Origin of the sequence: Providencia sp. PROV255, from assembly GCF_028478065.1 — a bacterium.
Taxonomy (GTDB): Bacteria; Pseudomonadota; Gammaproteobacteria; order Enterobacterales; family Enterobacteriaceae; genus Providencia; species Providencia rettgeri.
The window spans coordinates 1-57,671 of record NZ_JAMPMI010000019.1; the positions used below are offsets into that span (position 1 = coordinate 1).

The window sequence follows — 57,671 nt, forward strand, 5'->3', positions numbered from 1 at the left end:
TTCTCCATCACTTCCCGGCAACCAACCATCAGGGCCACCGAACTCATCATAATAGCAGTGGAAAGTATCTCCTGAGGTCCAATAGCTACCGACTCTTACCATTTGTACCGAGCCATAGGCTAGAAAATGACAAAGTGCTGAGGGAATAATCACCACGTTATACCGAGAGAGCCCGGGCACATTAACAGACTTGTTTCTGTTGTCTTTTTGCGGATATCTGGGGTGGGTGGTGATTTTAGTGATGAACGTGAGAGGGTAATTATCTTTTGTTAATTCAATGGATTTTCCTCCATCTTTAGGGTTAATAAATAAGCCCAGATCACTCATGGTTTCCTCCCAACTTTAACCGCCCATCGCCCTGATTGGTCATAAATCATCAACCCCGTTGCATCTAAAATGACACGCCCAGCATCACCGCTCACCTTAAAATCACCGTAGACTTCCAGTTTATTGAATTCTGCGCTACCTGTTTCCGCATCAAGCCGATAACCAACCTTGCCTTTTTCATAGCGTTTTGATTTGATTTCTACACCAACCAGGAGCTTTTCAATTGTGGCCTTGTTAATAAACGCATCATTGATAAACACCTGACCATTTTCGACAAAAAATACGGGCTCTAACTTACCACTGGATGGATTAAAAATACCGAAGGTATCGGCACTAAAACCAATTTGAGTAACGACTTGTCCATTTTTAATACTAGCCCCTATTAGCATTTTGGCATCATAATATTGGCCGTTGTACATCACCGCAGTTTTAAACGAGATAACAGAAGAAGCATTACCTTGATAATCCACCTCCGTTTTTGCCATTTTCTCAATCGCCGCTTGAGTCTCTCCGTATTGGGAATTAAGCCGCTCAATAGACTGTGCAAACGTTAACTGATTATTTGCAACCGTCTTATCTAGTCGAGTGATTGAGGATTGAATTTTTAACTGCTCAACTGCTTGATTGCCATATTCCGCTGTCAGCTGCATCCCCATTTCTGCTAATGAACTTTCAGCATTGGTAATTGTGCGTGCCAATTGATTAATTAACGCTTCATTATCATTAAATCGGGATTCTGCTGTTTCAATATGCTTCGTCTGTGTCTCATCGATTTTAGCAATCGCCTCTGACTGATCCGTAATACGGGCATCCATCGGCCCTAGCTTGTCATCAACTTGTTTAATCTCAGCTTTGACCTGTGAAATATCTTTCGCTGTTGACTCCTCAAGTGTTGATAATGACTCTTGTACTTTTAGAACAGCGGATGAGGTTTGCTCGTAGTCTGTTTTAACTTGTTGCTGCCAGCGTGCTAGTGCCTCCTGGTCTGATACTCTCACTTGTTCAAGTCGGAATATTTCAGATTTACGCGTGCCCTCTTCTTCGAATAAACGCCATGAAACTTGATTTAACATCATTGTGTTGTTAAGTGTCGCTTCGGCTGCTTGCTCAAGTTGCAGTTGAACATTCCCTTGGTTGAAGTCGATTTGCTCCTGCATGATTTGACCGGCTTCATTGCTGAGGAAATTATTACCCAATTCGTCAATCATATCCTTTGGCGTTCCGTCAGCCTTTCCTACTGCTTCAACAAATTGAGATTTTCCGTAGCTGTTAACCGTTCGAACATAAAACCAATAATCAGTGCCAGCTTTTAAATTCTCCTTAGTCCAGAATTGCCCTTGGCCTTGACGATTGGCTTTTGCTGTGACTTCGGTGTCATTCGTGCTGGTCAGTTTTTTGTCGCTGAACCAAAACTCAAACGTATAGCCATGCTGTGCGGTTTCGCCACCGTGCGGAATACAGGTCAGAGAGAACATTCCGCCAACCATTTCAACGCTAACCGGTTTAGGTGGGGCCTGAATATCAAAATCAACAATGGCAGGGGCAGACATTGCACCAGCCGCATTAATAGAACGAACCTCCGCACGATAAGAACCACGCACAAGGCCTGATAAATCTACTCTGTCTTGTGGCACCTGAATGGACTGAATAACTTTGCCATTTTCAATGATGTTTACTGTGTTATAGCGAACATCAGCAGCAGCTGATTGCCAGCTCAAATAACCTTGAACCACCTCACCAATATTCGTGGCCACAAATGCAAGGTTAAGTGGTGGCGCTACCCCGCCAGTCGGTAAAACAGTGAATGGAGGACGAATAAAAGGTTTACCTATAATATCTTCATAAATATAAGCCCCGTCCTCCTCGAGGAGAATATCAACACCCTCTTGCGGGTGAAACTTCCATTCAGCAACACGAAATTCAAGGTTTTGAATACCAATTTGAGGCAGGTTTAATAAAATCACCTCTCCTGGTCTGTATGCGTATCACTCATGACGATAACAGGAAGTTAATGATTATGAGAGATAGCGCACTAGCTCACCCGATAGCTAAATGGTGCTTGGAAGCTGATGGAGTATCAGAAAGTAGTATTTACTGGACCGACAAAGAAACGGATGTTCTTTGCAGGTGCAGACCTGACCGGATCATAACAGCACATAATTATATCGTTGACGTAAAAAGCTCTGGCGACATAGAAAAATTTGATTACGAATATTACAACTACCGCTATCACGTTCAGGACGCCTTCTATTCTGATGGTTACAAGGAAGTAACTGGAATAACACCAACATTTCTGTTTTTAGTGGTCAGTACGAAAATTGACTGCGGAAAATACCCAGTAAGAACGTATGTTATGAGTGAAGAGGCTAAATCAGCAGGTCGCACTGCATATAAACATAATTTACTAACGTATGCCGAATGCCTAAAAACGGATGAGTGGGCAGGCATACGCACACTATCACTGCCCCGTTGGGCTAAGGAATTAAGGAATGAGTAACCCACCGCTAGCTCAATCTGATTTGCAAAAAACTCAAGGAACAGAGGTTAAAGTTAAAACTAAGGACCAGCAACTAATTCAGTTCATTAATCAGCCAAGCATGAAAGCCCAATTAGCTGCCGCCCTGCCTCGCCACATGACACCTGACCGCATGATTCGCATTGTAACAACAGAGATTCGCAAAACACCTGCACTAGCCACTTGTGATATGCAAAGCTTTGTTGGTGCTGTTGTTCAGTGCTCACAATTAGGGTTAGAACCTGGCAACGCTTTGGGTCATGCCTACCTGCTCCCTTTTGGTAACGGGAAAGCTAAATCAGGGCAATCAAACGTACAGTTAATCATTGGCTATAGAGGGATGATTGATTTAGCCCGCCGCTCAAACCAAATAATCAGCATTTCAGCTAGAACAGTAAGACAAGGTGATAACTTTCACTTTGAGTACGGGCTTAATGAGGACCTAACTCACACACCTAGTGAAAATGAAGATTCACCTATTACACACGTGTACGCAGTGGCGAGATTAAAAGATGGCGGTGTTCAGTTTGAAGTAATGACGTATAACCAAGTTGAGAAAGTCAGAGCATCTAGCAAGGCTGGCCAAAACGGCCCATGGGTTTCTCACTGGGAAGAGATGGCTAAGAAAACTGTTATTCGTCGTTTATTTAAATATCTCCCCGTCTCTATCGAGATGCAAAAAGCTGTCGTTCTGGATGAAAAAGCAGAAGCTAATGTGGACCAAGAAAACGCCACTATTTTTGAAGGCGAGTATGAGGAGGTAGGAACTGATGGCTAGTCGCGGAGTGAATAAGGTCATACTTGTTGGAAATTTGGGTCAAGATGTCGAAATGCGCTACATGCCTAACGGTGGCGCAGTAGCAAATCTCACACTAGCCACATCGGAATCGTGGCGTGATAAGCAATCAGGTGAAATGCGCGAGAAAACTGAATGGCATCGAGTGTGCATCTTCGGCAAGTTAGCTGAAGTTGCAGGTGAATATCTGAAAAAAGGCTCACAAGTCTATATCGAAGGTTCTCTGCAAACCCGTAAATGGCAAGACCAAAGCGGTCAAGACCGATACACAACGGAAGTGGTAGTAAATATCGGCGGTACGATGCAAATGCTAGGAAATGGCAATAGCAATAACAACGGCAATCAAACAGGAAATAAGAGTACATCCTCCCCAAATCAACAATATAGTAACCAAACTAAACCTCCTATGGATTTTGATGATGACATTCCATTCTAATAACTTGAAAGCTAACAAAAACTAAATAAGCAATCAAAATTAAATTGTAAAAAGTAATTAAGGACTCAGTGCAAGGATGCAAACAGGAGATAGATATGATAACTGTTAATTCTTATTTCAGCGGTGCTGGACTTATGGATATAGGGCTTATCCAGGCTGGAATAAATATAGGGCAAGCATTTGAAATTGATACATCCGCTTGCAAAACCTACCGCCATAACCTGGGTAATCATATTAAAGAATGCGACATTACCCAGGAGCTAGTTTTAGAGCAAAACTCATGTGACGGGATGATATTTACTTATCCATGCACAAAGTACAGCACAATCAGTGATATACACGGAGTACGTACTGGTGATGAGTTATTTCTGCATGCATTACGCCACCTTGCAATAGCTAGGCCTGAGTTTTATGTAGTTGAAAACGTACCTGGTATGAAAGCATTTCCTGTGGTCATGGAAGCTATGCAGAAAATGCCAGATTATTACGTTAACGTGTTTTGCCCCATAAAATCAGAAATTTGGCTACCACAAAAACGCAGCCGATTAATAATTATCGGTACGAAAAAAAATTTCACACCGCGCACACCTAAAAATCATAAGCCAATTAAATTGGCTGATATCCTGGAGAGTGAACCCGATATTATTATACCCAAGTCAGTCTACTCCAGGATGAATGGCGTATATCGTGATTTACCTATAATAAGCGATCCGGCCAATGGCGATATCGCCCCAACTTGTGTTGCTCACTATGCTAAAGATAAAAGTACTCGCTTAGTATCTGATAAAAATTTCCCAATGGGGGTTAGGCCATACACAGTACGCGAATATGCAAGACTCCAGGGGGTACCTAATTGGTTTCAATTCCCAGTGAGTCAAACCGATGCGTATCGACAAATAGGTAACGGTGTTAGTGTCCAGGTTGGGGAATGGATTGGAAATGAAATTAAACGTTATATCGCAGGGTGCGTGATGAAGAGCAAAAAAAAACCGCCAAGGAGAAGGCGGCAAAGTTAATAGGAACATATATCCTCTTTGTATTAGCAATTTAAGCATAGCTCATAAGATAATCTTAACAAGGACGTTAAGTAAAAAAATGCCGACGCAAGATGCATCGGCGAGGACTATAAAGTAATTAGAAAGTTCAAATTAACTATAGACTATAAATTTAAAAGACTGATGAATTGTTTTAATCATAATGATTTAATTTAAACAATGAAGAGGAATGAATATGATGATGTGAATAGGTGTTTATCCAATATTATGAATATATATATTGTAAAGCATCTTCAAAATAATAACTTAGTGGGAAGTGATTATAGTGATACATGGCTATAACACAATGATTCTCAATGAAAAATTAAGAATCACAAAGAGAGATAGATAGTTTTTTGACACTTTAACAATTCAGAAAATGAACTAATTTAATTCGTAGAAATAAGACTAAAAGACTAAAAGACGAAAAGACGAAAAGACGAAAAGACGAAAAGACGAAATTAAAAAGCACCGCCAAAAAGCTGAATATAAAAACAAAATGGCGGCTTAAGTAGATCTAAAAGGAAAATCAGGACTTACATCCAGAAAACAAATATACACTAATGCATATCATCATCAATATTTTATTACACATTTCTCACTTTTAAGTAGTATTAACCACATAAAAAGTAAGTCATGTCAGATAAAAAACGCCATCATGTAGGAGAAGCAAGAGGTTATGCAAGGATATTATTGTTTCTCTCTGTAAGTAATCTAAACCCAACTAAAGTGTAAAATTTAGCATGAGAACTAAATAAAAAAATGCCGACACAGGGTGCATCGGCAAAACTTATTCAATACTTGGAATGTAAAAATTAAATATAGACCATTATGAATCATTAGTGATATTTTTTTATCATGAGGATTTAATTTATATAATGAAAAGTAATAAAAAAATACCGCGTCATGGATGAATATGAAGCGGCAAGGGGATAAGCAGAGTTTATTTTTTTATGTTGGCTTATTAAGAATAGTTAATGAGTATGACTACGCAAGGAAATTAGCAAAAAAAAAAGCCGACACATGGGAGTATCGGCAAAAAAACACAGCTTATTGAACTACTCTTTCGCAATTAACTTTAGACCATAATTAAAATTAAGTTATGAATTATTTTAATCCTAGCGATTAAATTGCTGCGATAAAAAAATAAACATGATCTAAAATTCACTCACTAAGAGCAATAATAGTAATGCAATAAAACAGCCAATAGTGACAAGAGTTACTGTGGCCTTTAACACGCAAACAATTACATCCATAATGCTTATTAGTTGATTTTTATTATTTTTTTATGAGAGTTCATATTAATCATATCGGATAGAAACCATGCATTCTAATCTACTAGTAAAAACACTGTTCGAATAGGATAATTCTTAGTTATTAATATATTCTTACAAATTAAAAAATTGGGTAATGGAAAAGTCAAGGCGCCAATTTGAAGTAAGTATAAAGTTACTGAGTGACTTATATGTATATAAATCAAAGTGTAAACGTACAAATAATAAATTAAGCTACGCTCGCCATGATATAGATTTAATGTGAATTGACTAGCAATCATCATGAGAGTGTTTGTAGGTTGAATTACCAGAATAATTTGTTGCAACAATACAATAAATTAACTAACGAAATATCAATTCAGGTGTCCCTCAAGTTTTTTCCGATTTCACCAAATCATTACCAATTGATAAGAAACTAAATTACACACCTAAAATGTGGCTCAATCACTATGTTATGACGATAGATAAGGAGATTAATAGTGGATGACTCTCTTTATACAATAAAAGAATACGCATTGATGATCCGACTGTCATCTTCAACGGTATACCGCAACCCAGCCAGATATTACATGTTCAGGGTCGGTAGCTCATGGAGAGCAAACAAGGAAAGCCTAAAAAAGTTTGAACAGGCGCAGTTTAACGACAATAATGTCTATCGGCTGGCTTTGGTCGGTAGTAAGAGGAAAACCAAATGCCAATATACAAAAGAGGCAGCAAGTATTGGGTCGATGTATCCACCCCAACTGGCGAGAGAATTAGACGCTCTACTGGCACCTCAGACAAAATAAAAGCACAAGAATATCACGACAAACTAAAGCATGACCTGTGGCAGCAGGATAAGCTTGAGAAGCAACCAGATCGGATATTTGAAGATGCAATTATTTTGGCTCTTAAAGATGCTAAGGGGCAGACAAGCTTTAAAACTAAACAAACCTACTCTAAGTATTTTATCGCTATTTTAGGTGGAAGAAAGCTCTCATCAATCACTAGTGATGATATAGCAAATGCAATTCCGGATTATAGCCCTATTACTAAGCGTAAGTTAACAAGTGCAACAAAGAATAGATATCGCTCATTTATTCTAAGAGCTTTTTCACTAGCGCACAAAATGGGATGGTTAACCAAGTCATCCTATATACCACGAATGAAAGAGCCCACTGTTAGAGTTCGATGGTTAGAAAGGTGGGAAGCTGAACTGCTCCTATCTAACATCAAAGTTAAGTGGATGAGAGATTTTGTTTCTATTGCTATTTTAACAGGCATGAGAAAAAGCGAAATATTATCACTTAAATGGAAGAGCGTAGACCTAGTTAGAAGAGTTGCTCATGTAACGGCTGATAATGCAAAGTCAGGGAGAGCTAGACCGGTTCCTCTAAATGATGTGGCCATTGAAATTCTAAATGGAATTGAAAAGGATGGTGACTATGTGTTTTCCAACGAAGGAAAGCGAAGGAGTAACTATTATCGTGAATGCTATTACCAAGCATTGGCTGATTCTGGCATAACTGATTTCACTTTTCACGACCTCAGACATACATGGGCAAGTTGGCACGCACAAAGTGGAACTCCGCTCATGGTATTAAAAGAAATGGGTGGATGGGAAACGCTAGAAATGGTTCAGAAATACGCGCACTTTAGTGGTCAACATTTAACCAAATATAGTGAGCATGTCACAATTTCGACACAGTCGAAGAATGAAGCCAGTCAAAAGCCGCATCTAACACTTTTAACTGGCTGATGTAAAACGATTAATTTCACACATCCAAAATTCAAAATCACTTCGACTTTAGATTACGAGTCAGAAGCCGCCATTATGGAGAATATGCCATTAATTACTCAAGGAAGAACCGTCATTAGCATTGCTCACCGGCTAAATACGATTATGCACGCTGATAGGATATGTGTGATTTGCCAAGGAGAAGTACACGAGATGGATACCCACGAAAACTTACTCAAATCAAATGGTTTATACGCCAATTTATGGCACCAGCAGACACAATAATACGAATAAAAAAGCATCACGCTTATAGCAAGTGGTGCTTTTTTACCAAAAGCGCTCATTTTACAATCAATTAAACCCAATCATCATTGATGAAGCTATAGCACAAGGGGATTAGCTAGGGTATCATGGCGCGCTGAATTACTGGCACACCCTTTTAGCAGTTATAGACATGGCAAAAGAACAAACGGATCGAACGACACTAGATTTGTTCGCTGAGGAACGAAGGCCTGGGCGACCTAAAACAAGCCCGCTATCACGGGATGAACAACTGAGGATCAACAAACGCAACCAACTGAAACGAGATAAAGTGAAGGGATTGCGCAGAGTTGAATTGAAACTGAACGAAGACGCTGTCGCGGTATTGAATCAGTTAGCTGAAGATAAAAATATAAGCCGTAGTGAATTGATCGAAGAAATTTTGATGTCACAACTTGAACATGTTGATACATCAATACTCAAGTAACGTTATCTTGATAAATCACACAAATTTGACAGACTTAGCAACATTTTTTCGCCAAAATAAGGCGTAATATTCTATCTATTTTCGTTCTAAACGGGCTATAGAAGGCGAATTTTCACCTCTAGCTCTCTTAGAAAAACAAGAGGTTAATCACTTTATGGCAGTCATAGGCATTTTCTTCGGAAGTGACACAGGTAACACAGAAAATATTGCCAAAATGATCCAAGAAAGATTAGGCAAAGATGTAGCAGAAGTTCACGATATCGCGAAATGCAGCAAAGAAGATATTGAAGCTTTTGACATTCTACTTCTTGGTATTCCAACTTGGTATTATGGTGAAGCCCAATGTGACTGGGATGATTTTTTCCCTACTCTCGAAGAGATTGATTTCGAAGGTAAACTTGTCGCCTTATTTGGTTGTGGAGACCAAGAAGACTACGCTGAATATTTCTGTGATGCTATGGGTACGATCCGCGATATTATCGAACCACGTGGTGCTGTTATTGTTGGTCACTGGCCAACAGAAGGTTATCACTTTGAAGTATCCAAAGGCATGGCAGATGACAACCATTTTATTGGTTTAGCTATTGATGAAGATCGTCAACCTGAGCTAACTGATGAACGTGTTGATGCATGGGTAAAACAAATCTCTGAAGAAATGTCTTTAGCTGAAATTTTAGGCTGATAGACTACATAAAGAACCCTTACCCATAGATTACACCACTGTCTTACACAAAATGAACCCCCTAAGCCAGTGGCGTAGTCTAAAATAACCGATAAGGTATCCTAATAGGATAGGTTCTCAAGAGATTATCAAAATAATGAGACAATGCATGGTTTCTATTTTTATTTTCCATGCCTATAATTGTAAATCAGTTTAGAAGACAACTGTATTGATGTTAAAAATGTCTCATTATTGTTAAATTTATGATTTAAGATACAGGACAAACCCGCATGACAGACAACAATAAAGCATTGAAAAATGCTGGACTCAAAGTCACTCTTCCAAGATTAAAAATTTTGGAAGTACTTCAAGAGCCTGAGTGCCACCACGTCAGTGCGGAAGATCTCTATAAAAAGCTGATCGATATGGGTGAAGAGATCGGGTTAGCAACTGTATACCGCGTGTTAAACCAGTTTGATGATGCCGGTATCGTAACCCGTCACAACTTCGAGGGGGGTAAATCTGTATTCGAACTAACTCAGCAGCATCACCATGACCATTTAATCTGTTTAGATTGTGGAAAAGTGATTGAGTTTACTGACGAATCCATTGAAACCCGCCAAAAGAATATCGCTGCTCGCCATGGCATTAAACTATCTAACCATAGTTTATATCTATATGGTCATTGCGCAGATGGTGATTGCCGTGACAATGCTGACGCACACGAAGCAAAAGAGTAATAGTATTCAACCATCGTTGATGAAACATCATGGTTAAAAATGCCAAAACCCTGATAATACAATTTTATCGGGGTTTTTTATTTTAAGTATTAATATTCCCTTTTTTACTCGATTAGTGATAATTGCTAGTAAGTAACTTAAACACAATTATTTATCACTGTATTTTAGCAACAATGCAAGATTTTTATAAAAACTATAATAGTTGCAATTCAAATCAAAACCCTTATATTATTTCAGAGATAAATATATTCCGTTATCTAGAATAATACTTTACATATCAAAGTGGTATATAAATAACATCATAGATGATTCCAAACACTTCATACTATTTAAAATTATTTAATTACCTTACTATAATTTCAACTCCAAATTAGAGAGTTAATGATCCAAATGTAGTCATAACGTTAAATCATCATTTAAATGCGTAATTACATTTATTGACTAAACTAATTGAGTACTTTAGTAATTTGTAAGAGATTAACTGATGAAAAAAAACTATCTTTTTCTCAATACAAGTTTTTTCTTCTGGTTTCTTACTTTAATAGGGTGGTTTTTTAGCTATTCGTCTATCACCTTATTTTCGTTTGTATTATCAATACTGTTCTTGATCGTATACTTCAATCAAAAAAAGGTAAGTAAAATGTTCACCAAAAGACAAAACAAGCCCACGCCTACAGCGACGTCCCCTTCTATAAGTAATGAGCCTGAAGTGACTACAAAAATAGAAGAACAAATAACACTGTCAACTCCGACTATTAGTGAAGAAAAATCGAATACGATTATCTCTAGGGACGTTATTTTTGAAGGAAATATTACGTCTAATGAGCAAGTGCATATCTATGGGAAAGTCATTGGAAATATAACAGGAAAAGAAAATACGGTTAAAGTTATGTTAAACGGCCAAGTTACGGGAAATATCACCTGCAAAGAACTGGTGGTTAATGGTCGTATTGAAGGTGAATGCTTATCTGATACTATTTGTATTGAAAATAATGGGGAAATCCACGGTACTATCCATTACAGTAGTTTATCAATTAAAAAAGGGGGAATATTATCTGGCCAAGCACAAGTTAAAAACCCACCCCATCAATCAGAAAAAGTTACCGTATTAAAAGATAAATTAAAACAAGATACCCTTATACTCAATGAAAGTGTAAATAACGCATCCTTGTAATCAAAAATAAAATAAGGTGAATAAATTCACCTTAATTTTAACTCTTAATATAAGTTTTTATTCTTGTCTTAATATTCCATTCAATATTAAAAATATATGGTAAGCCTTTAGCTATCAGGGCAAATGACTGCTATGGTTTCTTTATAGCAGTCATTGCTACTAAAGGATTTTACTAATTAGAATACCGTGAATGGCATCATCACCATAAATTTAATATCTTTTTCATCTTGGAAGATATTTCCGTAACCACCGCCATAGCTCGGAATATCTGTATGGTTATCATACTTGGTAAAATGCAGTTTAAATAGCGTATCTTTTGCTCGACCTGATTGTACGGTATATAAAATATCAAAGTTCCATGCACTTTCTTTTAAGCGTACATCCTGAGCATATTGGCTATTAGTACTTGGTTTAGCATCCCATCCATAAATATATGAGGTTCCAACCTTCCATCCAGCTAAGTCCCAATTTTTTAAATCATACATAACACCGGCCATAACGGCTTTTTCATTATTAGCATTCCAATCCGAACGGCCATCCCACCAAATGTCCATGCGACCATTTGATGTTGCCCAACCGGGGGTCATACGCTGCAGGAAATAACCTTGGTTACCTTTGGCTTTTACATAGGTTCCTTCTAATTTAAAATCAAATTCATCGTAAGTGTAGCCTAGTGTCATCGCTTGCAACCAAGCTAAACCGTCATAAACATCGTTAACTCCACCGCCTGAAACCTTATCTTTTGCACCATAAAATTGATAAGACATACGTAAGTCACGGTCAACAACAGGAACTGCATAGGAAACCTTGGCAAAATATTGATCCATATAGCTTTTAGCTTGCCCATATGCCCCTTCTAAGACTAAATTGTTTTTAAAGTCATATTTAAAGCCAATTGAGTGTAAATAACTGATCCCAGTTTCACCATCCGCTTCACGAAAGTCATACATGCTACGGTACCAAGGTGCTTTATAGCGGTCAGTCCACATATAGGACATGCTAAGTTCACCATTTTGCTCAAAATCAAACACCCCGCCTACCTCTAATCCGCGATATGTGCCCGGCATATAGCTCCAGTGGGATGCGAGTAGAGTTTGCCCCGTAGGCTGAATATAGCCACCTCTACCCCAAAAAGGGCCATATTTCAATTTTGCAGCGGCCTTATAAAAAGTCACACCACTACGATCTCCAGTCCATTTTTCATCCCAACGTGATTTCGCATCACTAAAGCCGATTTCATTGGGTGCAGCTGGGCCACTATTTGATAACTCAATAGCGGTAAAACCCGCTAAATCTAGCCCGATGATGTCCTGAAAATAACCGGATGAGAAATCAAGACTGGCATTAAATGTTGAGTGTTTAAGATTATCCGCATACTTTTTATATTTATCGCTATTTGGGTCTAAATCTTTACGTGAACGATCGCGTTGCCAGTAGTAAAGGCCACCTGTAAGTTTTGAATCTTCAATAAATTGCTCCGCATGCATGATTGGTTGGTAACCAATAGGAAGCATTGCTATTGCAATTTTTAAGACGAGCAATTTCCTGCCAGTATTGACATTTTTATTAACCATTCTTGTATTCCTCTAATATTTTTTAATTTTATTTTTCGGCCGAAATACGATTTAACTTTCCATTTAAATCTAAATATTCACAATGAGTTATATCTCTTGCGATGTATTTAGCCTATTTTTTGCAACGCGAATTATCAACACAGATACAGGCTTTGTTGCCAAAATATGATCAACGGCACATTAATTTTAATTAACTGTCATTATCACCGATGATGACCTTGCTAAAAATAAAAAGTAATTGATTGATAAATATAAAAAATATGCATGGGATACGTATAAGGAAGTGTTTAAGAAAAAATCAATAAATTAACTAATTGTTCCTTAATTTCGTCTATTCTGCAGGAATTCGCTAAGTTCTATCACCACATTGACCTAATTGCCTTAAAATAGATCAGATTACTGAGTCAAATAATTAGGATAAATGTTGTTATGCTGAAAAATAACATACACAGCTATAAAATTTCTCAATAAATAATCAAATAAAATGTACAGCATTATTAAGAAAAGCACCGCATTATCATTTGCTATTATAAACTCTCCTTTTCAATATAAAGAGTTCGTAAATGAAAATAGACTTAACAGGCAAACGCGCATTAGTCAGTGCATCAACAGCTGGAATTGGTTATGCAATTGCTAAAGGCCTCGCTAATTGTGGCGCAGAAGTTTTGATTAATGGCCGTAACAATATACGTGTTAATGATGCCGTTTCTCTGCAGCGACTTCCGGTGCAGCCTTACGTGTTGATGGTGGCGTTATCGATGACATTGTGTAATTCGAGCATTCAATAATATTGCCTTATTGTCACAGCAAAACTAACGGGGTACAGGCTACTGCACCCCGCTGTATGAAATAAATACTCGTTTTGATAATTAATATTTTTCGAATAATGCCTGAATTTGCTGAGGATCTTTAGTCTGAGTTAAGGCTAATTGCAGCAATACGCGCGCTTTTTGCGGATTTAACCTTTCTGAAGCAACAAAACCATATAAGTTATCATCCACTTCGGCATTTCTTGTCGTATACCCTGTTGGTACACGGCTTGAGCGAACGACAACCACGTCTTCTTTCGCTGCTTTTGCTAAAGCGTCAAAGACAGTCTTATACATATTACCGTTACCCACACCCGCGCTTACAATTCCTTCAACCCCTTCTTCTCTCAAGGCTTTCACAGGAGCTGCTGATGCATTGGCATAGTTATAAACGATACCTACCGCAGGGAGCTTTTCGAGCTTACTGACGTCGAATGCCGCTTTGTCACTACGAGGTTGCGCTGCTTGGAAATAAGTAACTTTACCATCATGAATAAAGCCTTCTGCCCCACTATTAACGGCATCAAACGCTTGTACTTCAGTGGTGCTCATTTTCATCACATTACGGCCTTGCACGACTTTATCGTTCATTGCCATCAAAACACCGCGCTCTCCAGCAGACTTATCCGTCGCTAAAACGACTGCATTATACAGGTTCAAAGGACCGTCAGCACCTAAAGCCGTTGACGGTCGCATTGCACCAACCAAGACAATGGGCTTTTTACATTGCGTGGTTAAATCAAGGAAGAATGCCGTTTCTTCTAAAGTATCAGTCCCGTGAGTGATTACAAAACCATCTGTTTTATCACAATCTTGGTTAATTTTTTTCGCCAGTGCCAGCCAAACTTGGTCATTCATATCTTGCGAACCAATATTCACCAATTGCTCACCGCTTAAATTGGCAATTTTTTTGGTTTCTGGCACCGCATTAATTAAAGCATCAATCCCTACTTTACCCGCTTGGTAACTGGAGGATGTGGCTGAATCACCACCACCTGCTATCGTTCCCCCTGTCGCCAATACCGTAATATTCGGTTGAGCGATAGCGGATACGGCAAACAGTGAAACCAATGTCGCCAAAAGCGCTTTATTTCTGTTTTTCATCCTATTTTCCTTTCATTAATAAACTTCGGTTATTATGTGGAATTGTGCTGAATTTTATGTGACCTATACAATTATTTTAGGATAAATAATGAATTTTAAGATGATTTATCTATGAATGAATAAAAAGCGTGAGGCTTGCAGCAAAAATCCGTATCATAGCCCGTTTGAAACACTCTATTCACAAGTGACTGACAATGAGCCAAACTTTTATTCCCGGCAAAGATGCCGCTCTTGAAGATTCCATTGATGCATTTCAAACCAAATTAAAGAAATTAGGGTTTGATATTGAAGAAGCCTCTTGGTTAAACCCTGTACCTAACGTTTGGTCTGTACATATCCGCGATAAAGCGTGCCCACTTTGCTTTACTAATGGTAAAGGGGCGAGCAAGAAAGCTGCATTAGCCTCAGCGCTTGGTGAGTATTTTGAGCGTTTATCAACGAATTACTTCTTTGCGGATTTCTACCTAGGTAAATCTATTGCTGAAGGGGATTTTGTCCACTACCCTAATGAAAAATGGTTCCCATTAACCGAAGATGATAGCTTACCTGAAGGGTTATTAGACAATCGTTTGATTAAGTTTTATGACCCCGACAACGCCTTAGCCGCCAGCCAATTAATTGACTTGCAATCTGGTAATGAAGAACGCGGTATTTGTGCACTGCCATTTACCCGTCAATCAGACAACCAAACCGTATATATTCCAATGAATATTGTTGGAAACCTCTATGTTTCTAACGGAATGTCTGCGGGCAATACAGCCAACGAAGCTCGTGTACAAGGGCTTTCCGAAGTCTTTGAACGCTTTGTAAAAAATAAAATCATTGCTGAAAGTATTAGCCTACCGGCTATCCCAGCAGACGTCATGGCACGCTACCCTGCGGTAGTTGAAGCGGTTGAAACCTTAGAAAAAGAAGGTTTTCCAATTTTCTGTTATGACGCATCACTCGGTGGCCAGTACCCTGTGATTTGTGTGGTGTTATTTAACCCACAAAATGGGACTTGTTTTGCCTCATTTGGTGCTCACCCCGACTTTGGTGTTGCCCTTGAGCGTACCGTCACGGAATTACTGCAAGGCCGTGGCTTAAAAGACCTCGATGTGTTTAATGCACCGACCTTTGATGACGAAGAAGTGGCTGAGCACACGAATCTTGAAACTCACTTTATTGATTCAAGCGGTTTAATTAGCTGGGATCTGTTTAAAGATGATGCCGATTATGCCTTTGCAGATTGGAGCTTTAAAGGCACAACTCAAGAAGAGTTTGCAACACTTATCAGTATTTTCAATACATTAGATGCTGAAGTCTATATTGCAGATTATAACCACTTGGGTGTCTACGCTTGCCGAATCTTAGTCCCAGGTATGTCTGATATTTACCCAGTTGAAGACTTACATATCGCCAATAACGCGATGGGCGCTTATTTACGCGACACCATTATCAACCTACCTGATAGCCAATGGGAAAAACAAGACTATCTTGCCCTTATCGAGCAATTAGATGACGACGGTTTAGATGATTTTACCCGTGTTCGTGAATTACTTGGTTTGGCAGTAGGTAAAGACAATGGGTGGAGTAACCTGCGTATTGGTGAACTAAAATCCATGTTGGCACTAGCGGGTGGAGACCTTGAACAAGCACTTGCTTGGGTTGAATGGACACAAGACTTCAATAGCTCAGTATTTACTGCCGAGCGCGCAAATTATTATCGTTGCTTGCAAACCCTGTTGTTGTTATCTCAAGAAGAAGAACGTGACCCTGCGCAATACTACAACGCCTTTGTGCGTATGTATGGTCAAGAGGCAGTAGATGCTGCATCAGCCGCTATCGCTGGGGAATCATGCTTCTATGGCTTGTGGTCTATTGACGAAGAACTTAAAGCACTTCCTGCGCATCAAGCTTTGCTGGCTGCTTATGAAAAGCTGCAAAAAGCAAAGCGTGATAATGCATAATGTGAATTAAATCGTTGACGGGGAACTTGCCCCGTCAACATTTTTACATTTTATTGGTTTATATTAATTATAAATCCAATGAACGTTTCCATAATAAGAAATCAAACTGTTCTAGGCGATCCGCTTGGACCTGATAGTCACCGCTTGCCGTATCAATTACCCGTTCAAATAGCCCTTTACTTATTGTCGGTAATGGAACCCCATCAATAATTGGCCCGCAATCATAATCAATTATGTCCGATAGGCGCTCTGCAATGGCACTATTCGTCGATATTTTTAAAACAGGTACAATCGGGTTCCCTGTGGGAGTGCCAAGCCCTGTTGAGAAAATAACCACATTACACCCTGCAGCAACAAGTCCTGTGACTGCATCAACATCATTACCCGGCGTACAAACTAAGGATAACCCACTGTCAGGCATCGGCTCCGCATAGTCACACACCGCACTAATCGGCGATGTTCCGCCTTTTTTAGCCGCTCCGGTCGATTTAATCGCATCGGTTATTAGCCCGTCCGCAATATTGCCGGGACTTGGGTTATCGGCAATGGTAGTATTAAAGAAATTCGCTGTTTTTTCATAACGTTCCATCAAATCTAAGAATTTTTTCTTATCTTCAAAAGAAACGCACCGTTTCACCATATCCCCTTCTGCACCACATAATTCCGGAAATTCAGCTAACCCTGATGCGCCCCCCAAAGTCACTAGCCAATCAGAAACTAGCCCCATCGCAGGGTTACCCGAGATCCCAGAAAAACCGTCAGAAGCGCCACATTTCACACCGAGTTTTAAATGAGACAACGGAACGTCCACACGAGATTGCGGTATGACGGCCTTCATGCACTCATAGGTTTGCTTCAATGCTGTTTGCATCATTTCTTCTTCGCTACTCCACTCTTGCTGGCGAAAGTAAAGTGCAGGTTTAGCAAAATTAGGGTTACGAGCAACAAGTGACTCTTTAAACATTTTACGCTGTGCTTTTTCACAGCCCAAACTGAATACCGTAATACCGATGACATTAGGGTGGTCCGCATAAGCAGCAAGCACATCACACATCGTTTTACTGTCAGAGGTCGCTCCACCACAACCACTCGTGACCGTAATACATCGTACACCTTCTATATGTGGGAATAATTTAGGTTTTGCCGTTCCCCCTTGCTCACCAGCTGTTAAATCCAACGCAAAATTTTTCAAACTATTATTGGTATAACCTAATGCTTCATTTAAGGCGTCTGTAAGTTTTGTTACATTGCGGTTTTCACAAAATACCAATGGAAAAATTAACCAGTAGTTTGCGGTTCCTACTCGCCCATCCTCACGTACATAGCCTTTAAATGTGCGTCCTTGATATGCAGATACATCAGGTGCATTCCACTCGTACGGTGCATCTTGTTCTAAAGAAACTGGGGCTGCATAGTGGCGAATATTATCGACTGTGATAACTTCACCTTTTGCAATTGGCTTTGTTGCTTTTCCTACTGCTGTGCCATACATAGAAACAATGCCATCAACGGGTATCGCTTCCATGGCAAATTTATGCTTTGCTTTAACATCAGTCACGAGGATCACATCTTCACTTCCCCAGTGATAAATATCCCCTGCTTGCAAGTCCTTTAAGGCAACAATTAGGTTGTCGCTCTCATCAATTTTGAGAATTTTTTGCATGTCACACCTTCCTAAAAATTGTCATTAGTAAGATGACAATGCGTTGAGATTCTTGTTATGCGTATTTTTTTTAAGTAATGCGATTAAGACGGCACAACCTACGGTGATCACCGCTAATGTCACGATACCTGCGGTATTGCTATTCATCATTTTATCGACTTCCACGCGAATGATTGGCGCGAGGAATGAACAAAATGCCCCCATGGTGGTACAGAAACCAATTCCTGCTGCTAATGCAGGGCCGCTTAATAACTGAGGAGGAAACGTCCAAAACACTGGTTGAACGGATAAAAAACCAACAGCGCTTAAACATAATGCTGCAATAGCAAAAACAGGGCTTGCAAATGCTGACAATGCCAAACCTAATGCTGCGGCTAACATACACAGCACTGAGATTTCGATGCGACGAGTTGGATGGCGGTCAGCAAAACGAGGAATGTAATACACCCCGAATGCAGAACAAGCCCAAGGTATGGCAGCAACTAAGGATTGTTTAAAGCCTAAACTTTCCCCCATTAAGGACGCAACTTGGGAAGGCAGAAAGAACATCAAACCGTATACTGAAATTTGTATCGTGCCGTAAATCAGTGCAAGGTGCCAAACTTTGATATTTTTTAGTGCAGATAATACCGATGTGGTTTCAGTTTTTGCATTTTCTTTGGCTAATTGTTCAGTTAGCGCTTTTTTCTCTTCTTCGGTTAAAAAACGGGCTTTTTCAGGGCTATCATCCAAATAAAAGAAAGCAAAAATACCAATCACAACGGCAGGAAGTCCTTCAATGACAAACATCCAGAACCAACCTGGCCGGCCTAACCAGCCATGCAATTCCAGTAACGCGCCTGATAATGGCGAACCCAGTGTCAATGCCAAAGGTACACCTAGAACAAAGATCCCAATTACAGACCCACGTACATTATTGGGGAAATAAATTGAGGCTAATAATAGAATGCCTGGATAAAAGCCAGCTTCCCCAAGTCCCAACAAGAAACGCAAAACTATAAATTGCGTTTCATTGGTGATAAAACCTGTCATTGCCGACAGAACGCCCCAGATTACCGTGGTAATACTCAGCCACTTTTGCGCACCAATTTTGTTTAAAATTAAGTTAGCGGGAATGCCAAATAGCGCATATGCCGCAAAGAAAATACCGGCACCAAAAGCAAACGCTGAATCAGATAAACCAATGTCGACTTGCATTGCATCTTTCGCAAAACCTACGTTGACTCGGTCAATAAATGCAACAAAATACAAAATAAACATCAGGGGTACTAAACGTTTCCACGATTTGGCTATCGCAGAATTTAAAACAGGATTGTTATAAGCTTTAATTGTCGCCATGATATTTTTCCCTGTTGGTAAGATATTCTATTGTGTTTGATTCAGGAAAGGTCAGAGCGGTGAATCAGCAAGGGTTAACAACTGCTGAAGTTGCTCAATCTGTATATTGTTCAACCCAATAAATGGTGCTGTACAATAATCTGAATTAACCACACCTTTTAGCTGCAACGCTTTCTTAAAGGTTGGGATGAATGGCGCATTGACGCCATATATAGCCATCAATTGGTCTACTCGTTGCTGGTGTTTTGCCACTAACGCTAAATCACCTTGGGTAAACGCCTGCATCCATGATGCAAAAAATTGCGGCACAATATTTGAAAGCCCACCAATGCACCCATTTCCCCCCGATAACACCACATGAGCAAAGTTATTATCGTAACCTGCGTACACCTCAAAATGAGGCAAGCGTGATTTCACCGTTTCAATCACTTGGGCGGTATGAGTCGTGTCAGGAATGGTATCTTTTAATCCGATGATATTGGGATATTTATCCGCTAAACGTAGGCAAACATCAGGGGAGACAGAATAACCTGTTCGTTCAGGAAAGTTATAAATGAAAATGTTAGCAGATGTTTTTGCTGCTATCGCACTGTAAAAACGAAAAACACCTTCATCATCTAGCGGGAAATAATATGGGCTAATAATCATCACCCCATCGATTCCTTTTTCATATGCATAGTTAGCCAATTCAATCGACTCTTCCACATCAAGGCGGCTTGCCCCTGCATAAACACGCATTTCCTCCTTGGGATAACGACCACATAGGTCGATGAGTTTTTTTGAGCTCTGCATATTGAGCGCAAAAAACTCCCCCGTGCTTCCCATAGTGACAAAACCGGAGACTTTGCCCTTCAATGAGTCATAAACACGTATATTTTGTTCTATATCCACTCGACCTTTGTCATCAAAGATGGTCACTACTGGAGTGATATAACGACTTTCCATACTGATAATCTCCTCGTTACCGATATTCATATATACAAACTACATTCATAAATAAAAACTATAAACAAGAAATCATGAATCATTGATTGAGTCAAATTCATACAACTCATATGAAAATTTTATGTAATAATCTGATTAAAAAGATATTTGAAGGGATTAAGTGGTCATAAAGCTAACTAAAGAATAATTTTTTTATTGCTAAATTTTGAGCAAAGTCACGCCTTTTGGATGACTTTACCCATTATTAAGAGTGACCAATTTGAGATTAAACGTATTCCTGAGATGATTTACATAGTGGTATTTTAAACCTAGAATAGCGACAAAATTAATCAGGGAGGTGGTTTAATGTCTACGGGGCACATGCCGACAATTCGGGTATTAGAAATACTGCAAGTTTTATCGGCTGAAAATACTGGGCTTTCTTTGACGCAACTTTCTGATAAAACACAAATATTAAAAGGGACGATTTATCCTATCTTAAAAACATTGGTTGAACATCGGTATATTAATTACGATGATAATAGCCAGCTATATTATTTAGGTATCGCCTGCTCGCTTCTTTCCCGCTCATTTTTCGAAAAATCCTATTGGCTAAAAATGGTTCATCGGGAAATGGTGCATATCGTTGATGAATGCAATGAAGTGTGCCAAATGGGGATTTTAGACGGTGCTAATGTGTTATACATTGATAAAGTTCAATCGGCGCAAAAGGTCCAATTAATCTCTAATATTGGAACTCGTTTGCCTGCGATTTACTCGGCACTGGGTAAGGCTATGATTTTTAACTACAGTGACCAGCAAATTTCCGAACTTTATCCTTCGGGTTTTACTCCGTTAACCCAATACAGCGTGCAAACTTTGGCTGAACTGCGCCTACAGCTTAACGCGGTTCGCGAAAATAGTTATGCCGTTGATAATAAAGAAATTGATGAAGAAACCATTTGTTATGCTGTCTCATTACGACAACGCAATAACATCATTGCGGCAATCAGTGTGTCTATCCCAACCTTCCGCATCGATGAACCCAAAGTGAACCAAGTCATCAAAACGCTCTTAACTAGTCGAGAACGTATTGAGCAAGAACTAAACACTCTTGACAATATTGAATTTTATACCTAGTTACAACGTTAAAAACGGATTGTTTTATTAAGATATATCACTTTAATTTATCGATTAATTTATATTAATCTTTTATTATTTGCATAATTGTTAGATAAATATTGCAAAAATATGGTTTGGCTAAGGAATATATATCGGAATCTCCCCTAATTAACTAGGGCATTATGCAAACATAAGTTAAATTATATGCCAAAGAGATCATATTCATCTTAAATAGTTAACATTTACGCGTATATTTTTACTTATTTTGCTGGCCAAAACTGACTTTATAAAAATTTTATATAAATTTTAAAAAATATTTAAACCTTATTTATCAAATGGATAAGTTGTAATTTAACATTAAATTAACCATTTTCACCACTCTCTCTAGAGAGTTCATGATCCATATCAAATTTATCAATTCTCCCCTTTGTTACTATTATTGCGTGCTATAATTAATCAACTTTGTAAGAGAGTGTTGGTATGAAAGCTGACAACCCTTTTAATTTATTGCCACCAGCTGTAATGGCGCAAGTCGCAGATGATGCCTCTGTTTATAAGGCAAATAAACATCCTGCAATTACTTACTTGTCAGCATTCACTGCCGGTATTTTTATCTCTATCGCATTTGTATTCTATATCACGGCAACAACCGGGGCAGCTGAAGCGCCTTATGGTTTCACTAAACTTATTGGCGGGATTTGTTTCTCCTTAGGCCTGATGTTAGTGGTTGTATGTGGTGCAGACCTTTTCACCTCCACCGTACTCACTATCGTCTCAAAAGCCACAGGTAGAATCACTTGGGGGCAAATGTTCCTCAACTGGTTTAATGTCTATATTGGTAACTTAATTGGCGCGCTGTTCTTTGTTGCACTGATTTGGTTTGCAGGACAATACACCGCAGCCAATGGCCAATGGGGATTAAATGTATTACAAACCACCAGCCATAAATTGCACCATACCTTTATTGAAGCGGTTGCATTAGGAATTTTAGCAAACTTAATGGTTTGCCTTGCCGTTTGGATGAGTTACTCCGGCCGTAGTTTAACTGATAAACTGGTCGTTCTAGTGTTACCTGTCGCGATGTTTGTGGCGAGTGGTTTTGAGCATAGTATTGCAAACATGTTCATGATCCCATTAGGTATTATGATTAAAGAGTTTGCACCTGCTGAATATTGGTCTCAAATAAATATGTCTCCTGATCAATTTTCACACCTAACAGTCGGTAACTTTATTACAGATAACTTAATTCCAGTTACTATCGGAAATATTATTGGCGGCGCGATTTTAGTCGGCCTCATTTATTGGTTTATGCATTTACGTAGTGGCCAAAAACATTAATAGCCACTGACACACACTAAAAGATTTATTAAGATCCCTAAAAGATCCATTGTTAAAAGGTAAAAGTATCATGTCCGAGTTAAATGAAAAATTCGCTTTAGCATGGCAAGGTTTTAACCAAGGTGACTGGCAGAATAACGTCAACGTACGTGATTTCATCCAGAAAAACTACACTCCATATGAAGGTGATGAATCTTTCTTAGCAGGCTCTACTCCAGCAACTGACACGTTGTGGGATAAAGTCATGGAAGGGATCAAAATCGAAAACCGCACTCATGCGCCAGTTGATTTTGACACAGATGTCGCTTCAACCATCACTTCCCATGATGCAGGTTACATTACTAAAGAATTAGAAAAAATCGTTGGTTTACAAACTGATGCACCTCTGAAACGTGGTCTTATCCCGTTCGGTGGTATCAAAATGGTTGAAGGCTCATGCAAAGCTTACGACCGTACTTTAGACCCTGAAATCAAAAAAATCTTCACTGAATACCGTAAAACTCACAACCAAGGTGTTTTCGACGTTTACACGCCAGACATCTTAAAATGCCGTAAATCAGGTATCTTAACGGGTCTACCTGATGCATATGGTCGTGGTCGTATCATCGGTGACTACCGTCGTGTTGCACTGTACGGTATTGATTTCCTGATGAAAGACAAATTTAACCAATTCACCTCTTTGCAAGAAAGATTAGAAAAAGGTGAAGACTTACAAATGACTATCCAACTGCGCGAAGAAATTGCTGAACAGCACCGTGCATTGGGTCAAATGAAAGAAATGGCTGCAAAATACGGTTACGATATTTCTGCACCAGCAACAAACGCACAAGAAGCAGTACAGTGGACTTACTTCGGTTACTTAGCCGCTGTTAAATCACAAAACGGTGCTGCAATGTCATTTGGTCGTGTTTCTACCTTCTTAGACGTGTATATCCAACGTGACTTAGAAGCAGGTAAAATCACCGAACAACAAGCGCAAGAATTAATTGACCACTTAGTCATGAAACTGCGTATGGTACGTTTCTTACGTACTCCTGAATACGATGAGCTGTTCTCTGGTGACCCAATCTGGGCAACTGAGTCATTAGCAGGTATGGGCCTTGATGGTCGTACTCTGGTAACAAAAAGCACATTCCGTTTCCTGAACACACTGTATACCATGGGCCCATCTCCTGAGCCAAACATGACTATCCTGTGGTCAGAAAAACTGCCAATGAATTTCAAAAAATTCGCAGCAAAAGTGTCTATCGATACCTCATCAGTTCAGTATGAAAATGATGACCTGATGCGCCCAGACTTCAATAACGATGACTACGCAATCGCATGTTGCGTCAGCCCAATGATTGTTGGTAAACAAATGCAGTTCTTCGGTGCTCGCGCAAACTTAGCGAAAACCATGCTGTATACCATCAATGGTGGTGTTGATGAAAAACTGAAAATGCAAGTAGGTCCTAAACATACACCAATCATGGACGAAGTCTTAGATTTCGATACTGTGATGAACCAAATGGACCACTTCATGGATTGGTTAGCAACTCAGTACGTCACTGCACTGAACTGCATCCACTTCATGCACGATAAATACAGCTATGAAGCTTCACTGATGGCGCTACATGACCGTGATGTATATCGCACCATGGCTTGTGGTATCGCAGGTCTATCTGTTGCTGCTGACTCACTGTCTGCAATCAAATATGCGAAAGTTAAACCAATTCGTGACGAAGACGGTATTGCTATCGACTTCGAAATCGAAGGTGAATACCCACAATTTGGTAACAACGACTCTCGTGTAGATGATATCGCGTGTGACTTAGTTGAACGTTTCATGAAGAAAATTCAGAAACTGCCTACTTACCGTAACGCGGTACCAACTCAGTCAATCCTGACCATCACATCTAACGTTGTGTATGGTAAGAAAACAGGTAACACACCAGATGGTCGTCGTGCAGGTGCACCATTTGGACCAGGTGCAAACCCAATGCACGGTCGTGACCAAAAAGGTGCGGTAGCTTCACTGACTTCTGTTGCTAAACTGCCATTTGCTTACGCGAAAGATGGTATTTCTTATACTTTCTCTATCGTACCAAATGCGTTAGGTAAAGATGATGACGTTCGTAAAACTAACTTAGCCGGTCTGATGGATGGTTACTTCCACCACGAAGCGTCTATCGAAGGCGGCCAGCACTTAAACGTTAACGTTATGAATCGTGAAATGCTGTTAGATGCAATGGAAAACCCAGAGAAATATCCACAGCTGACTATCCGTGTATCGGGATATGCTGTACGTTTCAATTCACTGACTAAAGAACAACAGCAAGACGTTATTACTCGTACTTTCACAAGCACAATGTAATAATTAGCTTATTAAAATAAAGTAAATTAAAGACCCCGCTTTATGGGGTCTTTTTATCTATACCAGCAACGATATTTTTTCTCTAAAGTTTGCGGTATGACAGATATTTTGGAGTGCCTGCTATGTCTATCGATGATACAAAAACCAAAACAATAGCGATAACTAATATGACAGAAACCCCAACCACACTCGGCCGCATTCATTCATTTGAATCATGCGGAACGGTCGATGGTCCAGGGATCCGTTTTATTGTCTTTTTCCAAGGCTGCTTAATGCGCTGCCTGTATTGCCATAACCGCGATACTTGGGACACCCATGGTGGCAATATCGTCACTGTTGACGAATTAATGAAAGAAGCCGTGACCTATCGCCACTTTATGAATGCGACTGGCGGCGGCGTTACCGCCTCTGGCGGTGAAGCTATCTTACAAGCCGAATTTGTGCGTGACTGGTTCCGTGCATGTAAAAAAGAAAATATTCATACTTGCCTTGATACCAATGGCTTTGTGCGCCGCTACGACCCAGTGATTGATGAACTGATGGATGTCACTGACTTAGTGATGCTTGATTTAAAACAAATCGATGATGCGATTCATCAAAAATTAGTGGGTGTTTCTAATCACCGTACTTTGGAATTTGCCCGTTACCTTGCCAAACGCAACCAAAAAACCTGGGTACGCTATGTTGTCGTGCCGGGTTGGAGCGATGACGACCATTCAGTACATTTACTGGGCGAATTTACCAAAGATATGAACAATATCGAGAAAATCGAATTATTACCTTACCATGAGCTTGGTAAACACAAATGGGAAACTATGGGTGAAGAATACAAGCTAGATGGCGTTAGACCACCATCAAAAGAAGTGATGGAACGAGTCAAAAGCATTCTTGAAAGTTATGGTCACAAAGTGATGTACTAAAATTATAGAGGCTCTTTGCAGAGCCTCTTATTTATTTGAAAAGCGGTAAATGGCCAATTAACTGAGTAACTGCTTTTTTATTTCCCACCAAGCCTATCCCTGCCAATTGAATATCTTTATATTGCTGTTCAGATAATTTCTGCTGATATTCATCATAAGTACGGCAAGATTGAGCGAGCAAACTAAAAGGAATGATATAAATATCATCTTTCTGGTAAGCTGCCACTTCAATCTCTTTCATATATTGCTCTGCGGATTTTAATATCGGTAATGGTGCATAAATCACCCCTGGGTAATTCATATTATCCAAACTATTAAGATCATTCCCTACCATATTATTGACTTTATTTCCTAAACTCACACCAATTACACTCGCTGCATTCATCGCTAAACCATTCGATAAGTTTTGGTTTACCACGATGGCACAACGGTGTTCTGTTGGATTAAAAATCATCTCTCTTTTCCCTTTTACTGTTTGTTATTGTTCTAAAACACCTCATTATTATTGCATTTAAAGAAAGAAATAGGCTTTCTAACTCAGTCATTACACGCTAAAATTTAGGCAATTTTATCCTATTTTATGCAATTTTAAGGTAAAGGCTTTCATTTATGGCAATAGATAAGACAGAAATAAAAATATTGAAATTACTACAAGATGACGCTCGAATAACGAATCAAGTTCTTGCTGAAAAAGTAGGCATGTCAGCCTCTCCCTGTTGGCGAAGAGTTAAAAAACTAGAAGAAGAACATGTTATTGAAGGATATCGCGCTATTCTCAATCGTAAAAAAATTGGCTTAGGTGTGATGGTATTTGTTCGCGTTATTATTGATAGCGATAGCGAGGCTGAAGCTCAAAAATTTGAACAAGAAGTGACTGAGCTCGAAAATGTTGTCGCTTGCTACAGTATTGGTGGTGATACCGACTTTTTATTGCAGGTTGTATCTCATGATTTAGACTCCTACGCCGATTTCGCGATGACAGTTATTCGCCGGTTACCGGGTATCAAAGAAATGCAAAGTATGTTTGTACTAAAAGAGATTAAGCCATTGGATGCTTACCCCATATCGCTCATTTAACCGCTGGGTAAATGGCATTTTGCTTACGTATTAATAATAATGATTATTTAATTTACTATTCACTATTAAATTAGGGTTTGGTCTTACTGTATAGAATAAAAAAAAACAGCCGTTTTCACTGTACTACTAAATACTCATACTCTATTCAATACATTAAGGTATAGATAATGGTCTTATTACAATAAAAAATATCTTATACAAGAAAATTTTAATCAAAAATACCTTACCAGAATAGTCTGCTTTATAATAAGTTAACTTATCTGCATACTACTGCCGATAAGTTACAAGAATGAGTATAAACTCAGAAAACTTATTAATAATAATATATTGCTAATTCACTACGACTAACAGGTTCCTTTCTTATCATGAATAATGAAAACTTCAGTGCAGATAACAACCCTGCACCTACAATTAACGCACAAACTCAAGCCGATACATTCGTTTTTCACGCAGAACCTCGCACAGTAGATGCAGGTGAAGGTGTTAACTGGATCAGCCAATCATGGTCTCTTGTTAAAGAAAAGCTGGGAATGTGGATCCTAATTAACATCGTTCTGTTTGCGGTGATCTTTATCATTTCAATGATCCCATTCTTGAACTTACTGATTACTTTTATTACGCCTATTTTTATTGGTGGTATTATTGCTATCAGTGAAAATCAACGTAAAACTGGCCAAGCAGAAATTGGGTTATTATTTGCTGGTTTCCAAAATAAATTCGGTACCCTATTTGCCGTTGGTGCCATCAACTTTGCGGCTAACTTAGTAGGCATGATCATCGCATTTATTATCGGTGGTTCTGCTATGTTTGGTTTATTGATGGAAAGCAACCAATATGGTTCACCATCTGACGCGGCTATCCTTGCATCTTCAGGTACATTCTTCTTTGCAATTATTATCATGGCCGTTGCTGCGTTAGTAGGTACTGCCTTGACATGGTTTGCTCCAGCATTGGTTATGAACCACGACTTCACTGTTGGCGCTGCAATTTCTGCAAGCTTACAAGCTGTTAAGAAAAATATCCTGCCAGGTCTCCTGTTCTTTATCGTTTTATCAATCTTAATGATAATTTCAGTAATTCCTTTAGGTTTAGGTTTATTAGTTTCTATGCCAATTATGTATGTTTGCTATTACAGCAGCTACCGCAGCCTGTTTTTCTCACAAGTAAAATAAACCAAAGTGTGATGGTTTAACGACTTTGCTAAATCATTAAATCAAAAAAAGGAAAGCAATTGCTTTCCTTTTTGCTATCCCATACAAATTCACATATATTCCTTTAAATAGTAATCTCCCTCTTTCCTTTCATAAATTGGAGCTGTTTTCCATGTATTTCGATATTACTGATTTAAAACTGTGTGTTAATGTCGCTAATGCAGGGAGCATCACCCATGGAGCGAAACTAACTTATCTTACACTGCAATCTGCAAGTGAACGGATACGTGGGTTAGAAAATGAATTAAACGTAGATATTTTTGTTCGCTCAGTGAAAGGGGTTTCATTATCAAATGCAGGTCATACATTTATTGAGCATGCGAAAACAATTTTGCAGCAAATTGAAGTAATGCAAGATGAACTGCAGCAATATAGTCGACACCTGCGTGGGCATATTAATATTCTTTGTAATACCTCTGCTCAAATGGAGTTTTTACCTGCCCGTGTTAGTGCTTATTTACGCCAGCACCCTGCGATGTCTGTGTCAGTGAAGGAAATGCCAAGTACTAATATCGTCACTGCAATCAGAAATAAAATCGCTGATATCGGTGTTATCGCAGATTCTACTGATCTCACCCGGCTGGATATCCGGCCATTCAGCTCAGATGAATTAGTTGTTTTTGTCCATAAAGATAGCCTTTGGGCAAACCGAGAAAATGTTCCATTTTCTGACATTATTGATGCTGAATTTATTGGTTTAATGGAAGATAACCCATTACAAAAACATATTGATAATAACGCCAAACAACAAGGCAGGCGGCTAAATTACCGGGTACGTATGCCAACATTAGATGCTGTAATGCAAGGAGTTAATGATGGCATTGGCATAGCCATTATTCCCAAACAAGCGGCACAGCGTAGCCAGCTCTCTGCGAGTAAAATAGTGCAATTGACTGAAATTTGGGCATGCCGAAAATTAGTTATCTGTGCACGAGATTTCAACCAATTACCTGATTACACTAATGAGTTTGTTAATTTCTTAATTAATTGGTCATCTGAAGGCTAATTTTGTCGCCATGTAAATTCCTAATCCGATCAAACCAATAAAAAAGCAACGACGGAATAATTTCTCGCTAATAATCTTGCGAAAATATTGACCAAGGTACATTCCACCAATAGCTGGTATTAAGGCAAAGGCAGATAAACTCCAATTAATATCATATTGTTGCTGGTCAATGGATAACTTGATTGCTAATGCAACTGTTGATGCGGTAAATGCTAACCCTAGAGCCTGAATAAGCTCATTTTTATTTAATTTTAAGGTTTGCAAATAAGGGACTGCTGGAATAACAAATACACCCGTAGCAGCCGTAATCACACCTGTGATATACCCCACTGTTGGTGAAAGCCATATTTCATGTTTCTTGGATGATGGCATTTTTTTTGCGATTAACCCCCATATTCCATAGATAATAAGCACGAAACCAAGTGCAGGTAGTGTCCAACCAGATGCTGAGGTTAAAGAAGGTAAAAAACTGAATATGGTGCCAAGTACCACCCCAATAATAAAACCACTGAGCCGTTTGATTAGTGCCATAAATTGTGGGCCAATCAATAATTGCCATATATTCGTGATTAACGAGGGAATAATTAACAAGCTAGCAGCGGCAGCAGGCTCCATTGACGTGCTTAATAACCCCATTGCGATTGTCGGTAACCCTAACCCAATCACCCCTTTTACAAGGCCTGCTAGTAAGAAAACACCAATAATTACACCCATTTATTTCGCTCCGATAAATTTACTTTACCGTAGAGTAATGTCCTACATTGAATAGTGCTATTTGGAAAATATTGAGGGGGGATCAGGTTTAGCCTGAGGATACGTTTTCAAAATGCTTTAAATTTGCAAAAAAAACGCGACTACTATGAGTCGCGTTTTACTTTTGAAGAAGTAACGGAAATTAACCGATGTACTCTAACCCTTTCATATATGGGCGTAATACTTCTGGAACTTCAATACGGCCATCTGCTAATTGGTAGTTTTCTAAAATCGCCACCAATGTACGACCAACCGCTAAACCAGAACCATTCAGAGTATGAACAAGTTGTGTTTTCTTATCACTCTTACCGCGGAAGCGAGCTTGCATACGACGCGCTTGGAAATCCCACATGTTTGAACAAGATGAAATTTCACGATAAGTATTTTGCGCTGGTAGCCATACTTCTAAGTCATAAGTTTTACGTGAACCAAAACCAATATCACCGGTGCATAAAATCACTTTACGATAAGGTAAGTTCAGTAATTGTAATACTTTCTCTGCATGGCCAGTCAGCTCTTCCAATGCATCCATAGATTTTTCTGGATGTACGATTTGCACTAACTCAACTTTGTCAAATTGGTGCATACGGATCAAACCACGTGTATCACGGCCATAAGATCCCGCTTCAGAACGGAAACAAGGTGTGTGTGCTGTCATTTTCAGAGGAAGTGAGTCTTCATCTAAAATTTCATCACGAACCAAGTTAGTCACAGGTACTTCAGCTGTTGGAATCAAAGCATAAGTGCTGCTGTCTGCTTCTTCTTCCAGTGGTTTAGTATGAAATAAGTCTTCACCAAACTTTGGTAATTGGCCAGTTCCGTAAAGCGTGTCATGGTTGACTAAATACGGAACATACAATTCTTGGTAGCCATGTTGTTCAGTATGTAAATCAAGCATGAATTGTGCCAATGCACGGTGCATACGAGCAATTTGCCCTTTCATGACAACAAAACGTGCACCCGTCAGTTTTACCGCAGCTGGAAAGTCTAAGCCGCCAGATAGCTCACCAAGGCTAACATGGTCTTTAACTTCGAAATCATACTGGCGAGGCTCACCCCAACGAGCCACTTCAACGTTGTCAGAATCATCTTTACCGTCAGGTACTTGGTCATCAGGGATATTCGGGATACTCAAGGCAATATCACGGATTTCTTGTTGCAGCTTTTCAAGCTCCGCTTTTGCAGAATCCAATTTTTCGCCTAATTGGTTAACTTCTAGACGTAATGGTTCGATATCTTCACCACGTGCTTTTGCCGCACCAATAGTTTTCGATCGCGAGTTACGGTCTGCTTGCAGGGTTTCAGTTTCAACTTGTAAAACTTTGCGGCGTTCTTCTAATTCACGCAGCTTTTCCACATCAAGGGTAAAACCCCTGCGAGCCAGTTTTTCAGCAACCGCGTCTAGCTCCGTACGCAGTAAATTGGGATCGAGCATGCTTATCCTGTGATTATTGTTAGTAATTAATGATACTTTTTGAGGTGCATTCCAGCACAACAAATAAAGTAAAGTATTTCGCTATATAACCTTACCGCATTGCCCAGTTTAGCGATAGCGTTTTGTGGTGCTAATTTGATCCTGTTGGGCTAACCAGTCTAGTTTTTCAGCAAACTTGCTTTCTTGACCCCGTTTCGTAGGGTAGTAATAACGTGTTGTTTGCATAGGTTCAGGAAAATAGTTTTCCCCTGCCGCATAAGCGTTAGGTTCATCATGCGCATAACGATACTCCTTCCCAGCTCCCATTTCTTTTAATAGTTTAGTTGGTGCATTTCGAAGATGTTCTGGCACATCGTAATCCGGTTGCATTTGTGCATCTTTAATCGCAGCTTTATAGGCGGTATAAACCGCGTTACTTTTTGGTGCACAAGCTAAATAAACAATGGCTTGGGCAATTGCACGCTCACCTTCGGCAGGCCCCACTCGAGTAAAGCAATCCCAAGCTGAAATGGCTACTTGCATCGCACGAGGATCCGCATTACCCACATCTTCTGATGCAATTGCAAGTAACCGACGAGCAACATACAAAGGGTCACCACCCGCAGTGATGATCCTTGCAAACCAATATAGTGCGGCATCCGGTGCTGATCCTCTGATAGACTTATGCAGCGCAGAAATTAAGTCGTAATAACGGTCGCCTTTGTTATCAAACCTTGCGGTTCGTTCACCACTGACTTCTTTTAATAAATCAGCGGTTAAAATACGCTGCCCTTGGCCATCCGCTTCGGCCATATCCGCCATCATTTCCAGCAGATTTAATGAACGCCTAGCATCCCCATTAACCAACTGAGCAACCATTTTGCGCGTGCTGTCAGGTAGAACAATATTTTGCCCACCAAGGCCACGAGATGAGTCTGCCAGCGCTTGCAGCAATACTTGTTCAATATCATTCTCTTCAAGAGATTTAAGCAAATACACCCTAGCACGTGATAACAACGCAGAGTTTAATTCAAATGATGGGTTTTCTGTTGTCGCACCAATAAATGTAATCGTGCCATCTTCTATGTGCGGTAAAAATGCATCTTGCTGGCTTTTATTAAAACGATGAACTTCATCCACAAATAAAATGGTTCTTCGCCCTGCACTACGATTTTGCCGAGCCTTTTCAATGGATTCTCGGATTTCCTTAATACCAGAGGTGACTGCTGAGATGCGTTCAATATCGGCTTGTGCATAATTACCAATAATTTCAGCAAGGGTTGTTTTGCCTGTTCCTGGGGGCCCCCATAAAATCATGGAGTGCAGATGACCCGCTTTAATCGCACGCGGTAACGGTTTGCCCTCTGCCAATAAATGCTTTTGGCCAATATATTGTTCAAGGGTTTCAGGCCGCATTCTTGCTGCTAAAGGTTGAAATTCATTCTGCGAAAAATCAAGAGACAGGTTACCCACTATATCCCCTTTTTTACCTCTTAAAATACCTTATATATTAACCAGCAAATACTCATGTTGCTGGTTAATATTTTTTCTAATCAAGCTTATTTTGCGTTTGAGCGCTGGTCATCTAAAGTGACACCTTTTGGCACAGTAAACTTGAATTTACTTGCATCAACGCGACCATTTTTTTGCTCTTTTAATTGATAAGCACTGGTTTGGCCATCTTGTTCAACCGCTGAAAACTGCTCAATCGTCCCTTGGGGAGAAACTGTAATGGAAAAACGTTTTAAAGTTCCATTAGTTTGTTTTGGTTTTAAATCAAACGTATTTCCTTGTTGGATGATTGAGTACTGTTTCCAATCTTTCGGGTCGTTACGTGTAATTAGTAGAAATGGCGTATCCTGCGTAGCATCCGCTAAATTAGTTACGGTCACTTGTTCTACAAACGGATTATAAAACCACAAATTTTTTCCATCTGACACCAGTACACTTTCATCCGGTGATGTCATGTTCCAATTAAATAAATTTGGGCGCTCAAGCCATAAATCTCCAACACCTTCTTGAATCAAATCCCCTTCAGGACTTGTCACTTTTTGCGAGAAGCTAGCTTGGAAGCTATTGACCTTATTCAAACGTTCTTGAAGGTCTTCGCTTGCGTCTGCCAATACTTGGCCAATATGTAAACTCAGGGCTAACGCACCCAATAACATCATTTTTTTCATCGATGAAAGACCTTAAAATTATTACCTTAAGAGGCGTCCCGTCTTTATACACCCCTTAAATTAAACCAGCAATCAGCACACTAAATTATTAATGTCCCATTGACGGAGGAGCAAGAACTTCACGGTTACCATTGTGCCCTTGCTCACTGACAATGCCTTGGACCTCCATTTGCTCAACAATCCTTGCAGCACGGTTATAACCGATCCTGAATTGGCGTTGAACCCCAGAAATGGAAACTCGTTGTTTCTCAACAACAAACTCAACAGCTTGGTCAAACAGTGGATCGAGCTCTTCGCCACCACTATCATAACCACCGCCTTCGCTATCATCACTACAGGTTGTAATGCTATCAATATATTGTGGTTTACCGCGAGCTTTCCAATCATTCACAACGGCATGAACCTCTTGGTCACGGACAAAGGCGCCGTGCACCCGCACTGGAATTGAAGAGTTTGGCGGTAAATACAGCATATCCCCCATACCGAGTAAAGACTCCGCACCGCCTTGGTCAAGGATCGTGCGCGAGTCAATTTTACTGGATACCGTAAATGCAATCCGCGTTGGAATATTTGCTTTGATTAACCCTGTAATAATATCAACCGATGGTCTTTGGGTTGCCAATACCAAATGGATACCCGCTGCACGTGCCTTTTGCGCCAATCGTGCAATTAGCTCTTCCACTTTTTTACCTGCCGTCATCATTAAGTCAGCAAACTCATCAACCATGACAACAATGTAAGGTTCTTTTTTCAGCATTGGATGCTCTGTATCCATACTATCACCAGGTTTCCAATGTGGATCAGGAATTGGCCGGCCCATTTCTTCTGCCGCTTTGATGCGATCGTTATAACCCGCTAGGTTACGTACCCCTAATGCAGACATGAGTTTATAACGGCGTTCCATTTCATTCACGCACCAGCGCAAGGCATTTGCCGCATCTTTCATGTCAGTAACCACTTCTGTCAATAGATGCGGGATACCTTCATAAATGGATAATTCGAGCATTTTCGGGTCAATCATGATAAAGCGAACATCTTCTGGTTTCGCTTTATACAAAATGCTGAGGATCATTGCATTGACCCCTACAGATTTACCAGAGCCGGTTGTCCCTGCAACGAGTAAATGTGGCATTTTTGCTAAATCAGCAACGACAGGATCGCCTTCAATATCTTTCCCTAACACAATAGTGAGAGGAGATGGATTTTTGCGGAAGTCATCGCAATCTAATACCTCACTCAAGTAAACAGTTTGCCGTTTCTCATTAGGGAGCTCTAGGCCTACATAAGGTTTGCCCGGTATCACTTCTACAACACGTACGGCTACGGTTGACAACGAACGAGCAAGGTCACGTGACAATGTAGATATCCTTGCTGCTTTTACTCCCGGCGCTAGATCAAGCTCAAACCGAGTAATGACAGGGCCTGGAGAGAACCCAACTACTTCGGCTTTAACACGATAATCATTGAGCCTCGCTTCAATCAACCTCGCTGTTTGTTCTAGTTTGAACATGTCCACTGGCTCTTCTTGCGCTGGCGGGCTTGCCAGCAAATCAAGAGATGGCATTGGCGTTGTTGGTTTCGGTAATGGTTGGTCATTACGCACTAAGAACGGGTGGAATAAGCTATCTTGCTGTGGCTGCTGTGGCTGCTGTGGCTGCTGTGGCTGCTGTGGCTGCTGTGGCTGCTGTGGCTGCTGTGGCTGCGCAAAAGTTTGTGTTACTGATGGTGAGTTGCCAAGCCCTTCAGCAATATTATCAATATTATTTTGCGGAGCCGTAGGTGGAACAGAAGACGTACTAAATGACGGCATAAATAATGGGTCAGCAGGCTCGTTGTCAACCAAATCATCAACAGGGGTAAAACTATCCAGTACAGAGAACTCTTTTCTTAAATCAATTCTAGGCTCAAAGTCCTCTTGTACTTGCGAAGAATACTCTTGCGTGAACTGAGGTTGATAGCCATTATCAACGACTGGCGCAACTTCCTCAGGCTCTGGAATTGTATGCGTATTATTGGACTGTTGTGAAGCCGACGCCCAACGGTGTTCAATTTCTGGCTGTGTAAATGAGCTGATTTTATTTTCTGTCATTGACTCATTTTGTAATGGTTCTTCATCTGAATGTACGCTATTTAATGGCGCTTCATAATCCGTTTCATCAACTTCACCATAACGTTCGCGTTGCTGCTCTAAAAACTGCGCTCGTAGTAATTCACCTTGTTGTGCTTCATCATCAGTTTCAAGTTGCTCAGACTCACTCGCAGACCACTGCTGATATATCTGCTCACGTTTAGAGGCTTCTTCTTCACGCCGCTGTAGTTCTGCATCACGTAACGATGGAATGCGAATACCATATAACTCACGACGAGTCGGTAAGCGAACAGGGTTTGGCCGCGGAAGCTCTGGTTCCATATTTTGTTTAACCTGAGCATGACGTTCCAGCGCAGCCACTGAAATACCCGCAGCTGCTAATGCCGCAGGGTTAGAGACCCTTTCAGTGACTGATGAAGGAATAACACTTTGCGTTATATTGGTAGTGTCAAATGGTGGAACTGAGTGAGTTTGTGATTCAAAAGCCGCTTGCTGAACAGGCGTTTCTTGTTTATCCGAATACTCTTGGTAAGCGGTATTACCTTGTTTTTGTGGTTCTGATTGTTGATTATGCTGAACACTAAACAACTGTTCTTCTGGTGCAACATATGGCGACGCTTGAGCTAACGGCTCATTAACGGTATCTGAAGTTGTATCAAAACCAGCACCAAGCTTAGGCTGGTAATCTTCAGGTACTTCAAAATGATATGTGCTCGGCTCATCCACTGCAGAGAAGGCCGTTACTGGAACTTGCTCAGACACGCTTTGATTCACCAATGGGATTGCGTTTTCTGTCGCTGTCATCGCTTCATTCGTCGTTTTTTCCGTTGTTGGAGCGATTTCAGTGACTAATTCAGCCACTGTGGGAGCAGAAAATAAAATATCATCCGCATCAATATTTTCTAGATCGTCATTGGCCCTGTGCTCAGCTTCTTGCGCACGCTGTAAAGCCCCTTCAGTCTCTTCAACGTCATAATCATAGTTATCTAAATCATCTCCCCTTGCTCGATTTGTCAGCAACGTAATTGGGAGAAGCACAGCTGCACCAATTTTTTCTGCAATTGTAAGCCATGACCACCCAGTAAACAGGGTAAAGCTTATTGCCCATAAAAATAGCAATGCTAACGTAGCGCCTAATGAATTGAACCACGGCATAATGGCACTGCTAAATACACTGCCAATCACTCCACCAGAGGCGAAGTTAGGTAAGTCGTCAAAATTAAGAGCCGCGAGTCCACAAGAGGATAAAATAAGTGCTAAACCACCGATTAATCTTAATGATAAAGAGAAAAAGTCAATATATCGGCGCTGACTTTCGTATTGAAAAATCGCCCAGCACCCTAGAAGTAATAAGGGGGGAATAGCAAATGCAAGAATACCAAAAGCCGAGAAAAGGATGTCAGCGCTCCATGAACCAACACTTCCCCCTAAATTCTTCACTGGGGCATTCCAAGTTGTCTGTGACCAGCTTGGATCTGAAGGGCTGAAGCTCAATAAAGCCACCATTAAGAAGAGTGCGCTCAAGCATATTGCGAGCAAAATAACCTCTAATAGCCGCCTTCCGCTACTTAGTTTTTTAAATTTGATGTGTTTATCTTCTGTATATTCTTGGCTCATTATTGTTTCTTTGCTAACTGATGTTCTTGACTAACCTAGGTTTATTCTACCATTAAACGACTGACTCTGCCTGCTTTACAACATCTAAGGTAAATCAGGGCATTATGAAAACGCTAAGGTGCAGTATTCCATCTAATGTATGACGATTCAATTTCTATTTCTCATCAAAAGTCCTAAATATTTATAGCTTTAGAATCAATAAATTGAAAATAAAATTTATCAATTGCTAAGTAATTTTTGCAAGATAACACAGAAAGACTGGGATTGCGGTCAGACAATGCCTTTTAAAGACGAGACATTACGTTTTTATCTAGCAGCAAATGAGGTGAGAAAAACGGAACAACGCTGAGTAAACTCAGCGTTGAAACTGCAGTGCGGCAACAAAGCTGAAATGCTGTGCTGAAGCGAGGTTAAAAAGCTATGATTAGCGAGTTTTGATCACTAAGCGATTGCTTTGTTTAACTTCTTCCATAACTACATAGGTGCGAGTGTCGTTTACACCTGGTAAACGTAACAGAGTTTCACCTAACAGTTTACGATATGCGGACATATCTGGCACACGCGTTTTCAACAGGTAGTCAAAGTCACCAGAAACCAAGTGACATTCCTGAATTTCTTCCAATTTTTGAACTGCAGTATTGAATTGCTCAAACACATCAGCTGCACCGCGGTTGAGTGTAATTTCAACAAACACGAGTAAAGATGCATCTAAGTAATGTGGGTTTAATAACGCCGTATAGCCAGAGATAAATCCTTGTCTCTCAAGACGACGCACACGCTCTAAACAAGGTGTTGGGGATAAACCAACTCGTTTAGATAATTCTACGTTAGAAATTCGCCCGTCTTTTTGTAGCTCGTTTAATATATTCCTGTCGATACGGTCAAGGTCTTTGCCTGGACGCTTTTTATTGTCAATCATCTCTTTATCTCTCTTTCTCTAATTGTTATTTTCTACATCTAAAAATAAGCACCTTAGCCACCACCTTTTTTATTTAGGAATTCGTGTTCAGGAGCAAATTTTGTTCGTAATGCTGAAGTTAGTGTGAATGTAATTATCACCCACAATTTTTACTTGTATTTTAAATTTGTAAGTAGTGTAAAGTTAATTTTCCAGTGAGAACAAAAATGCGCCATTTCCATTGATCCGCTAGATAATTAACTCTTACACTGATGTTTTCGCAAATGCGCAGCCGATTGTCAAAGCAAATGAATAAAAATCAGTACAAGATTTCGCTTTTTTTTCCAGTAAAACGTTTCGCAGCCTTAATTCAAGATAATTCCTAAAAATTGTGATGCGTGACACAAGCAACTTTTTGTCACACTTTTTTACATTTTGTCGGTTTTACCTATTAATGAAATAAGCCAAATGAAACTAAGTCGCACTTAAACCACTTTTGTTAGCCTCTTATTTCTCCTACAATCTGATAAATGCTTTTTAGATTAAAGAGGAATTCATGAGCACAACAACACATCGCAAGTTAATCATTCTTGGTTCTGGCCCAGCTGGCTATACTGCGGCTGTCTATGCTGCACGTGCAAACTTAAACCCAGCATTGATTACTGGGGTGGAAAAAGGCGGTCAATTGACCACCACAACTGAAGTTGAAAACTGGCCTGGTGACCCAGAAGGATTAACCGGTCCAGGGCTTATGGAACGCATGCATGAGCACGCGTCAAAATTTGATACTGAAATCATTTCTGACCATATCCAAAAAGTGGACTTAAAACAACGTCCTTTCCGTTTAATTGGCGATGAAAATGAATATACCTGTGACGCTTTAATTATTGCGACAGGCGCTTCCGCACGTTATATCGGTCTGCCTTCAGAAGAAGCGTTCAAAGGCCGTGGCGTTTCAGCTTGTGCAACCTGTGATGGTTTCTTCTATCGTAATCAAAAAGTGGCTGTCGTTGGTGGTGGAAACACCGCGGTAGAAGAAGCGCTGTACCTTTCTAATATTGCATCAGAAGTCCATTTAATTCATCGCCGTGATAGCTTCCGTGCAGAAAAAATCCTTATTAACCGTTTAATGGATAAAGTTGAAAACGGTAATATTATCCTGCATACCGACCGTACATTAAATGAAGTCTTAGGTGATGACATGGGGGTTACAGGTGTGCGCTTAGAGTGTACTAAAACACACGCAACAGAAGATATCCCTGTTATGGGCGCATTTATTGCCATCGGCCACAGTCCAAATACGGGCATTTTTGAAGGTCAACTCGATTTAGACAACGGTTATATTAAAGTGCAATCAGGCACCCAAGGTAATGCGACCCAAACCTCTGTTGAAGGTGTGTTCGCTGCCGGTGATGTCATGGACCACATCTACCGTCAAGCCATTACCTCTGCGGGCACAGGCTGTATGGCCGCCTTAGATGCAGAGCGTTATCTTGATGGCTTAGCATCTAAATAATCAATAAATTATTGTGATTTAAATAGGCTTCAATGTTTATTCAATTGAAGCCTTTTTTGTTACTGATATTACCCATCTTAACTATTGGTTTTACATATATTTTTAAGAGCAAGTTTATATTGTACTTCTCGAATACTCCCTATACTGTTTTTACATAACATTTACGAATATAGGTGTAGGTATGGGGCAACAATTAGAACGTGATGCCATTCGCGGTTATTCTTATTTTATTATTGTCATACTTGCCGTGATGCAAGGCATCGTCATCACTGCCACCACTGATTACGCCATCCGTATAGAAAGCCAATTAAGCACGACCACTCTATATCTGCCTATTTTGCTAGCTATTTTTGTTCCTTCAGCAATAAGTTACCTAATTACCAATGCAAAATCCGGTATTTTTTATCTCAACATCGTCGTTATTATTGGGTTAATTTTCTGGCTCAATTACTGGCATGCCCAAGACTTTAAAAATCCTGCAGATACAGACCCATTCTTCGCCTTTATCACCCTAACCGTCCTGTTCTTTTTTATGCTTCCTTGGATGCAACTGTGGCAAGTAACAAGAACATGGAAAATCGATTACGGTTGCTTAATGGGGCTATATATTAAAAATACCTTTTTAGGTGTTCTAGCTGCTGCTATCGGTGGGTTGCTAACTCTAATCATAAAAATAGCCAGTTTCCTATTTGATATTGTTAACCTTAATTTTTTGAGTGAAGCTCTTGATAACGACGTTATCTACTGGGTGAGCTTTGCACTTGGCTTCAACATGAGTTTAGTTTTTTTACGGGCAACACTAAATGTACAGCTCAGTAATCTTGCTAGCTTTATTGCTCGTTTTTTCTTACCCCTCTTAAATATTGTTGCCGTTATTTTCTTAGGTGGTTTTGTTGTTTCCTACTTTTCAGGTTTAAGCTCCACGAATTTAGGCTCCGCGGTGATGCTATGGTTTTTAATTTTAAACCTCATTTTCATCAATTTTGTGTATGGCGATGGCACTAACCAATATCAATACCGTACAGGTCTAAATGGTTTTGTCTTAGTTAGCATTATTCTACTCAATGCATTTTCAGTGCTTTCCCTCTATGGCATTCTGGTACGAGTAAACCAGTATAGTTGGAGCGTTGAACGCCTGTATGCATTTACTATTGCCTTATTTCTATTTGTATTGGTTTTTGCTTACAGTATTGCCATTATTTATAAAAGATCAGCTTGGATGTCCTATTTAGGGTTTATCAATAAAGCGGGAATTTTGTCTCTAATTGCCATTATATTGGTCATTAACAGCCCTATTGCTGATTTTAAACGCATCACACTAAACAGTATTCTTGCTGGCGTTGAAAATGGCAAAATTAAAGTCAATAGTTCGCTTGCTTATGACTTAAAACAATTAGGTGAAAAAGGGCTACAGGCTTTTGAGCAACTCAATAACAACCCTGAATATCAAAAACTATTCCAAACTAGCCCTTATGAAGAAGAACAGCGTAAGCCGCTGAAATCAGTATTAATTCAAGCTAAAAATAGCCCTACAATACCAGACAAATGGTTCGATCTCGGAGAAAACCTTAGCAGTGCGTGGTATTGCACTTCACAATACGACCCATACCCATGTGTAGGCTTTATGGCCGATGTAAACCAAAACAACCAAAATGATGTGGTTATGTGCTATTCCTACCCAAGTAGTTCGAGTATTGATTGCAATATATGGCAACAAACGGAACAGAGCTGGGAGTTAATGGATACGCAAACTCGCACATTTAATACCATGCAAGAAAAAGCTCAGGCTTGGGATAATTTATTAAAAGGAAATTTTAAATTAAAACCCAAAGAATGGTTAATGATAGACCCCACTTCTTAATACTAATTAAAAATGCAGGTGACTTAACATTTCTTTGTTAAGCCACCTTTTCATTACGTAAAAATACAGTAACATCTCAAGATTATTACATCCCAAACTTTACTGAAATATTAAATTTACCTTTATAAAACAATTTAATAACAAAATACAACTCACCGTAAATAACCCACTTTTATTATGTAACATATCGTGGTGAAGCTGTTATGATGTACCCTAGTACCCGAATTTATGGGTAAGATCAAAAACGCAGATTTTCTTATAACCACCAATTGCGTTACCAGATCAAAAAATTATCGTTCTCATGCGGTATAAAATAGTCCAACTGTAATATAGCGCATGGTAAAAGCAACGTTAGGTTGGTATTTCCTAACTATACTCAATGACATTAAAACTACACCTGCTAACTAAATCATTATGGATAAATCAAGACAGACTGAATTGGTACGTTGGTTAAAACAATACAGTTCCCCTGCCAAGCGCTGGTTGCGGATCTCTATGTTACTAGGTATTTTGAGCGGATTACTGATTATTGCTCAAGCCTGGTTCTTAGCTGTTATCTTACAAGCATTGATTATGGATAACGTTCCTCGAGAACAGCTATTAACTCCCTTTATTCTTCTGATTTGCGTTTTCATCTTACGTGCAATTGTCACCTATATACGAGAACGTGTTGGCTTTCGTTGTGGCCAAGTGGTGCGCCAAGAAATACGCACCATGGTACTCGATAAACTTCAAGAGCTCGGCCCTGTATGGGTTAAAGGTAAGCCTGCGGGTAGCTGGGCCACGATTATTCTTGAACAAATTGAAGACATGCAAGACTACTATTCACGCTATCTTCCACAAATGTATTTAGCGGGGATCATCCCCATTATGATCCTGATTGCTATTTTCCCATTTAACTGGGCTGCTGCACTTATTTTATTCGTCACTGCCCCGCTAATTCCTATTTTTATGGCATTAGTCGGCTTAGGTGCTGCGGACGCTAACCGCCGTAATTTTATTGCATTAGGTCGTTTAAGCGGTAGTTTTCTCGATAGATTACGAGGCCTTGATACCTTACGGTTATTTTTTCGTGAAAAGGCAGAAATTAAGCAAATTCGCGAATCAACAGAGGATTTTCGTTCCAGAACGATGGAAGTACTAAGAATGGCATTTTTGTCTTCCGGTGTACTTGAGTTTTTTGCATCGATTTCTATTGCTGTTGTTGCCGTCTATTTTGGTTTTTCTTACCTAGGTGAAATGAATTTTGGTAGCTACGGTTTACCTGTCACGCTATTTGCAGGTTTTCTTGCCTTGATACTGTCTCCAGAGTTTTTCCAACCACTACGAGATCTTGGCACATACTACCACGCCAAAGCACAAGCTGTTGGTGCCGCTGAAACACTCGAAACATTGTTAAACAGTGATGGGGAACAAAACACTCAACAAGGAACCCAAACACTAAGCGATGATGCTATCTATATTCAGGCTAAACAATTAGAAATTTTATCCCATGATGGAGTGCGCCTTGCTGGGCCATTAGATTTCAATATTGAACCACAACAACGTATTGCGATTGTTGGTCAAAGTGGCGCAGGGAAAAGCTCATTACTCAATTTATTGTTAGGCTTTTTGCCTTATCGCGGCTCCATCACCGTAAATGGTGTTGAACTTCGTGAATTATGTCCTGATAAATGGCGTGAATTACTTGGCTGGGTTGGGCAAAACACTCACCTTCCAGAGCAAACACTGGTTGAAAACATCTGTTTAGGCAAGCCAAATGCTACAGAGGCAGAAATTCAACAGGCTATTGATAATGCATATGTTTCCGAATTCTTAGCCCATTTGCCTGACGGTCTAAATACCAAATTAGGTGACTATGCCGCCCGCCTTTCGGTCGGGCAGGCTCAGCGTGTTGCCGTTGCACGAACCCTGTTGAAACCTTCTCGTATGCTACTTCTAGATGAGCCCGCTGCGAGCTTAGACTCCCACAGTGAGCAACGTGTTATGCAAACACTTAACCAGCTATCAAGTCAGCAAACAACCCTTTTAGTCACCCATTTGCTGGAAGAAACCCTTGATTATGACCAAATTTGGGTAATGGCTAATGGTCAAATCATTCAGCAAGGTAATTACACACAACTAAGTCAATCAGAAGGCGCTTTTGCCCAGTTACTTGCCCATCGCAGTGAGGAGCTTTGATAATGAAAATTTTATTACCTTTCTTAGCCCTTTACCGCCGCCATTGGTTTTTAATTACATTAGGTATCATCTTAGCGATTGTGACCTTACTGGCGAGTATTGGTTTACTTACCCTTTCCGGTTGGTTTTTAGCCGGAACCGCAATTGCTGGTTTTCCGGGTCTTTACTATTTTAATTACATGTTACCCGCAGCAGGTGTCCGTGGCGCCGCTATTTTTCGTACCGCTGGTCGCTATGGAGAACGTCTAGTTAGTCATGATGCCACCTTTAAGGTGCTTGCTCATTTGCGAGTTTTTGCTTTTAGTAAAGTATTACCCCTTTCACCGGGTGGTATCAGTCGTTTCCGTCAAGGGGAGTTACTCAATCGCCTCGTCGCTGACGTAGAAACTCTAGATCACCTCTATTTACGTGTTTTATCGCCGATCATTACTGCATTTTTTGTTACCTTTGTCCTTATTTTTGGTTTAAGTTACCTCGACCCTCGTCTTGCGTGGACACTGGGTGGCATCATGCTGTTTTTACTGTTTACCATGCCATTTATATTTTATCGTGCTGGCAAACCCATCGGCCGTGAACTAACCGAATTACGTGGAAGTTATCGCACTATTTTAACCTCTGCACTGCAAGGGCAAGCTGAGCTAACATTGTTTGGCGCCACTGACCGTTTTCGTCAAAACTTGCTTAATATTGAAAACAAATGGCAAATACGCCAACAACAGCAAGCGGCACTTACTGGGCTATCTCAAGCCATTATTTTATTTGCCTCTGGTGTGACTGCGACACTACTTCTTTGGATGGCTGCCGACCATGTGGGCGGGGATACTAAACCGGGGGCTCTCATTGCTTTGTTTGTTTTCTGTGCGCTGGCTGCTTTCGAAGCACTAGGACCAGTTGCGGTAGCTTTTCAACATATGGGGCAGGTGATTGCGTCTGCTACTCGCGTTTCCCAATTAATGACCGCGAAACCGGAGGTAACTTTCCCAAGTGAAAGCCCTTCAATCGCAACATTGGAAAGCCTGACTGTCGACAATATTTCATTTACCTATCCAGAGCAGCCATTTGCCGTTCTTCACAATGTATCTTTAACGTTAAATAAAGGCCAACACCTTGCTTTATTAGGTAAAACTGGCTGCGGTAAATCAACACTCCTTCAATTATTAACTCGTGCTTGGGATGTTGATAGCGGAACCATCTACTTAAATGGCACGCCTATTAACGAATTTAGCGAAAAATCGTTACGCAATATGATGTCTGTTGTGCCACAACGGGTTCATGTCTTTAGTGATACATTACGCAATAATCTATTACTCGCCAATGAACAAGCGACTGATATCGAATTAAATGAAGTATTGCAACAAGTTGGCTTGGGCAATTTATTAGAAAACGAATTAAAGCTTAATGCATGGATGGGAGAAGGCGGTCGACAGCTTTCAGGTGGGGAACAGCGCCGCTTAGGCATTGCCCGTGCTTTGTTACATAATACCCCATTAATTCTAATGGATGAGCCAACGGAAGGGCTTGACGCGCATACAGAACAACAGATTTTAGCACTACTCAAAGAAAAATGTGCTGATAAAACATTAATTGTCATTACTCACCGCATGCAGGGCTTAGAGGAAATGGATAACATTTGTGTGATGGATAATGGTAAAATCATCGAACAAGGTACTCATCAAGCGCTGTTAGGCATGCAAGGCCAGTATTATCAGTTCCGCCAGCGCCACTGGGCACAGCAACCGCTCTGAGGCGTATATGTATCAATTAGATGACGACTCCTATTTATTCCCTCCCGTGTCTGAAGCCATGCGGGAGCCCAATGGTTTATTAGCGATTGGCGGAGATCTTTCATCAAAAAGGCTGCAAGCCGCTTATTATGATGGTATCTTTCCTTGGTTTAATCCTGGAGAGATGCCTTTATGGTGGTCTCCGGACCCTAGAGCAGTACTCATGGTTGGTGAGCTTCATATTAGCCGGTCAATGAAAAAAGTATTAAAAAAGCAGACTTATCGCATTACCGTTAACCATGCATTCAAGCAAGTTATTGAAGCTTGTTCTGTACGCCAAGAAGGCACATGGATTTTACCCGAAGTTCAAGCTGGGTATTTGGCATTACACCAAGCAGGAATGGCTCATTCCATTGAAGCTTGGTATGGCGATAAACTCGTTGGAGGCCTGTATGGTGTGAACATGGGGCACCTATTTTGTGGGGAATCTATGTTCAGTAGAATGAATGATGCATCCAAATTTGCTTTTATTACGTTCTATTTTCATTTTTTGCGCTATAATGGGCAACTTTTTGATTGTCAGGTACTTAACCACCATACCGCCTCAATGGGCGCAAAAGAGATATCCCGTAGGGATTTTTTACATATTCTTTATCGGTGGCGTGACAAAGCGATTGACCCCGCCTGCTGGATACCGCAATCGATTGAAATACCGCCAATTTTCGATTAATGAATTTTGGTTTTACATTAATTTTATTCCTTCACTTAAAAATAAAGATCGCGTTAAAATGCGACACTTCTTTACTTAGTGCGGGTTTTTGGGCATTATCTTGCCCGTTAAAAATCACGGTTATTAAACTTAGAGGATTAGATGGCCAAAGAAGACAATATTGAAATGCAGGGCACAGTTTTAGATACCCTGCCAAACACAATGTTCCGTGTTGAACTGGAAAACGGTCACGTGGTGACTGCTCATATTTCTGGAAAAATGCGTAAAAACTATATCCGCATCCTGACAGGCGACAAGGTAACTGTAGAGTTAACACCTTATGACCTGAGCAAAGGCCGAATCATTTTCCGTAGCCGTTGATATTCGCTTCAGGCAAGGCCTGACAACCACAGGTGCATTGATACACCTGTGGTCTATTCGTCAGAATACCGCATCCTCCGGAGAGGCCTTGTGCACGCTACTGAAGCTGTATGTCAGTGTGTTACTTTTTTCATCAAGCCCGATACTTACAGAGCCACCATTCGTTAGTGAACCAAATAGCAACTCGTTTGCTAATGGTTTTTTCAGGTTATCCTGAATGGTGCGAGCCATAGGTCGGGCACCCATCGCTTTATCATAACCTTTTTCACATAACCAACGGCGAGCCGCCGCGCTAACTTCAATTGATACGCCTTTCTCATCAAGTTGAACTTGTAATTCCACAATGAACTTATCAACAACTTGCGTAATAATTTCCGGAGTTAATGAGTTAAACCAAATGATACCATCAAGGCGGTTGCGAAACTCTGGTGAGAATGCCTTTTTGATTTCTGACATCGCATCAGTACTATTATCTTGCTCAGCAAAACCAATAGAACGACGCTGAGTTTCTTGTACCCCTGCGTTGGTTGTCATTACCACAACAACATTTCGAAAATCTGCTTTACGGCCGTTGTTATCCGTTAAAGTACCGTGGTCCATTACCTGTAAGAGGATATTAAACACATCAGGATGGGCTTTTTCGATTTCATCTAACAGCACCACTGAGTGAGGATGTTTAATAACTGCATCAGTCAGTAAACCGCCTTGATCAAAGCCGACATAGCCAGGAGGAGCCCCAATTAAACGACTAACAGTATGACGCTCCATATACTCGGACATATCAAAACGTAATAATTTAATATCCAGCGCTTTGGCTAACTGAACAGTGACCTCCGTTTTACCCACCCCCGTCGGACCTGCAAACAAGAAAGAACCCACCGGTTTATTTTCTAACCCTAAACCTGCCCGATTCATTTTAATTGCCTCAGACAACGAATCTATCGCTTTGTCTTGCCCAAACACTAACATTTTCAAACGAGAGTCGAGTGTCTTGAGTTTGTCTTTATCACTTGAAGAAACGGTTTTTTCAGGAATGCGGGCGATACGCGCCACAACAGTTTCAATTTCGGGTACACCAATGGTTTTTTTACGCTTACTTGGTGCAACCAATCGCGTTCGGGCACCAGCTTCATCGATCACATCAATGGCTTTATCAGGCAAATGTCTATCAGTGATATATTTAATAGATAAATCCACCGCGGCTTGAATTGCCTTTGCGGTATACCGAACATCATGATGCGCTTCATATTTAGGCTTTAACCCATTGATGATGCGAATTGTTTCTTCTGGAGTTGGTTCCACAATATCAATTTTCTGGAAACGACGCGCCAATGCTCTGTCTTTCTCAAAAATACTGCCAAATTCTTGATATGTTGTAGAACCAATAACACGAATTCGGCCACTGGATAGCAACGGTTTAATTAAATTTGCCGCGTCAACTTGTCCACCAGAGGCCGCCCCTGCACCGATGATAGTGTGTATTTCATCGATAAATAAAATACTCTTCGGATCTTTTTCCAGCATTTTTAATAATGCTTTGAAGCGTTTCTCAAAGTCACCACGGTATTTAGTTCCCGCCAGTAATGAGCCAATATCTAATGAATAAATTGTGCAGCCTTTCATTACGTCAGGAACATCATCTTGCTCAATACGCCATGCTAGCCCTTCCGCAATCGCGGTTTTACCGACACCTGACTCGCCAACTAATAGTGGGTTATTTTTACGACGGCGACACAGTACTTGAATGGTACGCTCTAATTCAGCCTGACGTCCAACTAGAGGGTCGATATTCCCTTTCTTGGCCTGCTGGTTCAAGTTGGTCGTAAAGTTGTCCATATGGTCTTCTGGGACCGGCTGCTCTTCATTTTGCATGCTATTAGAGGGGATATCTTGTTCTGATGGCGACTCTTCGCCTTTTATCGTGCCATGGGATATATAATTAACCACATCTAAACGGCTAACATCATGTTTACGTAATAAGTACGCAGCTTGGGATTCTTGCTCACTAAAAATTGCGACTAATACATTTGCGCCGCTAACTTCGTTACGCCCAGATGATTGCACATGAAAAACGGCGCGCTGTAATACACGCTGAAAACTCAACGTAGGCTGGGTGTCTCTGCTATCATTTTCGGGTAACAAAGGTGTCGTTTGCGCGATGAAGTGTTCAAGTTCTTGACGTAATGCAACAAGATCAACCTTACAAGCATCTAAAGCTTCGCGAGCAGAGATATTACTCAGTAGCGCTAGCAATAGGTGCTCTACAGTCATAAACTCATGGCGGCTGTCTTTCGCTTTCGTAAAAGCTACGTTTAAACTAAGCTCCAGTTCTTGATTGAGCATAAGCACCTCCCAAAATTGATATTAAGCCAAATTAGACTTTCTCTATAGTGCAAAGCAAAGGGTACTCATGTTCACGAGCAAAAGTATTGACTTGTGACGCTTTTGTTTCAGCAACCTCTGCAGTAAAAATTCCACAAACTCCCTTTCCTTGAATATGGACATCTAACATTATCTGTGTAGCGCGTTCTTCATCAAAAGAAAAGTATTTTTGTAACACTTCGACAACAAAATCCATCGGAGTGTAATCGTCATTATTTAATAGCACCTTATACATCGAAGGTGGCTGTAAGGTTTGTTCTATTTCATCTTTAAAAATGACATCAGTTTTAAATGTGCCCAGAAAATCACTCATTACTTTCTTGCTCAGTGTTTAACTTCAATTTAAGCATAGTCTTTATTATCAACGATTTCTATCAATCATATTGATAACACCACAAAACTATACCATTTCGTAACCATGCTGTTTTTGTTTATATTGCTTCAAGTCACAGTGTACCATGGGAATCACCTTTGCTTCCATGGTTAGCAATCTGTGAGCCACATCAAATATTATAGAAAATGAGCGCTATTGATTAGCGAATTCTTAACACTTTCCACTAATTCCTGTACCTCGCCTCTTGACCTTAGAAGGCAATTTATTACAGTATATTTTACGAACAAATAACATCGTACTTATACTTATTTTGTGTGTTTTTTATACATTACTTTAAACGCAAATATTGGTAAATCTGAAGGATGAAATATGGAGACGGGTATCGTTAAGTGGTTCAATAACGCAAAAGGCTTTGGTTTTATTTGCCCGGCTGATGGCGGAGAAGATATTTTTGCTCATTATTCCTGTATTCAAATGGACGGTTACAGGACACTAAAAGCTGGCCAGAAAGTTCAATTTAGTGTGACTATTGGCCCAAAAGGTAATCATGCAGACCTCATTGTTCCTATTAACACTGAGGATGTCCCAGACAACATTACCGAATTAAATCAATAGCTCAGCAATAGAGCACAGTTAATTATTTTAGTAATACTGACAACACTAATAATTAACTGTGACTATTTATCAATTAATCACTTCTTTACTGCACCATTGCCCGCGGTTTGCAGGTGCGACATATCACCATATAGTGACGTTAATAAATCATACTGTTCAACATCATAAAACGCACATTGCTTTCCTGTGAATGCTTTAGCCACTTCTATCATAAATTTCACTGTCGCTGCAATGTCAACCTCATGGCTAGCCCCTGTAGAACAACCAGGCACCACCGTTTCTGAGCAGATAGCGACGCCAACCACAGGCGCAGATGTAGATACTGCAGGTTGTAATATACTGTTGATATGATGCAGGCCATTACCATATGGCGTGATATCTTGAATTGACAACGGGAATGTCACCGCTTTTTGGCCACTGCTCCACTCCATCAAACGGATTAAATCCTCTGATACAGGTAAAATATAGCCATTTTTTACCGTTGGAGACAGCGCATACCCTTTATGATTGAGTAAACGATTTCCCTTTGTGGTATCTACAGACAAAATAGCATCCGCTTCAGGGATAGCTTCATGTTGATTCATCGTGGCATCTTCAAGGGGGGAGTCCATGAAATCAACAGGTGTATGCGGACGTGTTGGCGCATTGGGGCAAATATGTGTCGTGATCACGACATCGCCGAGTAGCCGATCGCCCTTTTCATGCATTTGTGCCAGTTTAAGCGCTGCTGCAAGTGCGGCAATCGCACCGTCTGCATCAGAGACAACACCAATTCGAGAAGGCCTAGCACCAATTCCGCCTAACCGCCCGATGATCCCCAGCGTTGGCGCATCTTTATGGTGTGATTTACCTTGTGTTCCTGGAATAAGAATACGAACAAAATCGCTTTGCCCTTTGTTATCCTTAACCGTTTTAGACATGACTTCAATGTGTGGGAAATCTTGGAACAATGCAACAATGTCTTCACCTTTAACACTAGCGCAATCGATTAGCTCATATAGGCAAAGAGTTTGTTTTAGACTCATTGTACTTCCTTTAATTTTTTTTATGGGAGTGAAGAGCTACTTTGAGGTTAACTTGCATAAAATAGCGAGTTAACCTCATTTCGCTCTAGATGGAGCCTCACGTAATTGAGGTTCCACTTTTCCTGATGAAGGCGTATTCACGCACTTAAAATACTAACAATATAAATATTTATAATTTACTGATTACTTCTACTACCTACTTCTTACTACTGATTGCTTTTATGACACGAAATAAGTTCATGACTTATTTATGCTTTTTTGCAACCAATATGGGTCACCCACCATACAACCAAGATAAGCGGCTTTATGGCAAAGACTCTTGGATAACAGCGCCATAACCTCATCATTCATTTGCGTCGCAGGCAAACTTAAACACAAGGCATATAACGTATTTTGCGCTGGGTCGAACACCGTGCTAGATATGGAAGCGACTCCAGCAACGGATTCATCCATCGAAAATTCCCAGCCGCGCTCAGCCACTAAATCCAAACGCTCAACTAATTTACCGCGCTCTTCTTTGGGTTCACGGTCAATAATTTTTGACCGCTCATTTAGCGGTAACCTTGCTAATAATGCACGCCCCGTTGACGTTCCCAGTATAGGTAAACGTGTCCCCGGTTGAGTAATCACTTGCAACATGCTATTGCCAAAGCGTGCATGAACGACACGAACCATATCATCGTCAAGTGCTGACACATAACTGGTAAAACCGCTATCTTTCGCAAGTTCATCAAGCGCTTCAAGCATCATATCGATTAACGGATTCATTCCCCTAGCTCGATGCGCTAATTCCATAATCAGCAAACCTGGCCGATATATCGGTGCATTGTTTTTCTTTTCTAGCAACCCAAGCTCTGCCATTTGCTTTAAAAGGCGGGAAGCCGAGCTTTTAGGCATACCTAATTCATTAACCAACGTTGTCACAGTCAGCTCATTTCCAGAACGCAGGAACAGTTGGTAAACGTCAACAACGCTAGATAAAATACTCATGACCCTAAACCTTGGGTTAATACACTGTAGCTTTGTGGCTTTCTATCTCTCAGATAAGGCACTTTTAAGCGGGTATGGGCTTGGTTTAAAAAATCAACCTCACCAATTAATAGCGCCTCACCTTCACAGCTGGCTTCACAAAGTACTTGGCCGCGAGGACCTAAAACCTTACTACCACCAAATAAATGCAAATCTTCTTCATGACCCCAACGGTTCACTGCAAGTAAGTGAGTTCCATTTTCTAATGCACGACATGCACTGTTAATATCCCAAACATCTCGGTCTTGAACACACCAAGCTGAAGGAGCTAATAACAATTCGGCACCTTGTAATGTTAAAATTCGTGCGACTTCGGGAAAGCCCATGTCATAACAAATCATGATACCGATTTTACCAATCGGTGTTTCAAACACAGGGAAACTATCACCGCGTCCAAACCACTGTTTTTCTAGCCCAAAAGCATGAACTTTACGAAAAACACCACTGATCCCCTCACATCCAGGGTTCCAAACACCGACAGAGTTATATATATCGCCTAAATATTCACCGCGCTCAACAAAACCGCTCACAATAGTGATATTTAGACGAGTAGCAAGCTCGCTAAATAGCGTATAAGTTTCACTTCCGATAGAATCACTTAAATCCCACAACTTAGTGGTCAGTAAGTCGCCACGGTAACCTGTTGTCGCCAGTTCAGGAAAACAGATCAATTTTGCTCCTGAATCCGCGGCTTGTTGGCACAACTGTGCCATTCGTTGCAAGTTATTGGTTTTATTGCCTAGTTCTGAATCAAACTGAGCCAGAGCAACTTTAACTTTTGTACCTGACATTGTTTAATCCTTAATCTAAATGAGAGACTTTGCGAAAGTGTACCGTTTCAACACCTTTCGCTTTCGCCTGCCAGCGCATGCCTATCCAATAGGCTACTGCACCAGTAATCAAAGAGTTAAGCGCAGGGATACCATAGTCAGCGTGCAATGGACCTAATTCCGAAGTTCCCCATCCAACAGCTACGGCAATCACCCACACAACTAAGGTAACAGGGTTATATGCTTCACAGCTTGGTGGTAATATGCCTTGCTCTCGAGTGATATCTAATTCTTTGCGATCACGCTTCAATAAATAATAGTCAACAACCATAATCCCTGCGACAGGCGGGATGGCTATTCCTAAGTAAATTAAGAAACCAATAAAGTTATCTAAGATCCCTAACATTGAAGCAATTGTGCCGAAGATACCAATCACCCACGTTAAATAGCGGCGGTCAAAGCGCTTATTGAAGATGGCATTTAGCAGTGTTGAAAAACCTAAAGATGACGAATACAGATTGATGTCATTCATTTTTATTGTCGAGAAGATAACAATCGATGCACCTAATAGGCCAGTCAGTGCCATCATTAAATCAAATACTTGGCTTGTACGTAATGATAATGCCATTAGTACCGCTATCATATTGACCAGTAGCTCACCAAAAAATGTGCCGATGAGAGTCATCCAAAACACATCTTTAGGCCCTTTCATAAAGCGGCTGATATCGGGTGTTGTTACTGCTGCAATAATAAAACCACCAGCAACCATTGTGATGGCCGCAGGCATAGTCATTAATGGCCCGGCGGGTTCAGTGTCATTGATAAGTGTACCAATATCTTGACCTGATAATAAATTATATGTCGCCCAGCCTAACGCGAATAAAAATAGCGGCGTTGAGATATTGGCAGTAATAGATAAAAATCGATACCCATATACTGTTATAACCGTCACCGCAATACCTGTAATAAGTGACCAAGTCCCTGGTGTTAGCACATTAGTCGCTTTATACATTCCATCCGCAAAGAAACCATTTTGGACGCCAAACCAGCCCATTAAGGAGATAGCAATCGCGCCACCAATGAGAGCTGAGCCTAACTTACCAAAACCCGCCCACCGAGACAGTAGGCTGATCGACATTCCTTCACGGCACGCAGCCGCTCCAAGCCCCCAGCTGACAACCTGTAAAATTACAGAGCCAAGCATTGTTGCCCAAAACGCCTGCCAAAAAGTTAACCCATACCCAAGAGCTGCACCTAACATCACTTGTGAAACACAAGCTAGCGCACCAATTCGTAGAATTAACACTTCATAGAACGGTCTACGAGCACTTTGGGGTACTCGAGCCAAAGAATAATCTTCACCTGCTTTATTCGCCATATCGCACCTGCTGTGTGGTTGTCTTTGCTTAGTTTTTACTGGCTTTATTATAAGTTCCATTATATGGAACTAGGTTTCATTTATTCTACAAGGCAAATGATAGCCATGATCGATACCAATTCGCAAGCAGAATTTATCTTTTCAGATAGTTTTTTATTATGAAATATTTTGAGAAACGAGGGAATATATAGATTGAAAAAAATATTATCAGGAAATGAAGGAGTTAAAAATAACGCATTTAATTAGCAGAATTTATTTGAGGAACTCGGTTCCAATAAATGAGACTATTCTTGAGCAGATATCTCTTTCACGTTAGCATTTAATGCCTTCTATATATCTTCTGCACCAAACCCTGTGATGCAGAAGATACACAGTAATTATTTAGGTTATAAATGATTAGGTTATAAATGACTAAGCTATAAACTATTCCCTCGCTAATGCGTCAATTGGGTTTAAGCGAGCCGCATTTCGCGCAGGTAAAAAGCCAAAAATAATACCAATGGCTGTTGAACAAACAAAGGCACTGATTAACGCCACAGGATCAAAAGAAAAAGTCCAGCCCGGTAGCGCCATTTGAGCCAATAAACTAATTCCATACGATAAGCCGATTCCCATCAGGCCGCCCATTAAACATACCAGTACGGCTTCGATGAGAAATTGCTGCATCACATCGCTGGTTCTAGCCCCTACCGCCATACGAATACCAATTTCTCGTGTCCTTTCTGTCACAGAAACCAGCATAATATTCATCACACCAATACCCCCGACTACTAATGAAATGACAGCCACTAGTGTGAGGAATAACTGCATAGTTTGGGTTGTTTTCTCCGCCGTTTTAATAAAGGTATCTAGGTTATAGGTAAAAATATCTTTCTTACCATGACGCAATGTCAATAAGCGGATTAGTTGCTGCTCCGCTGTTTTAGCATCATAGCCCTCTTTAACCCGCACAGTGATACTGTCGTAGTATGGCCGGTTAAGCACTTTACTATTTACCGTGGTGTCTGGTAACCAAATGGATAATGACTTATTCGAACCAAAAGCCGATTTTTTTTCTTCAAGTACACCGATGACCGTTGCTGGCATATTACCAATAAGTAAAGTTTCGCCAATAACATGCTCTTGCTTAGGAAAAAAGCGGCGCTTGGTGTTAGCATCAATGACCACCACTTGAGCTCGTCTGTCCGCCATATCTTGAGTAAACCCCATTCCTTCTGAGAACTTCCAAGCATAAACATTAAAATAATCACGCCCAACACCTGAAAGTTGAGCTGATGCATCTAAATTGCCTTTCCTTAACCGAGTTGAGCTGTTCAACTCTCCAGAGACAGCGTGGACATAAGGCTGCTTAGCAATCGCGTCAATATCCAAAGATTTTAATGATTGCCTATTTTCTGCATCGTCACTCCCGAAATCTTTCCCGGGATAGATAGAAATGGTATTGGTTCCGATCGATTTAATATCATTGAGTACCATGCCCTGCGCCGCATCGCCAATCACCATAATTGAAACCACAGAGGCAATACCAATAATAATCCCAAGCATCGTTAGCAGCGTGCGCATTTTATTGACAACCATGGCACGCCAAGCCATCAGTAATGCCTCACTAAATCGGCCATACATTTGATTTAATGTGAGTTTCCTTGCGGGGGCTTTTGGTAATGAATTTGCACGTATCGAGGCTTTACTCCCCGAATCTTTCAAAATTTCGCCATCTTTAATTTCTACGATACGTTCCGCTTGCTGAGCAATTTCGGGATCATGAGTAACAATAATCACTGTATGCCCTTGGGCACAAAGGCCTTTTAAAATACTCATGACCTCTTCCCCCGAATGGCTATCCAGCGCTCCTGTTGGCTCATCCGCAAGAATTATCTGCCCGCCATTCATTAGGGCGCGAGCAATACTCACGCGCTGTTGTTGCCCGCCAGACAACTGACTTGGACGATATTCAATTCGCTCTCCAAGCCCTAAACGCTGTAATAGTTGGGCGGCTCGTTCACGACGTTGGTTTTTACCCGCTCCTGCATATACCGCAGGTACCTCAACATTTTGCTCCGCACTCAAATGGCTTAATAAATGGTAGCGTTGAAAAATAAAACCGAAATGTTCTCGACGCAATTCTGCCAATTGGTCGTTATCTAATGTTGCAACACTTTGGCCATCAATACAGTAATTCCCTTCTGTTGGTTTATCTAAGCACCCAATAATATTCATGAGTGTGGATTTACCTGAACCAGAAGCACCTATAATCGCTACCATCTCACCTGCATTAATTTGCAGTGAGACATTTTTTAAGACCGTAACTTGGTTTTCACCTTCCCCATAGCGGCGAGTGATCCCTTGAAGATCAATTAACGCAGCCATAGTTAGTATTCCGCCTCGTTGTGCCCAATGACCACTTTGTCACCTTCATTTAGGCCTTTGGTAATTTCCACATACACATCGTTTCGACCACCAATTTCAACTTGTTTTTTCTCGACTTTATTGCCTTGCAGAATATCCACTTCATAGGTTTGTGGTGAAATTTCATTACCTAATGCAGATAGTGGTAGCAATAGCACATTCTTACGTGAATCTAATTCAATCGTGACCTGAGCGGTCATTTGTAATTTCAACAAATGTTGCGGGTTAGGCACCTCAAAACGCGCATAATAGAAAATGGCATCATTAATTTTTTCAGGAGTTGGCAAAATATCCTTTAATTGCCCAGCAAATTTTTTATCTGGAGCCCCTAGAACAGTGAAAGAAGCATCTTGACCGGGTTCCAAATAAATTACGTCGGCTTCAGAAACTTCGGCTTTCACTAGCATCGTATCCAAATCCGCAAGCGTTAAAATTGTTGGTGCTTCTTGGGCAGCAATAACCGTCTGTCCCTGTAGTGTTTTAATAAAGGTGACAATACCATCCATTGGTGCCGTAATTTGCGTATATTTTAGATTTGTTTTTGCCGAATCTAGAGTGGCTTGGTTACGCTTAATTTGAGCTTGATAAGTGGCGACTTG

Annotated in this window: 45 protein-coding genes and 3 pseudogenes (1 of these 48 running past the window's edge); 26 read left to right on the plus strand and 22 right to left on the minus strand. The window is 40.4% G+C overall.

Annotated features, from left to right (window positions below; all coding sequences use genetic code 11):
- Together PR725_RS17085 and PR725_RS17090 are read right to left on the minus strand one after the other, a co-directional pair.
- Positions 1-327, minus strand: a pseudogene (locus PR725_RS17085) (DUF6453 family protein); the annotation flags it as partial.
- Positions 324-2,291 (minus strand): phage tail tip protein J-related protein, encoded by a 1,968-nt coding sequence (locus PR725_RS17090; RefSeq protein ID WP_272569887.1) that lies wholly within the window; start codon positions 2,289-2,291, stop codon positions 324-326. The gene PR725_RS17090 and the pseudogene PR725_RS17085, both read right to left, overlap by 4 nt.
- 53 nt (positions 2,292-2,344) lie before the next feature.
- Here PR725_RS17090 and PR725_RS17095 point away from each other — a divergent pair, with 53 nt between their 5' ends.
- The 10 genes and pseudogenes from PR725_RS17095 (at position 2,345) to PR725_RS17140 (ending at position 11,422) form a co-directional block, all read left to right on the plus strand.
- Positions 2,345-2,824: a PD-(D/E)XK nuclease-like domain-containing protein gene (locus PR725_RS17095; RefSeq protein ID WP_272569888.1), complete on the plus strand. Its 480-nt coding sequence runs from the start codon at positions 2,345-2,347 to the stop codon at positions 2,822-2,824.
- Positions 2,817-3,620, plus strand: a complete 804-nt coding sequence (recT, locus tag PR725_RS17100) for a recombination protein RecT (RefSeq protein ID WP_131681033.1) — start codon at positions 2,817-2,819, stop codon at positions 3,618-3,620. The genes PR725_RS17095 and recT overlap by 8 nt, the downstream gene beginning before the upstream one ends.
- Positions 3,613-4,074 carry a single-stranded DNA-binding protein gene (locus PR725_RS17105; RefSeq protein WP_228367143.1) on the plus strand — a complete coding sequence of 154 codons (462 nt, stop codon included), beginning with the start codon at positions 3,613-3,615 and terminating at the stop codon, positions 4,072-4,074. Before recT ends, PR725_RS17105 begins: the two co-directional genes overlap by 8 nt.
- A gap of 95 nt (positions 4,075-4,169) precedes the next feature.
- On the plus strand, positions 4,170-5,090 hold the full coding sequence (locus PR725_RS17110) for a DNA cytosine methyltransferase (protein WP_228367144.1): 921 nt from the start codon (positions 4,170-4,172) through the stop codon (positions 5,088-5,090).
- Between the two features lie 1,983 nt (positions 5,091-7,073).
- Positions 7,074-8,120, plus strand: a complete 1,047-nt coding sequence (locus PR725_RS17115) for a tyrosine-type recombinase/integrase (protein WP_228367145.1) — start codon at positions 7,074-7,076, stop codon at positions 8,118-8,120.
- A 39-nt stretch (positions 8,121-8,159) separates the two neighbouring features.
- Positions 8,160-8,384 (plus strand): annotated as a pseudogene (locus tag PR725_RS17120) (type I secretion system permease/ATPase); the annotation flags it as partial.
- Positions 8,385-8,553: 169 nt separating this feature from the next.
- A complete protein-coding gene (ybfE, locus tag PR725_RS17125; protein WP_004909532.1) occupies positions 8,554-8,847 on the plus strand; it encodes a LexA regulated protein in 294 nt (97 codons plus the stop codon).
- Between the two features lie 154 nt (positions 8,848-9,001).
- A complete protein-coding gene (gene fldA / locus PR725_RS17130; protein WP_004256261.1) occupies positions 9,002-9,529 on the plus strand; it encodes a flavodoxin FldA in 528 nt (175 codons plus the stop codon).
- Between the two features lie 269 nt (positions 9,530-9,798).
- Entirely contained in the window at positions 9,799-10,248 is a 450-nt protein-coding gene (gene fur / locus PR725_RS17135) for a ferric iron uptake transcriptional regulator (RefSeq protein WP_004256285.1), read from the plus strand.
- A 640-nt stretch (positions 10,249-10,888) separates the two neighbouring features.
- The gene (locus PR725_RS17140; protein WP_004909525.1) at positions 10,889-11,422 is read left to right on the plus strand and encodes a bactofilin family protein; all 534 of its coding nucleotides are present in this window, start codon (positions 10,889-10,891) and stop codon (positions 11,420-11,422) included.
- Positions 11,423-11,598: 176 nt separating this feature from the next.
- On the opposite strand, the gene chiP is transcribed toward PR725_RS17140, so the two are convergent.
- A complete protein-coding gene (chiP, locus tag PR725_RS17145) occupies positions 11,599-12,996 on the minus strand; it encodes a chitoporin ChiP (RefSeq protein WP_004909523.1) in 1,398 nt (465 codons plus the stop codon).
- 563 nt (positions 12,997-13,559) lie between these two features.
- Here chiP and PR725_RS17150 point away from each other — a divergent pair.
- Positions 13,560-13,706, plus strand: a pseudogene (locus PR725_RS17150) (oxidoreductase); the annotation flags it as partial.
- Between the two features lie 159 nt (positions 13,707-13,865).
- Here the strand turns inward: PR725_RS17150 and ansB are convergent.
- Complete coding sequence (gene ansB / locus PR725_RS17155) at positions 13,866-14,909, minus strand: L-asparaginase 2 (protein ID WP_109911037.1); 1,044 nt, start codon at positions 14,907-14,909, stop codon at positions 13,866-13,868.
- Between the two features lie 194 nt (positions 14,910-15,103).
- On the opposite strand from ansB, the gene ycaO reads away from it, so the two are divergent.
- Positions 15,104-16,858 carry a 30S ribosomal protein S12 methylthiotransferase accessory factor YcaO gene (gene ycaO / locus PR725_RS17160; protein WP_110731821.1) on the plus strand — a complete coding sequence of 585 codons (1,755 nt, stop codon included), beginning with the start codon at positions 15,104-15,106 and terminating at the stop codon, positions 16,856-16,858.
- Positions 16,859-16,925: 67 nt separating this feature from the next.
- On the opposite strand, the gene PR725_RS17165 is transcribed toward ycaO, so the two are convergent.
- From PR725_RS17165 to PR725_RS17175, 3 genes are read right to left on the minus strand one after another with little or no spacing between them, the layout of a single operon-like run.
- On the minus strand, positions 16,926-18,521 hold the full coding sequence (locus PR725_RS17165) for a UxaA family hydrolase (protein ID WP_196718686.1): 1,596 nt from the start codon (positions 18,519-18,521) through the stop codon (positions 16,926-16,928).
- 24 nt (positions 18,522-18,545) lie between these two features.
- Complete coding sequence (locus PR725_RS17170) at positions 18,546-19,859, minus strand: MFS transporter (protein ID WP_272569889.1); 1,314 nt, start codon at positions 19,857-19,859, stop codon at positions 18,546-18,548.
- A gap of 51 nt (positions 19,860-19,910) precedes the next feature.
- Positions 19,911-20,804, minus strand: coding sequence for a dihydrodipicolinate synthase family protein (locus PR725_RS17175; RefSeq protein WP_109911033.1), 894 nt, complete (start codon positions 20,802-20,804; stop codon positions 19,911-19,913).
- Positions 20,805-21,149: 345 nt separating this feature from the next.
- On the opposite strand from PR725_RS17175, the gene PR725_RS17180 reads away from it, so the two are divergent.
- From PR725_RS17180 to pflA, 4 genes are all read left to right on the plus strand, one after another.
- Positions 21,150-21,923: an IclR family transcriptional regulator gene (locus tag PR725_RS17180; RefSeq protein WP_004909501.1), complete on the plus strand. Its 774-nt coding sequence runs from the start codon at positions 21,150-21,152 to the stop codon at positions 21,921-21,923.
- A gap of 462 nt (positions 21,924-22,385) precedes the next feature.
- Positions 22,386-23,243, plus strand: a complete 858-nt coding sequence (gene focA, locus PR725_RS17185; protein ID WP_109911032.1) for a formate transporter FocA — start codon at positions 22,386-22,388, stop codon at positions 23,241-23,243.
- Between the two features lie 70 nt (positions 23,244-23,313).
- Positions 23,314-25,596 carry a formate C-acetyltransferase gene (pflB, locus tag PR725_RS17190; RefSeq protein ID WP_109911031.1) on the plus strand — a complete coding sequence of 761 codons (2,283 nt, stop codon included), beginning with the start codon at positions 23,314-23,316 and terminating at the stop codon, positions 25,594-25,596.
- Between the two features lie 167 nt (positions 25,597-25,763).
- On the plus strand, positions 25,764-26,516 hold the full coding sequence (gene pflA, locus PR725_RS17195) for a pyruvate formate lyase 1-activating protein (protein WP_042851778.1): 753 nt from the start codon (positions 25,764-25,766) through the stop codon (positions 26,514-26,516).
- Between the two features lie 31 nt (positions 26,517-26,547).
- On the opposite strand, the gene PR725_RS17200 is transcribed toward pflA, so the two are convergent.
- Positions 26,548-26,970 (minus strand): DUF2000 domain-containing protein, encoded by a 423-nt coding sequence (locus PR725_RS17200; RefSeq protein WP_004909488.1) that lies wholly within the window; start codon positions 26,968-26,970, stop codon positions 26,548-26,550.
- A 155-nt stretch (positions 26,971-27,125) separates the two neighbouring features.
- Here PR725_RS17200 and PR725_RS17205 point away from each other — a divergent pair, with 155 nt between their 5' ends.
- The 3 genes from PR725_RS17205 (at position 27,126) to PR725_RS17215 (ending at position 29,810) form a co-directional block, all read left to right on the plus strand.
- The gene (locus tag PR725_RS17205) at positions 27,126-27,593 is read left to right on the plus strand and encodes an Lrp/AsnC family transcriptional regulator (RefSeq protein WP_004909485.1); all 468 of its coding nucleotides are present in this window, start codon (positions 27,126-27,128) and stop codon (positions 27,591-27,593) included.
- Between the two features lie 365 nt (positions 27,594-27,958).
- Positions 27,959-28,765, plus strand: coding sequence for a BPSS1780 family membrane protein (locus PR725_RS17210; protein WP_004909482.1), 807 nt, complete (start codon positions 27,959-27,961; stop codon positions 28,763-28,765).
- Positions 28,766-28,916: 151 nt separating this feature from the next.
- A complete protein-coding gene (locus PR725_RS17215; protein WP_272569890.1) occupies positions 28,917-29,810 on the plus strand; it encodes a LysR substrate-binding domain-containing protein in 894 nt (297 codons plus the stop codon).
- On the opposite strand, the gene PR725_RS17220 is transcribed toward PR725_RS17215, so the two are convergent.
- The 6 genes from PR725_RS17220 to lrp form a co-directional block, all read right to left on the minus strand.
- The gene (locus tag PR725_RS17220) at positions 29,796-30,524 is read right to left on the minus strand and encodes a sulfite exporter TauE/SafE family protein (protein ID WP_004909475.1); all 729 of its coding nucleotides are present in this window, start codon (positions 30,522-30,524) and stop codon (positions 29,796-29,798) included. The genes PR725_RS17215 and PR725_RS17220 overlap by 15 nt on opposite strands.
- 181 nt (positions 30,525-30,705) lie before the next feature.
- Complete coding sequence (gene serS / locus PR725_RS17225; RefSeq protein WP_004909472.1) at positions 30,706-31,998, minus strand: serine--tRNA ligase; 1,293 nt, start codon at positions 31,996-31,998, stop codon at positions 30,706-30,708.
- Between the two features lie 108 nt (positions 31,999-32,106).
- A complete protein-coding gene (locus PR725_RS17230) occupies positions 32,107-33,450 on the minus strand; it encodes a replication-associated recombination protein A (RefSeq protein WP_004909469.1) in 1,344 nt (447 codons plus the stop codon).
- 86 nt (positions 33,451-33,536) lie between these two features.
- On the minus strand, positions 33,537-34,157 hold the full coding sequence (gene lolA / locus PR725_RS17235; RefSeq protein WP_004909466.1) for an outer membrane lipoprotein chaperone LolA: 621 nt from the start codon (positions 34,155-34,157) through the stop codon (positions 33,537-33,539).
- Between the two features lie 88 nt (positions 34,158-34,245).
- Positions 34,246-37,863, minus strand: a complete 3,618-nt coding sequence (locus PR725_RS17240) for a DNA translocase FtsK 4TM domain-containing protein (RefSeq protein ID WP_272569891.1) — start codon at positions 37,861-37,863, stop codon at positions 34,246-34,248.
- A gap of 424 nt (positions 37,864-38,287) precedes the next feature.
- Positions 38,288-38,782 (minus strand): leucine-responsive transcriptional regulator Lrp, encoded by a 495-nt coding sequence (gene lrp, locus PR725_RS17245; RefSeq protein WP_004256338.1) that lies wholly within the window; start codon positions 38,780-38,782, stop codon positions 38,288-38,290.
- A 535-nt stretch (positions 38,783-39,317) separates the two neighbouring features.
- On the opposite strand from lrp, the gene trxB reads away from it, so the two are divergent.
- The 6 genes from trxB to infA all read left to right on the plus strand — a co-directional run bounded on the left by trxB (position 39,318) and on the right by infA (position 47,133).
- On the plus strand, positions 39,318-40,277 hold the full coding sequence (trxB, locus tag PR725_RS17250) for a thioredoxin-disulfide reductase (protein WP_109911028.1): 960 nt from the start codon (positions 39,318-39,320) through the stop codon (positions 40,275-40,277).
- Positions 40,278-40,458: 181 nt separating this feature from the next.
- Positions 40,459-42,138, plus strand: coding sequence for a DUF7057 domain-containing protein (locus PR725_RS17255; protein ID WP_272569894.1), 1,680 nt, complete (start codon positions 40,459-40,461; stop codon positions 42,136-42,138).
- Positions 42,139-42,552: 414 nt separating this feature from the next.
- Positions 42,553-44,319 carry a heme ABC transporter permease/ATP-binding protein CydD gene (cydD, locus tag PR725_RS17260; protein ID WP_272569896.1) on the plus strand — a complete coding sequence of 589 codons (1,767 nt, stop codon included), beginning with the start codon at positions 42,553-42,555 and terminating at the stop codon, positions 44,317-44,319.
- A 2-nt stretch (positions 44,320-44,321) separates the two neighbouring features.
- Positions 44,322-46,064: a heme ABC transporter ATP-binding protein/permease CydC gene (gene cydC / locus PR725_RS17265; protein ID WP_004909441.1), complete on the plus strand. Its 1,743-nt coding sequence runs from the start codon at positions 44,322-44,324 to the stop codon at positions 46,062-46,064.
- A gap of 7 nt (positions 46,065-46,071) precedes the next feature.
- On the plus strand, positions 46,072-46,773 hold the full coding sequence (gene aat / locus PR725_RS17270) for a leucyl/phenylalanyl-tRNA--protein transferase (protein ID WP_004256353.1): 702 nt from the start codon (positions 46,072-46,074) through the stop codon (positions 46,771-46,773).
- Positions 46,774-46,914: 141 nt separating this feature from the next.
- The gene (gene infA / locus PR725_RS17275; protein WP_004244560.1) at positions 46,915-47,133 is read left to right on the plus strand and encodes a translation initiation factor IF-1; all 219 of its coding nucleotides are present in this window, start codon (positions 46,915-46,917) and stop codon (positions 47,131-47,133) included.
- 60 nt (positions 47,134-47,193) lie between these two features.
- Here infA and clpA read toward each other — a convergent pair whose 3' ends face one another.
- Positions 47,194-49,476 carry an ATP-dependent Clp protease ATP-binding subunit ClpA gene (clpA, locus tag PR725_RS17280; RefSeq protein ID WP_109911024.1) on the minus strand — a complete coding sequence of 761 codons (2,283 nt, stop codon included), beginning with the start codon at positions 49,474-49,476 and terminating at the stop codon, positions 47,194-47,196.
- 31 nt (positions 49,477-49,507) lie between these two features.
- Positions 49,508-49,828, minus strand: a complete 321-nt coding sequence (gene clpS / locus PR725_RS17285; protein ID WP_004909410.1) for an ATP-dependent Clp protease adapter ClpS — start codon at positions 49,826-49,828, stop codon at positions 49,508-49,510.
- Between the two features lie 390 nt (positions 49,829-50,218).
- Here clpS and cspD point away from each other — a divergent pair, with 390 nt between their 5' ends.
- On the plus strand, positions 50,219-50,464 hold the full coding sequence (gene cspD / locus PR725_RS17290; protein WP_004909408.1) for a cold shock domain-containing protein CspD: 246 nt from the start codon (positions 50,219-50,221) through the stop codon (positions 50,462-50,464).
- A gap of 77 nt (positions 50,465-50,541) precedes the next feature.
- Here cspD and PR725_RS17295 read toward each other — a convergent pair whose 3' ends face one another.
- The 6 genes from PR725_RS17295 to macA form a co-directional block, all read right to left on the minus strand.
- A complete protein-coding gene (locus PR725_RS17295) occupies positions 50,542-51,489 on the minus strand; it encodes a DUF1177 domain-containing protein (protein ID WP_004909405.1) in 948 nt (315 codons plus the stop codon).
- A gap of 237 nt (positions 51,490-51,726) precedes the next feature.
- Positions 51,727-52,479 (minus strand): IclR family transcriptional regulator, encoded by a 753-nt coding sequence (locus PR725_RS17300; RefSeq protein WP_109911022.1) that lies wholly within the window; start codon positions 52,477-52,479, stop codon positions 51,727-51,729.
- Complete coding sequence (locus tag PR725_RS17305) at positions 52,476-53,309, minus strand: nitrilase-related carbon-nitrogen hydrolase (RefSeq protein ID WP_109911021.1); 834 nt, start codon at positions 53,307-53,309, stop codon at positions 52,476-52,478. The genes PR725_RS17300 and PR725_RS17305 overlap by 4 nt, the downstream gene beginning before the upstream one ends.
- Before the next feature lie 10 nt (positions 53,310-53,319).
- Positions 53,320-54,666 (minus strand): purine-cytosine permease family protein, encoded by a 1,347-nt coding sequence (locus tag PR725_RS17310; RefSeq protein ID WP_004909397.1) that lies wholly within the window; start codon positions 54,664-54,666, stop codon positions 53,320-53,322.
- Between the two features lie 423 nt (positions 54,667-55,089).
- The gene (macB, locus tag PR725_RS17315; protein WP_109911020.1) at positions 55,090-57,033 is read right to left on the minus strand and encodes a macrolide ABC transporter ATP-binding protein/permease MacB; all 1,944 of its coding nucleotides are present in this window, start codon (positions 57,031-57,033) and stop codon (positions 55,090-55,092) included.
- Positions 57,034-57,035: 2 nt separating this feature from the next.
- Positions 57,036-57,671 carry the 3' portion of a macrolide transporter subunit MacA gene (gene macA, locus PR725_RS17320; protein ID WP_109911019.1) on the minus strand. 471 nt of this gene lie beyond the right edge of the window, so the window shows 636 of its 1,107 coding nt (coding positions 472-1,107); the start codon falls outside the window, past its right edge — the gene reads right to left on this strand; it ends in the stop codon at positions 57,036-57,038.

Bases quoted from the DNA above. Each gene is read 5' to 3' on its own strand.
- pflB (WP_109911031.1), top strand. From the start codon at position 23,314: ATGTCCGAGTTAAATGAAAAATTCGCTTTAGCATGGCAAGGTTTTAAC.
- fldA (WP_004256261.1), top strand. From the start codon at position 9,002: ATGGCAGTCATAGGCATTTTCTTCGGAAGTGACACAGGTAACACAGAA.
- PR725_RS17305 (WP_109911021.1), bottom strand. From the start codon at position 53,309: ATGTCAGGTACAAAAGTTAAAGTTGCTCTGGCTCAGTTTGATTCAGAA.
- trxB (WP_109911028.1), top strand. From the start codon at position 39,318: ATGAGCACAACAACACATCGCAAGTTAATCATTCTTGGTTCTGGCCCA.
- PR725_RS17295 (WP_004909405.1), bottom strand. From the start codon at position 51,489: ATGAGTCTAAAACAAACTCTTTGCCTATATGAGCTAATCGATTGCGCT.
- PR725_RS17095 (WP_272569888.1), top strand. From the start codon at position 2,345: ATGAGAGATAGCGCACTAGCTCACCCGATAGCTAAATGGTGCTTGGAA.
- PR725_RS17115 (WP_228367145.1), top strand. From the start codon at position 7,074: ATGCCAATATACAAAAGAGGCAGCAAGTATTGGGTCGATGTATCCACC.
- lrp (WP_004256338.1), bottom strand. From the start codon at position 38,782: ATGATTGACAATAAAAAGCGTCCAGGCAAAGACCTTGACCGTATCGAC.
- PR725_RS17210 (WP_004909482.1), top strand. From the start codon at position 27,959: ATGAATAATGAAAACTTCAGTGCAGATAACAACCCTGCACCTACAATT.
- ycaO (WP_110731821.1), top strand. From the start codon at position 15,104: ATGAGCCAAACTTTTATTCCCGGCAAAGATGCCGCTCTTGAAGATTCC.
- PR725_RS17240 (WP_272569891.1), bottom strand. From the start codon at position 37,863: ATGAGCCAAGAATATACAGAAGATAAACACATCAAATTTAAAAAACTA.
- PR725_RS17110 (WP_228367144.1), top strand. From the start codon at position 4,170: ATGATAACTGTTAATTCTTATTTCAGCGGTGCTGGACTTATGGATATA.
- ybfE (WP_004909532.1), top strand. From the start codon at position 8,554: ATGGCAAAAGAACAAACGGATCGAACGACACTAGATTTGTTCGCTGAG.
- serS (WP_004909472.1), bottom strand. From the start codon at position 31,998: ATGCTCGATCCCAATTTACTGCGTACGGAGCTAGACGCGGTTGCTGAA.
- lolA (WP_004909466.1), bottom strand. From the start codon at position 34,157: ATGAAAAAAATGATGTTATTGGGTGCGTTAGCCCTGAGTTTACATATT.
- PR725_RS17300 (WP_109911022.1), bottom strand. From the start codon at position 52,479: ATGAGTATTTTATCTAGCGTTGTTGACGTTTACCAACTGTTCCTGCGT.
- pflA (WP_042851778.1), top strand. From the start codon at position 25,764: ATGACAGAAACCCCAACCACACTCGGCCGCATTCATTCATTTGAATCA.
- cydC (WP_004909441.1), top strand. From the start codon at position 44,322: ATGAAAATTTTATTACCTTTCTTAGCCCTTTACCGCCGCCATTGGTTT.
- PR725_RS17180 (WP_004909501.1), top strand. From the start codon at position 21,150: ATGTCTACGGGGCACATGCCGACAATTCGGGTATTAGAAATACTGCAA.
- ansB (WP_109911037.1), bottom strand. From the start codon at position 14,909: ATGAAAAACAGAAATAAAGCGCTTTTGGCGACATTGGTTTCACTGTTT.
- cydD (WP_272569896.1), top strand. From the start codon at position 42,553: ATGGATAAATCAAGACAGACTGAATTGGTACGTTGGTTAAAACAATAC.
- fur (WP_004256285.1), top strand. From the start codon at position 9,799: ATGACAGACAACAATAAAGCATTGAAAAATGCTGGACTCAAAGTCACT.
- PR725_RS17215 (WP_272569890.1), top strand. From the start codon at position 28,917: ATGTATTTCGATATTACTGATTTAAAACTGTGTGTTAATGTCGCTAAT.
- PR725_RS17220 (WP_004909475.1), bottom strand. From the start codon at position 30,524: ATGGGTGTAATTATTGGTGTTTTCTTACTAGCAGGCCTTGTAAAAGGG.
- focA (WP_109911032.1), top strand. From the start codon at position 22,386: ATGAAAGCTGACAACCCTTTTAATTTATTGCCACCAGCTGTAATGGCG.
- PR725_RS17255 (WP_272569894.1), top strand. From the start codon at position 40,459: ATGGGGCAACAATTAGAACGTGATGCCATTCGCGGTTATTCTTATTTT.
- PR725_RS17105 (WP_228367143.1), top strand. From the start codon at position 3,613: ATGGCTAGTCGCGGAGTGAATAAGGTCATACTTGTTGGAAATTTGGGT.
- PR725_RS17165 (WP_196718686.1), bottom strand. From the start codon at position 18,521: ATGCAAAAAATTCTCAAAATTGATGAGAGCGACAACCTAATTGTTGCC.
- PR725_RS17205 (WP_004909485.1), top strand. From the start codon at position 27,126: ATGGCAATAGATAAGACAGAAATAAAAATATTGAAATTACTACAAGAT.
- PR725_RS17200 (WP_004909488.1), bottom strand. From the start codon at position 26,970: ATGATTTTTAATCCAACAGAACACCGTTGTGCCATCGTGGTAAACCAA.
- infA (WP_004244560.1), top strand. From the start codon at position 46,915: ATGGCCAAAGAAGACAATATTGAAATGCAGGGCACAGTTTTAGATACC.
- PR725_RS17170 (WP_272569889.1), bottom strand. From the start codon at position 19,859: ATGGCGACAATTAAAGCTTATAACAATCCTGTTTTAAATTCTGCGATA.
- cspD (WP_004909408.1), top strand. From the start codon at position 50,219: ATGGAGACGGGTATCGTTAAGTGGTTCAATAACGCAAAAGGCTTTGGT.
- aat (WP_004256353.1), top strand. From the start codon at position 46,072: ATGTATCAATTAGATGACGACTCCTATTTATTCCCTCCCGTGTCTGAA.
- clpA (WP_109911024.1), bottom strand. From the start codon at position 49,476: ATGCTCAATCAAGAACTGGAGCTTAGTTTAAACGTAGCTTTTACGAAA.
- PR725_RS17175 (WP_109911033.1), bottom strand. From the start codon at position 20,804: ATGGAAAGTCGTTATATCACTCCAGTAGTGACCATCTTTGATGACAAA.
- chiP (WP_004909523.1), bottom strand. From the start codon at position 12,996: ATGGTTAATAAAAATGTCAATACTGGCAGGAAATTGCTCGTCTTAAAA.
- PR725_RS17140 (WP_004909525.1), top strand. From the start codon at position 10,889: ATGTTCACCAAAAGACAAAACAAGCCCACGCCTACAGCGACGTCCCCT.
- clpS (WP_004909410.1), bottom strand. From the start codon at position 49,828: ATGAGTGATTTTCTGGGCACATTTAAAACTGATGTCATTTTTAAAGAT.
- macB (WP_109911020.1), bottom strand. From the start codon at position 57,033: ATGGCTGCGTTAATTGATCTTCAAGGGATCACTCGCCGCTATGGGGAA.
- PR725_RS17310 (WP_004909397.1), bottom strand. From the start codon at position 54,666: ATGGCGAATAAAGCAGGTGAAGATTATTCTTTGGCTCGAGTACCCCAA.
- recT (WP_131681033.1), top strand. From the start codon at position 2,817: ATGAGTAACCCACCGCTAGCTCAATCTGATTTGCAAAAAACTCAAGGA.